The organism is Ureibacillus massiliensis 4400831 = CIP 108448 = CCUG 49529 (assembly GCF_000772965.1).
Taxonomy (GTDB): domain Bacteria; phylum Bacillota; class Bacilli; order Bacillales_A; family Planococcaceae; genus Ureibacillus; species Ureibacillus massiliensis.
Map to the genome: position 1 here is coordinate 1 of NZ_JPVQ01000027.1, position 45,652 is coordinate 45,652.

36 protein-coding genes and 1 pseudogene are annotated in these 45,652 nt (G+C 31.9%); 3 read left to right on the plus strand and 34 right to left on the minus strand.

Annotated features, from left to right (window positions below):
- Window positions 1-152 precede the first annotated feature (152 nt).
- The 29 genes from CD30_RS13250 to CD30_RS13385 all read right to left on the minus strand — a co-directional run bounded on the left by CD30_RS13250 (window position 153) and on the right by CD30_RS13385 (window position 32,944).
- Window positions 153-1,658: a TolC family protein gene (locus tag CD30_RS13250; RefSeq protein WP_036177815.1), complete on the minus strand. Its 1,506-nt coding sequence runs from the start codon at window positions 1,656-1,658 to the stop codon at window positions 153-155.
- Between the two features lie 240 nt (window positions 1,659-1,898).
- On the minus strand, window positions 1,899-3,269 hold the full coding sequence (locus tag CD30_RS13255) for a sugar phosphate nucleotidyltransferase (RefSeq protein ID WP_036177816.1): 1,371 nt from the start codon (window positions 3,267-3,269) through the stop codon (window positions 1,899-1,901).
- Window positions 3,270-3,426: 157 nt separating this feature from the next.
- Complete coding sequence (gene galE, locus CD30_RS13260) at window positions 3,427-4,410, minus strand: UDP-glucose 4-epimerase GalE (protein WP_036177817.1); 984 nt, start codon at window positions 4,408-4,410, stop codon at window positions 3,427-3,429.
- A gap of 128 nt (window positions 4,411-4,538) precedes the next feature.
- Window positions 4,539-5,945 carry an undecaprenyl-phosphate glucose phosphotransferase gene (locus CD30_RS13265; protein WP_036177818.1) on the minus strand — a complete coding sequence of 469 codons (1,407 nt, stop codon included), beginning with the start codon at window positions 5,943-5,945 and terminating at the stop codon, window positions 4,539-4,541.
- A gap of 126 nt (window positions 5,946-6,071) precedes the next feature.
- Window positions 6,072-7,160, minus strand: a complete 1,089-nt coding sequence (locus tag CD30_RS13270) for a glycosyltransferase (RefSeq protein ID WP_036177819.1) — start codon at window positions 7,158-7,160, stop codon at window positions 6,072-6,074.
- A complete protein-coding gene (locus tag CD30_RS13275; protein ID WP_036177820.1) occupies window positions 7,138-8,202 on the minus strand; it encodes a glycosyltransferase family 4 protein in 1,065 nt (354 codons plus the stop codon). The genes CD30_RS13270 and CD30_RS13275 overlap by 23 nt, the downstream gene beginning before the upstream one ends.
- A 10-nt stretch (window positions 8,203-8,212) precedes the next feature.
- Window positions 8,213-9,286, minus strand: coding sequence for a glycosyltransferase family 4 protein (locus CD30_RS13280; protein ID WP_036177821.1), 1,074 nt, complete (start codon window positions 9,284-9,286; stop codon window positions 8,213-8,215).
- Window positions 9,287-9,290: 4 nt separating this feature from the next.
- A complete protein-coding gene (locus CD30_RS13285; protein ID WP_036177823.1) occupies window positions 9,291-10,487 on the minus strand; it encodes a glycosyltransferase family 4 protein in 1,197 nt (398 codons plus the stop codon).
- Between the two features lie 85 nt (window positions 10,488-10,572).
- Window positions 10,573-10,974 carry a GtrA family protein gene (locus CD30_RS13290; protein WP_036177825.1) on the minus strand — a complete coding sequence of 134 codons (402 nt, stop codon included), beginning with the start codon at window positions 10,972-10,974 and terminating at the stop codon, window positions 10,573-10,575.
- Window positions 10,925-11,854, minus strand: coding sequence for a glycosyltransferase family 2 protein (locus tag CD30_RS13295; RefSeq protein WP_036177827.1), 930 nt, complete (start codon window positions 11,852-11,854; stop codon window positions 10,925-10,927). Before CD30_RS13295 ends, CD30_RS13290 begins: the two co-directional genes overlap by 50 nt.
- Window positions 11,847-12,938, minus strand: coding sequence for a DegT/DnrJ/EryC1/StrS family aminotransferase (locus CD30_RS13300; protein ID WP_036177830.1), 1,092 nt, complete (start codon window positions 12,936-12,938; stop codon window positions 11,847-11,849). The genes CD30_RS13295 and CD30_RS13300 overlap by 8 nt, the downstream gene beginning before the upstream one ends.
- Window positions 12,939-13,025: 87 nt before the next feature.
- Window positions 13,026-13,259 carry an acyl carrier protein gene (locus CD30_RS13305; RefSeq protein WP_036177832.1) on the minus strand — a complete coding sequence of 78 codons (234 nt, stop codon included), beginning with the start codon at window positions 13,257-13,259 and terminating at the stop codon, window positions 13,026-13,028.
- The gene (locus CD30_RS13310; protein WP_036177834.1) at window positions 13,237-14,271 is read right to left on the minus strand and encodes a 3-oxoacyl-ACP synthase III family protein; all 1,035 of its coding nucleotides are present in this window, start codon (window positions 14,269-14,271) and stop codon (window positions 13,237-13,239) included. The genes CD30_RS13305 and CD30_RS13310 overlap by 23 nt, the downstream gene beginning before the upstream one ends.
- Before the next feature lie 17 nt (window positions 14,272-14,288).
- Complete coding sequence (locus CD30_RS13315) at window positions 14,289-14,978, minus strand: acyltransferase (protein WP_052126214.1); 690 nt, start codon at window positions 14,976-14,978, stop codon at window positions 14,289-14,291.
- Window positions 14,979-14,986: 8 nt separating this feature from the next.
- Complete coding sequence (locus CD30_RS13320; protein ID WP_036177836.1) at window positions 14,987-15,409, minus strand: sugar 3,4-ketoisomerase; 423 nt, start codon at window positions 15,407-15,409, stop codon at window positions 14,987-14,989.
- A gap of 143 nt (window positions 15,410-15,552) precedes the next feature.
- The gene (rfbB, locus tag CD30_RS13325) at window positions 15,553-16,566 is read right to left on the minus strand and encodes a dTDP-glucose 4,6-dehydratase (protein ID WP_088350789.1); all 1,014 of its coding nucleotides are present in this window, start codon (window positions 16,564-16,566) and stop codon (window positions 15,553-15,555) included.
- Window positions 16,566-17,465 (minus strand): glucose-1-phosphate thymidylyltransferase RfbA, encoded by a 900-nt coding sequence (rfbA, locus tag CD30_RS13330; RefSeq protein WP_036177840.1) that lies wholly within the window; start codon window positions 17,463-17,465, stop codon window positions 16,566-16,568. Before rfbA ends, rfbB begins: the two co-directional genes overlap by 1 nt.
- 239 nt (window positions 17,466-17,704) lie before the next feature.
- The gene (locus CD30_RS13335) at window positions 17,705-20,401 is read right to left on the minus strand and encodes a YfhO family protein (protein ID WP_036177842.1); all 2,697 of its coding nucleotides are present in this window, start codon (window positions 20,399-20,401) and stop codon (window positions 17,705-17,707) included.
- Window positions 20,402-20,775: 374 nt separating this feature from the next.
- Window positions 20,776-22,110 carry a glycosyltransferase gene (locus CD30_RS13340; protein WP_036177844.1) on the minus strand — a complete coding sequence of 445 codons (1,335 nt, stop codon included), beginning with the start codon at window positions 22,108-22,110 and terminating at the stop codon, window positions 20,776-20,778.
- Between the two features lie 591 nt (window positions 22,111-22,701).
- Window positions 22,702-22,833, minus strand: a complete 132-nt coding sequence (locus CD30_RS20650; RefSeq protein ID WP_268871093.1) for a hypothetical protein — start codon at window positions 22,831-22,833, stop codon at window positions 22,702-22,704.
- Between the two features lie 72 nt (window positions 22,834-22,905).
- Window positions 22,906-23,958, minus strand: a complete 1,053-nt coding sequence (locus tag CD30_RS13345) for a glycosyltransferase family 4 protein (RefSeq protein WP_036177846.1) — start codon at window positions 23,956-23,958, stop codon at window positions 22,906-22,908.
- Window positions 23,959-23,972: 14 nt separating this feature from the next.
- Window positions 23,973-25,148 (minus strand): class I SAM-dependent methyltransferase, encoded by a 1,176-nt coding sequence (locus tag CD30_RS13350; protein ID WP_036177848.1) that lies wholly within the window; start codon window positions 25,146-25,148, stop codon window positions 23,973-23,975.
- A 26-nt stretch (window positions 25,149-25,174) separates the two neighbouring features.
- Window positions 25,175-26,398: an ABC transporter ATP-binding protein gene (locus CD30_RS13355; RefSeq protein WP_036177850.1), complete on the minus strand. Its 1,224-nt coding sequence runs from the start codon at window positions 26,396-26,398 to the stop codon at window positions 25,175-25,177.
- Entirely contained in the window at window positions 26,398-27,183 is a 786-nt protein-coding gene (locus tag CD30_RS13360; RefSeq protein ID WP_052126215.1) for an ABC transporter permease, read from the minus strand. Before CD30_RS13360 ends, CD30_RS13355 begins: the two co-directional genes overlap by 1 nt.
- 21 nt (window positions 27,184-27,204) lie before the next feature.
- The gene (locus tag CD30_RS13365; RefSeq protein ID WP_036177853.1) at window positions 27,205-28,155 is read right to left on the minus strand and encodes a GDP-mannose 4,6-dehydratase; all 951 of its coding nucleotides are present in this window, start codon (window positions 28,153-28,155) and stop codon (window positions 27,205-27,207) included.
- A gap of 15 nt (window positions 28,156-28,170) precedes the next feature.
- Complete coding sequence (gene gmd / locus CD30_RS13370; protein WP_036177855.1) at window positions 28,171-29,139, minus strand: GDP-mannose 4,6-dehydratase; 969 nt, start codon at window positions 29,137-29,139, stop codon at window positions 28,171-28,173.
- A gap of 50 nt (window positions 29,140-29,189) precedes the next feature.
- On the minus strand, window positions 29,190-30,764 hold the full coding sequence (locus tag CD30_RS13375) for an O-antigen ligase family protein (protein ID WP_036177857.1): 1,575 nt from the start codon (window positions 30,762-30,764) through the stop codon (window positions 29,190-29,192).
- Between the two features lie 15 nt (window positions 30,765-30,779).
- The gene (locus CD30_RS13380; protein ID WP_036177859.1) at window positions 30,780-31,277 is read right to left on the minus strand and encodes a tetratricopeptide repeat protein; all 498 of its coding nucleotides are present in this window, start codon (window positions 31,275-31,277) and stop codon (window positions 30,780-30,782) included.
- A 176-nt stretch (window positions 31,278-31,453) separates the two neighbouring features.
- A complete protein-coding gene (locus tag CD30_RS13385; RefSeq protein ID WP_036177861.1) occupies window positions 31,454-32,944 on the minus strand; it encodes a TolC family protein in 1,491 nt (496 codons plus the stop codon).
- An 816-nt stretch (window positions 32,945-33,760) separates the two neighbouring features.
- Between CD30_RS13385 and CD30_RS13390 the strand changes: the two genes are divergently transcribed.
- From CD30_RS13390 to tnpC, 3 genes and pseudogenes are all read left to right on the plus strand, one after another.
- Window positions 33,761-33,955 (plus strand): hypothetical protein, encoded by a 195-nt coding sequence (locus tag CD30_RS13390; protein ID WP_036177863.1) that lies wholly within the window; start codon window positions 33,761-33,763, stop codon window positions 33,953-33,955.
- On the plus strand, window positions 33,945-34,298 hold the full coding sequence (gene tnpB / locus CD30_RS13395; protein WP_036177865.1) for an IS66 family insertion sequence element accessory protein TnpB: 354 nt from the start codon (window positions 33,945-33,947) through the stop codon (window positions 34,296-34,298). Before CD30_RS13390 ends, tnpB begins: the two co-directional genes overlap by 11 nt.
- Before the next feature lie 49 nt (window positions 34,299-34,347).
- Window positions 34,348-35,932, plus strand: a pseudogene (gene tnpC / locus CD30_RS20790) (IS66 family transposase).
- Window positions 35,933-36,145: 213 nt separating this feature from the next.
- On the opposite strand, the gene CD30_RS13405 reads toward tnpC, so the two are convergent.
- The 5 genes from CD30_RS13405 to CD30_RS13425 all read right to left on the minus strand — a co-directional run bounded on the left by CD30_RS13405 (window position 36,146) and on the right by CD30_RS13425 (window position 45,192).
- Window positions 36,146-39,448 (minus strand): S-layer homology domain-containing protein, encoded by a 3,303-nt coding sequence (locus CD30_RS13405; RefSeq protein ID WP_036177867.1) that lies wholly within the window; start codon window positions 39,446-39,448, stop codon window positions 36,146-36,148.
- Window positions 39,449-40,260: 812 nt separating this feature from the next.
- Complete coding sequence (locus CD30_RS13410) at window positions 40,261-40,986, minus strand: WecB/TagA/CpsF family glycosyltransferase (protein ID WP_036177869.1); 726 nt, start codon at window positions 40,984-40,986, stop codon at window positions 40,261-40,263.
- A gap of 118 nt (window positions 40,987-41,104) precedes the next feature.
- Window positions 41,105-42,376 carry a nucleotide sugar dehydrogenase gene (locus CD30_RS13415; RefSeq protein WP_036177871.1) on the minus strand — a complete coding sequence of 424 codons (1,272 nt, stop codon included), beginning with the start codon at window positions 42,374-42,376 and terminating at the stop codon, window positions 41,105-41,107.
- 545 nt (window positions 42,377-42,921) lie between these two features.
- Complete coding sequence (locus CD30_RS13420; RefSeq protein ID WP_036177873.1) at window positions 42,922-43,860, minus strand: nuclease-related domain-containing protein; 939 nt, start codon at window positions 43,858-43,860, stop codon at window positions 42,922-42,924.
- Between the two features lie 858 nt (window positions 43,861-44,718).
- Window positions 44,719-45,192 carry an IDEAL domain-containing protein gene (locus CD30_RS13425; RefSeq protein ID WP_036177875.1) on the minus strand — a complete coding sequence of 158 codons (474 nt, stop codon included), beginning with the start codon at window positions 45,190-45,192 and terminating at the stop codon, window positions 44,719-44,721.
- Window positions 45,193-45,652: the final 460 nt, after the last annotated feature.

Here is a 45,652-nt window from a genome sequence, read left to right on the forward strand (position 1 = left end):
CGTCGTGCGTACCGAAAGGTGCGCTGTTTTTTATATTTCGGGCTTACAATTTAAAAACGCAAGAACGTTGTTTCTTCAACATTCTTGCGTTTTCTATAGTTACAGTGTCCCTTGGGAAACTCATAAGCATAATACTATTTTAGGTACATAAATTAATTGGCTGGAATAACCCCAGCTTCAACTAACTCGATTTGTTTAGTAACTAAGTAATATTGATATTTTGCATTTTGATAATTAAATTCTGCTTGTGTAACAGGCGTATTTGCTGCGTCAAATTCTTGTTTTGATAATAAGCCTAAGTCAAAGTACACTTGTAAATCTTGATGATCAACCTTCGCCTCAGCTAATTCTTTTTCCGCTGTTTTAAGAGCAGAGTATTGTTGTTGGACTTGTTGATATAGATTTTTAATTACTTTTTCTAAATCAACTTCTAGTTTTTCTTTACTTAATTTAGCAATATCCAACTCGATTTCAGCTAGTTCTTCATCTTCTTTTACTCGGTTAGGTAAATCATCTACTTCATCCAGCTTATCTTCAGCACGTAATACTGCATTTTTCGCAGCTACCATATTAAAGCTGTTTTTAATAAGCTCTTCTGTAGATTTTGTTTGTTCAACTAATGAAATATCACCTAATTCAGGAACCTCAATTGAATAATCGTCATCATATGTAATTCCAATCGTTAAGGCAAATGTTGCTTTGTCATTTTTTAACTGCTTTTCTAAATCGGTAATCTGAGTCTCTAAATCTGAGATACTACGTGTTTCCTTTTCATAGTCTCTAGCAGAAATTAACCCAAGCTCATAACGAGTTTTCATTGCGTCGATTTGAGTTTGTTGTGTGTTCAGCATATTTTTCAAGTGATTAATCTGATCTTGTAACATCACTAAACCTAAATAAGATGACGTTATAGACACTTCCATGCTTTCACGGGCTACAACACGATTATTGAAAATTGTTTCGTATTGAGAATCTAGGTCGTCTAGGGTGTTTTCTAGGCTGGTTACAGTGCTACGTAAAGTAGCGATGTTTGTTTCCACTAAAGCCAATTGTTCTTTAAGCAGTTGATCATTTTTGTATTCAGTATTTTCTTTTATATAGGTTTGTAAAGCATCTAGAAAACCTTGTAGATTATCAATTTGACTGTTCAAACCACTAGATTCATCCTGTGGTGTTGCTTCTTCTGCAGCAGCTTCGATATCTTCAACTGGAACCCCAGCATCTTGTAACGATTCTAGTAAGTTGCTTATTTGAGTATTTAAATCTTTAGTTGCAGTTTCTAATGTAACGGAGTCTGGTGTAGTCTCAAGTTTTTTCTTTAATTCATCTCTTTGTTTAATGGCACTTTCGAGAGAACTCTCTGCAACATCATATTGATCATCCAATTTATCTTCGGTTACATTCAATTGTTCAAGGGCAAACTCTAATTCTTTTAATGAATAGCTACTATTTAAGCCATAACGTACAGCATCTTCTAAAGTTAACGATTCCACCTGTACTTTCTCAAAGAATCGTTCATTTTCTTCATCTTTATCTTTTTTATTAGTTGCAGCGAATGTTTCAACAGGTGATTTACTAGCTTCTGCTGCTAACACTGCTGGGGAAATGCTACCTGTAACTAATAATGCAGCAAGTCCCATCGTGATTCCTTTTTTCATGACCATACCACTCTTTTCTATATTATCTAGCAATCCAAAATCCCGTCTACAATTTACCTACAATGGAAGAACAATCGTCATTTCGTCCTCAATTATATCCTGTAAATCCAATTCGTACAAGGAATCGCTAATACTATTTTAGATTAATAGAAGTTTGATTCGGAGAAAGTTCGTAATTTTCAAGCTGATTAAATTAAATACTCGCTAAGGTATACTATTTACTTAGCGAGTAGTTTTTTATTATACAATTAGAGTACTACAATTTTCTTCTACTTCTTCCCAAGTCATAAAAATACGTACAATGTCTTCCTCAATTAGATGCGAACCAGATTGAACTTCTATAAATTCTAAATCAGTTGTTGCTTTAATTCCATGTTTCGCCTCAACAGGAATAATTAATACATCCCCTGTTTTCACTTTACGGATTTCATCATTTAACACGAATTCACCTTCACCTTTAATAATTGTCCAAACTTCGCTACGAGCGAAATGTTTTTGGTAGCTCAGGTTTTTCCCAGCCTTAACTCCGATTCTTTTTGTAAGTATCTCGTTACCTTCATCAAACTTAGTATGATCAAGTACTTTATACCAACCCCATCGACGTTCCTCATACATAGGACGGTTGTCAAAACCTTTTAGTATTTCTTTTATCCGTGGACTTTGTGCCTTATCGGCTACTAAAATCCCATCTGGACTAGTAGCAACAACTGCGTTATTAATACCAATTACTGTTACAGGAATATCTAATTCATTAATCAAATGAGTATTTGGAGAATCATCGGTTAAAATTCCCTTTCCAATTAAGTTGGAACCCATTTCTTCAGTTAATGTATTCCAAGTACCTAAATCTTTCCATGTCCCCTCATATGGTAGAACGACGATTTTTTTAGTTTTCTCAACGACTTCATAATCAAAACTAATCTTTTCAAGTGTATTATATTGATTTAATAATTCGTCATAATCAGTTGGTAATCCCTTACTTTGAAGTAAAGAAATTAGATAGCCTAGTCTAAACGAAAAAACCCCACAATTCCAAAATGCATTATTTTCAATTAATTTTTTTGCTTCCTCTTCAGTTGGCTTTTCTTTAAAATGACTTACGTTATAATATTTATTTGTTTTATTTTCTGTGGGAACAATATAACCGTATTTTTCAGAAGGATATGTTGGTGTAACACCCATTAAAGCCAAATCCGCTTCAGAATTATGTAAAACTTGTTCTAAATCTAATATTCTATTAAAGAATTGATCTTCTACATAAGGATCTACAGGCAATACCCCCACTACTTCATTTAAGGATGTACCTTTAATTGAATATAGGAATGTTGCTGCTAGTGCTATTGCAGGGAATGTATCACGTCTTTCAGGTTCAATAATAAGTGGGATATGATTACCTAGTTGACTTTGTATCATATCAACTTGGGATTTACTTGTTGCTATAACAGCAGACTTTTGTATACCTAAATTCCCCAGTTGTCTCCAAACTCTTTGTACCATTGATTCTAGACTATTACCATTATCTAACACTTTTAAAAATTGTTTTGATCTAGAATCATTAGAAAGCGGCCATAATCGCTTTCCAGAGCCCCCCGATAATAGTATTAATTCCATATGTAAATCTCCTTTAATCTTTAAGATAATGTATGTAACATAAACATATTCTATACTTTTAATAATCTAGAAAATGCAATCTCTAGATATATATATTATTACATAATTAAAATAAAAATGCCAACTCAATAGTATAAGAGTTGGCCGTACTACAAGTTTATTTCCTCTTTACTAATATAGACTTGTGCCAATTCCAAGCACTTTTTATTATGTCCTCTATGTCTATAGTTGCTTTCCAACCTAACTCTTTTAAAATTTTTTTTGAATTTGCAACTAACACATCAGGATCTCCAATACGACGTTTATCCAATTTAACTATTGGTTTAATACCAGTTATTATTTCACAAGTATCAATAATTTCCTTAACTGAGTATCCGTTACCATTCCCAAGATTAAATATAGCATTCGTAACTTCCTCATTAAGTACAGCATTAAGTGCTAAAACGTGGGCTCTAGCTAAATCAGTAACGTGAATATAGTCTCTTATACAAGTTCCATCCTTGGTATTATAATCATTCCCATAAATCGAAATACTTGATTTTTTTCCAAGTAAATGTTCCAATACTAAAGGAATTAAATGGGTTTCAGGATTATGATATTCTCCTATTTCTCCAGTTTTATAAGCACCTGCGGCATTAAAATACCTTAGTGTTACATATTTTAATCCGTAACTATAATGAAAATCTTCAACAATTTGTTCAACCATCAATTTTGATTTACCATAAGGGTTAATTGGATTCGTCAAAGTATTTTCATCAATAATATCAACGCTTGGAATCCCATAGACTGCAGCACTTGAAGAAAATATAAATTTATCTATTTTATTCTCTTTCATTACTTTTAATAACGTTAATGTAGAGGAAACATTATTCTCATAATATTTAATTGGGTTAATTACTGATTCTCCTACTAAACTAGATGCTGCAAAATGCAAAACTGCTTCTATATTATATATTTCAAAAACCTTTTGAAGTAATTTAGAATCGGCCATATCTCCTTCAATAAAAATTGCACGTTCATCAACTGCCCAACGATGACCAGTACTAAGATTATCTAAAACAACTACTTCTCTATTGTCCTCAACTAATTCTTTAACAACATGACTGCCGATATAACCTGCACCACCAACAACTAGTAACAAAATCCCCATCTCCTATAAATGATTCAATCAAGAATTAATATCAATCAATAGCTATGTAAACTTTTATATAGAAAAAGTAAACCCATACTGAATGTATGGGTAAGATAAAGTACTGAATCAATTAAATTTTAGTAGGCGTTTTTATTTATTAAACCTCTTACTATCGTTTTCAAAATTATCTTCACATCTAATAATAATGTCCAATTTTCGATATAATATATATCATGTTCAATACGATCTTTAATTGACGTATCTCCACGTAAACCACATACCTGTGCCCAACCTGTAATTCCAGGACGTACTTGGTGTTTAATCATATACTTTGGAATTTCCTCTTTGAATTGATCAACAAAAAATGGACGTTCTGGACGAGGACCAACAATACTCATATCCCCTTTAAGCACATTAAAAAGTTGTGGTAATTCGTCTAAACTAGTTTTTCTAATAAATGTGCCAAACTTTGTTCTTCTAGGGTCATTTTCAACTGTCCATTTTGTATCTGAAGCATTATCGAACATTATTTTCATTGAACGAAATTTGTACATTATAAAAGTTCTACGATTTAATCCCACTCTTTCTTGTTTGAATAGTATTGGACCAGGTGAACTTAATTTCACACCGATTGCAATTCCAATTAATAATGGCATTGTCAGAATAATTCCTATAATAGCAATCATTATATCTGACAATCTTTTTAAAAAGTTATTAATTCTATCATCAAGTGGTACATCACGAACATTTATAACAGGTAAATCACCGAAGTTTTCAAAGTGAGAATTCGCAGGTAGTATATCATAGAAGTCTGGTATAATTGACACACGTACACCTACTTTTTCACAAGTCATTATTATTTTTTGATATTTATCATAAGCTGAGATAGGAAGCGCAATAACTACTTCATCAATTATTTCATTTTCCAATATCAATTTTAAATCATTAATTTTACCTAGAATAGGCCTATTAACTGAATTAATTTTACCTAAACTTTCTTTATTGTCATCCAGAAAACCAAGTATCTCAAAACCATATTCCGGGTGATAGGATAATGTATGTATAAATTTTTGAGCTAAAGACCCAGCGCCTATCACTAAAATAAATTGTTTATTATATCCTTTTGTTCTTAAGATACTAAGAGTAATCTTAACAATATAGCGATATCCAATAATGAATGTTAAGTTTGATAAAATATAAATTACTAGAAATACCCTTGATGTGTCGATATTTCTTACAATAAAAAGTAAACTTAGTAGTACAAACATACTGAATAAGTTTGCTTGTATAATTTTAGAAATTTCATTAGAAAATTTCTTTCTTCTCTTCGACTTATATAAGGATATAAAATTCGCAATAATTATGTAAGTAATGGAATAAACGACATTCCAAAAAAAGTAATCTGCTAAAGATAGATCATTTGCGACAATTCCATCAAGAAAATAAAATCGACAAAACCATGCTATAAAAAATGAAAGTTGAATAATTAAGAAATCTGTTCCAACATATAATGTTGTGATAAATCTTTCATTTCCTCTAATCATTAACTTTCCTCCGATATATCATACTTTATTTTATGTCTACTAAATAAAATTAAATAACTAGTTTCAAAACTAAATTTCTAACAATATTATTATATATCGAAAATAAGAAAATATAAAAGGGTTCTATTAATTTTCTTGAATTATTGTTTCAACTAACTCTAGTATACTATCTCTAAATCTTTTACTACTAAATTGTTCAGCATGAATTCGGATTTTAATTGGATCAAATGATGTTTTTTCAAATTCGTTTATTGCTTCCACTAGTGATTCAACTGATTGATCATTGAACAAAACACCCGTTTTTTTAGGAATTACTGTATCTAATGCTCCCCCTTTACCATATGCTATCACAGGCTTCCCACAGGCTTGCGCTTCAACTGGAGCAATTCCAAAATCCTCATATCCCGGGAAAAGAAAGGCGTTGCATTTTTGCATATATTCTTTCACAATCTCATCTGATTGGTAACCTAGAAATTCTACTGATGGTCCTGCCATTTGTTTCAAGTTATTAAGTTCTGAACCTGAACCAATAACAATTAACCTTTTATTAAGTTGGCTACAAGCTTGTACTGCTAAGTCAATCTTTTTGTATGGCACTAAGCGACTAACAACTAAGTAAAAATCTTCACTCTCAGTAGACATTTTAAAACGTTCAACATCAACAGGAGGATGAATAATTTCTGCGTCTCGTTGATATATTTTTTTGATTCTTTCTTTGACAATCGTTGAATTTGAAATGTAGTAATCAACTCTATTCGCTGAGAGTTGATCGTACATTCTTAAATAATGCATCAGAAAAGGGATTATTTTTCGTTGAAACCACCCACTATAATTTAGATATTCATGGTAAAAATCCCATGAATATCGAGGTGGTGTGTGACAGTAGCAGATATGTGCACTCGAAGAATCACGAATAACCCCTTTCACCCCGATTGAAGCCGTACTACTTATAATTAAATCATATTCTCGTAAATCAAAAGCTTCAAATGCTATCGGGAACAGTGGTAGGTAACGGTTATATTTTGTTTTGCTAAATGGAAGCTTTTGAATAAAGGTCGTTCGTATATCCATTTCTCTAAATTCAGGATCCAACTTATCATAGTTAACAACAGATGTATAAATTGGTGCATCAGGAAATAGCTTGTGTAATTCAGCCACTACCTTATCCGCACCACCCATTCCTATTAACCAATCATGTACGATTGCGACTTTCATCTAATTCCACCTTTAGTTTTGTATACACTGCATAATGCTCCTTTTTAAACTTAGAAGCACTAAATGCCATTTGTCTATTAAAGCTTTTAGCTTTTAGTTCTACTAGTAATTCTTTATCCAAAAGTAATTGCTCCATAGCATTCGTAAATTCTTTCTCTGATGGTTCTATTATCACCCCGGCATCACCAACTACTTCAAAAATAGGACCCCTATTTGAGGCGATAATTGGTAAACCTTTACTCATTGCTTCTACAAGAGGCAAACCAAATCCTTCACAGAGAGATGGATATAAAAGAGCTATAGCAAATTCATACAATCCATATAACTCTTCTTTTGATATATTCCTTTTAATATGAATAAAATCCAAATGATAATCTTCAAAGTCCCCAACTAGTACCAAGTCAATTTTGTAACCTTTACTACGCAGTTTAATAATACTTTCAACTATTATATTGGCATTTTTGTATCTTTTTTTGTTTCCAACATAAATAAAATAAGGGTTGAATATGGTTGGTGAAATCGAATTCTCAATATATTTCACATCATCAAAATTATATGAATAGATTTCCCTTACTTTGTTTTCATTTACTTTAAAAAAACGTATTATTTCCTCTTTAGAGTAACCAGAAACTGTTAATATATATTTTGATTTCTGAACAAGCAGTTGAATGTAAATTTTATAATACAGAAACTTTAGTATTCCAAAGTCTTCTTTGAAAGTTGCAGGTATAATATCATGGATCGTTAAAACTAGGTTTTTCACAAAGAATGGTGCCGTATAATAGGGCGAATGGAAAATATCATATTTCACTTTTTTTAGTTTAAGAGGTATTTCGATTTGTTCGTTTAAGGTAAATGGAGCAGCATTTATTTTCAACCATTCCACATTTCTGCTGATAACATGTTTCTTTTGCTCATCATTGTTATACAAAACAGTAATATTCGAACCTTCAAATCCACTCATACAATCGATTAGGGCAATTGTGTGTTTACCTATACCATGAAAAGGACTTGCCAATCGCCCATCAATTATTATTCTCATTCTATTCAACCTATCTTTTTGAATATTTTAATAATACTTTCATTAATTCATTAGCGCTATTGTCCCAATTATATCTACTTTTGATTTCATTATACTTTACTTGATTGATTTCATATGTTTCTTTTTCAGACAGTTCTTCCATTGCACGAACATAAGATGTTGGGTCCATGGTTTCTACCATGAAACAAGAGTCACTATATATTTCTTCAAGGGAAGAATTACTAGCAACAATTGCAGGCAAACCAGCATAAATGGCTTCTAAAACAGGTAGCCCAAATCCTTCGTACATGGACGGGAAGATGAAGCACACTGCTTCTTGATATAATTTATATAATTCCTCATCTTCCACAAAACCAGTAAATTGTATATCTTTTTCTATATTCGGTGGCACAACGAGTGTATCATTTCTCCAATTCTTTTGACCAACAACTACCAGCTTATGTGGATATCCTTTTTCCTTAAAAAGGGAAAATGCATTCAACAAAGACTGAATATTTTTCCTTGGCTCTGCACCGCCAATAGTAAGAAAGAATGGTTTCATATGTATTCGAATGTTTTGCTCCTTAGAACCTGAACTTGCGTTTGGGCCTAGTGGAATTACATGAATATTTTCAATGTGTTTAATCGCTAATACATCGTTTCTGGAGAATTCAGAAATTGTTACAACGGCTCTTGCCTTTAAAGCATTTTTTAATAAAACATGGTGATAGATAAATCTTAACTTATTTTTTAAATAATTCTCTGGAAAATGAAATGGAATTAAATCTAAGATAGTCGCAATTGTCCTATGACGATACACGAATGGAACAGTAAAATTTTTAGTAGAATAAAAAAGATCAATCTTTTCATTAAAAATATGATACGGCAAAATGAATTGTTCCCATATTGGTTTTATTTTCATAGAGACATGAATGACTTTTACATTGGCGTGGGTTTCTTCATATTTTCCAATTGTATCCCGATCACCAAAAAGAATCCATCGATGCGCATTATCTACAATTAGTTTTTCTAATAATTTTTGCTGCATTGTTACTGTTCCCGTTCTTTTCGTACCAATTAAACGGGCATCATATCCGATAATCATTTCACTACCTCTTTGTATTTTGACAACATTCATCAATAAACTCAACGTATTTTTTGATAATAACATCCCATTCATAATGTTGGGAAACATACTTTTTTCCGTTTCCTCGCATATTTTCAACGAGAGTAGTATTTGTGAGCATTGATTGAAGACCATCTTTAAATTCTTCATAGTTACGATATGAAAGTCCAGCTTGACTTCTTTCAACATGTCCATTTAAAACTTCACATGATTTATTAACAAATACAGGAGCTCCAAAATTCATAGCTTCTAATGTAGCTATTGAAAAACTTTCAAATCTGGAAGGCATAATAAACGCTCTCGCATGTTCAAGTAGATATTTTTTTTCTTGTTCACTTACGAATCCAAGATAACTAATATTTTTTTGTTTGGGTATGTCCATTTGTAGCGAACCTGTTAAATACAAGCGTAAATCTGATCCAGTGTCCTTAATAAAACGATTAAAATAATCAACTAGTTCGCCTATATTTTTTTCTGTATCGATTCTACCTACATAAACAACATAATCTTCACTTGCTGCCTTTTCTATTTTCGAATCGATCTCTGTAGTGGCTGTCAGTTGTTTAGTTTGATCGTCTATGCCCATGCCAATCACACGATAATTTGATTGCAAGCCCGGAAATCGTTTAAAAACAAAGTCTTTTTCTTCTTCAGTTAAAAAAACGTGCCCCTGAGCAAGATGAAAAACCGTATTAAACATAGAATAATAAATAGGTGGTTCATCATGAGCTGTTGGAATAAGAACAGACTTATGTGGTGCAATCTGTAAACCATAATAGCTGTTAAAATAGAGATACGTAACAAAAATGATTAAGTCATAATTATCTTGATGATTCTCTAAATAGGCTAATAAATTTTTAGAATATGGGCCCTGTAGATTCATCCAAGTCACTTCATCAAGAACGGTCTTGTTTTTTTTCTTCTGCAAAAATTTAGTATAACGACCAAATAATCGATTTCTTTTTTTATCATTACGAAAACGGAGTACAGTGACCCCATTTTCAACAGTCTTTCCTTCTGGATATTCATTCTTCCACGATTCATAACTTTTTGCACAGGTTGTAAGAATGTCTACGTTGTAAGTGTTAACAAGTCTTTCAGCTAGTTCACGACAATACGTTTCCGAGCCTCCTACGATTTCTTCACCATAACGTTGAATGACAAAAGCTATATTTTTCATAAATTCACCACAATCTAATGATAACTTAACATATATCAAGAATTAAAATACACTTTATATTATCTACTCTTGATGATATAACATATCATCTCTTCAATATGTACTTTGATAAAAAAAATGTAATTGGCACTGAAATAATAATTACTATAATCGGTGCTAACACTTCATTTATTAAATTATTTCCAACCAATAAATTCAAAATAACTACATTTAATAGATACTGAATACCATACACTAATGGATATTTTATAGCTTTCTTAAATGAAATATCCACCTTAAAAACATACTTTGTATTTAATAAAAAGGAAATTATAATTCCTGATAAATATGAAATTAAATATGCAAGATTATAATTAAGAAATGGTAGCAGAATCAGATAACTAACATATGTTGATACAGTATTAAATATACCGACAAATAGAAATCGTATAAATTCTTTATTCATAAACCTTGTCAACAATGTACCCTGGTCTTTTCCTTGTTTCATCTAATATTCTCCATAAGTATTCCCCTATGATTCCTAACATCATCATTATCATTCCGAGTAATAAAGTAATTAATGCAATAAGAGTTGTCCATCCTTGGACATTTATATTCCCCACAAAATAACTAATTACTGTATACATTGCATATATAAAGCTCAATATCGCGACTACAAATCCCATTCCTGTCATAAATCGAATTGGTGCATAGGAAAAACTTACAAAAGAATCGACAAATAGTTTTATTTTTTTTGAAAATGTCCATCTTGATTTTCCATGTTCCCTGGCTTGACGAACATAGGGAATGGTTTCTTGCTCAAAACCTAATGAGAATATCAAACTCATGATATTCGTATTTTTTTCTTTAATTCTGTTAAGTTCTTCAACTACATGACGATCAATCAAGACAAAATCAAAACCACCTTTTGGATAATCCTTAATTGCAAACTTATCCATTAGGTAATAATACGTATTGGAGAATAACTTTTGTGAGAACGACTCAATTCTATCTTCCCTTGTTGCCATAACAATTTTCTTTCCATTTTCCCAACTAGTAATCATTCTCTCAAATAATTCCGGTGGGTCTTGAAGGTCAGCAGCAATAATACCAACACAATCACCAGTAACAAATGTTAATCCAGCTTGAATAGCTTGCATAGAGCCATAGTTTTTACTTAACTTAATAACTTTTATTCTTGAATCATTTTTCTTTTCTTCCAATAATAATCTTAATGAGTCATCTTTTGAACCATCATCCACAAACACAAATTCTAAATCATAATTAGGAAGTAAACTTGATAATGCTTGTAGTCTCGGTACAGTATGTGGAATATTCATCTCATTAAAATAAACAGGTATCAAAATAGAAAAAGTTTTCTTACTCATATTTATTAATTACCTCTACTACTTGTTTTACTTCATCTAATGTTAATACCGGACTCATTGGTAAACTAAGAACTTCTTTATGAATTTTTTCCGATATCTCATAGGTTAAATGATTCCACTCAGCATACGCATCTTGTTTATGTGGAGGGATTGGATAGTGGATTAATGTTTGAATACCGTTAGCCAATAAATATTTCTGTAAACGATCTCTTTCTTCTGTTCTAACAACGAACAAATGCCAAACATGATTTTGAATATCTGATTCTACTGAAGGTAGAACAATTTTCTTATTAGTTATATTGTTCAAATAATAAGTTGCGATTTCTCTTCTTTTACTATTTTCTTGATCTAAAAAGTCTAGTTTTACAGTAAGCACAGCAGCATGAATTTCATCTAATCTACTATTAGTTCCTTTATAAAGATTTTCGTATTTTTTATGTGAGCCATAATTTCTAAGTGCTACTAATTTTGTATATAATTCTTCATCATTCGTAGTGATGGCACCACCATCACCTAAAACACCTAAATTTTTACCAGGATAAAAACTAAATCCAGCTGCATCACCTAGATTTCCTGCTCTTTTTCCTTTATAAAAGGCTCCATGTGCTTGAGCACAATCTTCAATCACTTTCAGATTATACTTTCTAGCGATTTCTAAAATAGGCGTCATGTCACAACTTTGACCATATAAATGAACTACCATAATAGCTTTAGTTTTTTCAGTAATATTACTTTCTATTTTTGTAGGGTCAAGATTATATGTATTAATATTCGGTTCAACTAAGACTGGAGTTGCTTCATTTGCAGAGATTGCTAGAACAGAAGCAATGTAGGTATTGGATGGAACAATTACTTCATCCCCTTTACCAATTTCATAAGCCTTTACAATCAGTGAAAGTGCATCTAGACCATTCGCAACGCCAACACAATATTTTGTTCCACAGTAGGATGAAAATTTTTCTTCAAATTCATTTACTGATTTACCCAGAATATACCAACCACTATCAATCACTTGATTTATAACCGATTTCAACTCATCAGCATATTGTGCATTAATTTCTTTAAGATCTAAAAAGGGAATCATTAAACATAAACTCCTTAAAATTTATTGGATAAAAAGTACAAGTGCCTTTTCAGGCACTGTATAATTCAATATCAAATTTACTTTACCCTAGTCTTGTAATTTTTCCTTAACTAATTCTACTAAGTCTGAAAATTTTACAGACTCCCGTAAATTCTGATCACTAACTTTAATGCCTAGTTCATCTTCACATAGTGCTAAAAAAGCTGCTTGAGATAGTGAATCCCAATCCTCTAACTCATCCAGAACTGTCTCTAATGTAATAACTCCTGGATCAACCATCACTATATTTTCGAAGTTTTCAATAAATTCCTTTAATGTCATTTAGATTCTCTCCTTTTGGATTCCATATTATTGAATTAGCAAACCAAGAATAGCCCACGCCAAAACCTACCAGCATGATATTATCACCAACTTTAATCTTACCTTCTTCAAAATCTCTATATAAGGCAATTGGTATAGTAGATGAAACCGTATTCCCACAATCAGCAAGTTGTACAGAGAACTTTTCCTTCGGTATTCCTAATTTTCTTCTTAATGTTTCCATCATATACTCATTTGCTTGGTGGAATATGAAGTAATCATAGTCTTCTAGTTTTTGATTATTTTTACTTAATAAATCTTCAATTGCTCTTGGAATCTCTCTGACTGCAAAATTGAAAATTTCTTTACCATTCATATATAAATTTTTACGAGTTCTTACATTACCACGACTATCTTCAGTTTCTTCAAATGAAGTGTTACTAATCGGTTCTTTGAGCCCACCAGCAGGAACAATTAGATTTTCTGCTCCACTTCCATCTGTTCCAAAAACGATTGAACCAATACATTCCTTTTCGAGATAATCTGCTCCAGTAATTAAAGTTGCAGATGCACCATCTCCAAACAACGGTTTAACTGTTCCATCCAATGGATTAATATATTTACTGTAAGTATCCGCTGTAAGTAATAATACATTTTTCGCAATTCCTGTTTCTATAAATCCTTTAGCCATTGATAAACCATAGCCATATCCCGAACAACCTAAATTGTAATCAAATGCACCAACTGACTTTTTAAGACCCAATCGATCTTGTATTATACATGCTGTAGTAGGTAAAAAATAATCTGGTGATTGAGTGCAGTAAATCAACATATCTATTTCATCTTTATTGCATAAATTTTTAGAGAATAATTCTTCCGCTGCATAGTATGCCAAATCAGATGCAAATTCATTCTCATTGGTTACATGTTTACTAAATATACCAATTTTTTTGGTCATTCGATCGTTACTATCATTGGATACAATTTCTGAAGGTAGATAATAAGTAATTGCTTTGATATAGGACTTTATCATTTTATTGAACTCCTCTCTTATTCGTTTAAATCCCTTCTTAAGTTACTTGGTACTTTTGAAATAACTTTTGCAGGATTACCTGCAACAATTACACCTGAGGGAACATCTTTCTTTACTACACTACCTGCAGCAACGATACTTCCTCTCCCTATTTTAACATTAGGAAGAATAGTTGCACCTACACCAATTGATACAAAATCCTCAATCACAGCGCCCTGTACATCGTCATTAAAACCGTTACGGCCAAATAAATTATCATTAGCCATACTTACCCCAACACTAATAAAGACATGGTCTCCAATTTTCACACGGCCTGTAATATGTGTGTTATCCATTATTCTAGTATGATCACCTATCTCAACATCTGAATTGATAGTAACCTGTCTACTAATCAATACACTATCACCAATTTTGACATTAGATAAAATAGACGCATGATCTCCAATAAGACAATCTTTACCCATTTTTACACCTTTGTAAATAACTGCATGTGCGGAAATAGAAACATCATCACCAATTTTGACATAATCTCGTTCTTTTTCTTTTCTAACCATTGCCTTTGTTGGAGCTAGAGAACGCCCTATAACAGCATGTTCTCCGATGACAACGTTATTTCCAATAACACATCCATCATATACTATAGAGAATGGCGCAATTATTAAGTTTTCTCCAATATCTTGTGTAAATATCATAGAATGCTCAGTCATAATTCACCTCATAATAATAAATATTGTTTATTTCCATAAACAGATACAAACTCATCATAATCTCTAATATAATCATTACTATCGTAATGTTCAGAAGCTAAAACAAGTAAAACACAATCATCTGAGAAATCATACATCTCATGCCAATCATTTGGTTCTAATATTAAAACTTTATTTGGTGAATCTAGTATAACCTCTTCTTTTCTTATAGTATTATCTAAAAATACTTTACAAGTTCCAGATACGCTTACTAATGCTTGTCTAGTTTTGTAATGAGCATGAAATCCTCTTCTGATATTTTCTTTTGTGCTGAAAATATAAAACACTCTTCTAATTTCAAATGGTATTTGTTTATTACTTTCAATTACAGACAATGAGCCACGTTCATCAGATAGGCTATTTATTTGAATAATTTGACTTTTAACAGACATATTTTTCTCTCCTAAAGTTCTTTTCTGAGGATAAAATAGAAATCAGCTTATCCTTATAAACGGTATAATATATCATAATTCATCTACTTGATTCCAAAACAATGCTGTTTTGGGTTTTAAAAAATCATAAACTTAAATTACAACTACATATACTTATGGATATACCAATCAATTGTCTTTATTATGCCTGTTTCAAATGTTTCTTTTGCTTGCCACCCTAAATCACTCTCTAATTTTGATGCATCAATAGCATATCTGAAGTCATGTCCAGGACGGTCTGTTACAAATTGAATCAACTCTTTATAACTTTTCTCGCTCGGTACTTTCTTATCTAAATATTCACAAACTGCATATGCTATTTCAAGTGTAGTACGTTCATTGTGTCCACCAATTAGATAAGTTTCACCTGCTTTCGCTTTATGAAAAACAAGATCAATTGCGTTACAATGATCCTCAACAAATAACCAATCTCGAATATTATTTCCATCTCCATAAATAGGTAATGGTTCACCGTGCAAAGCTTTTCGAATTAAAGTTGGTATAAGTTTCTCATCATGTTGTTTAGGTCCATAATTATTTGAGCAATTTGTCGTTACAACATTCATTCCAAATGTATGATAATAACTTCTAACTAGCATATCAGAACCCGCTTTACTTGCACTATATGGACTATTTGGTGCATAAGGGGTTTGCTCTGTAAAGTAACCAATTTCACCTAATGTTCCATATACTTCGTCAGTAGAAATATGATAAAATCGAGATCCTTGGTACTTTTCTTTGTAAAGAAAAGGGGCATCCATCCAATGCTGTTTTGCTATGTCTAATAGGTTTAAAGTTCCAATCACATTTGTTTCTGCAAAGATTGCTGGGTCCTTAATAGAATTATCTACATGTGATTCTGCCGCAAAATGTATGATATGTTGGATATCGTATTTGTCAAAAAGACTCATTAAAAAAAATCTGTCTCGAATATCCCCTTTTTCAAATGAGTAATTTTGGCAATTTTCCACTTCATGTAAATTGGATAAATCTCCAGCATATGTAAGTAAGTCCAAGTTAATAATATGATAATTAGAGTATTTTTTAATAAAATATTCAATAAAATTTGAACCAATAAAACCTGCTCCACCTGTAATTAAAATAGTTTTATCCAAAATTAAACACCTACCAAACTTAAAGTTTCATGTTTAGTCTCATTAGCTATATCAATTAAATATTGTCCATAATTATTTTTCTTTAACGGATCTGCCAATACCAATAATTGATTTCTAGTTATATAATTCATTCGGTATGCGATTTCTTCTAAACATGCAACTTTAAATCCTTGTCTTTTTTCAACCGTTTCTACAAACTGAGAAGCCTGTAGTAAAGAATCGTGTGTGCCTGTATCTAGCCATGCAAAGCCTCTTCCCAATAGCTCTACCTTTAATTTTTTTCTTTTTAAGTATTCGCTATTGATATCTGTAATTTCTAGCTCACCTCTTGCTGAAGGTTTAATTTCTTTAGCGATTTGAATTACATCATTATCATAAAAATAGAGACCAGTAACAGCAAATTCAGATTTTGGATTTATTGGTTTTTCTTCAATTGAAATAGCATTTAATTGAGTATCGAATTCGACTACTCCAAATCTTTCAGGATCTTTGACACGATATCCAAATATAGTTGCGCCATCCTTCCTTTGAGCAACATTTTGTAATAGGTCTGTAAAACCTTGCCCGAAGAACACGTTGTCTCCTAATATTAAAGCAACACCGTCATTTCCTATAAACTTTTCACCGATAATAAAAGCTTCAGCTAATCCATTTGGTTCTGCTTGTACTTCATATTCGATTGAGATTCCAATTTCACTACCATCACCTAATAATTGTTTATACATAGGTAAGTCTCTAAAGGTAGAAATTATAAGAATTTCTCTAATACCTGATAACATTAAAACTGATAATGGATAATAAATCATTGGTTTATCATAAATTGGAAGTAATTGTTTAGATATTGTTTTTGTTAATGGATATAATCGGGTTCCACTACCACCTGCTAATATTATACCTTTCATATAAATCTCCTTTATTCATTCTATAAGAACGAACTAATTTTTGTTTACGAAAATAAAGATACTCTCTTTTTATTTCTTCCATCCATAAGTTTATTTGAAACCTAACATCATTGGATCCTTTAGAACAAGTACAGTTTTTTCATTTAGTTCTACTATATTTTGATTTTGTAGAGGATATAGCCTTATACCACATCCTCCTACTAAAATCCCCTAACCCATCTCAATCTTATATTATATATTTAAGTATTATTATTGTCTCTTCTATAATCAATATATAAATAAATCAAACAAATAAAGCATAGAATAATTGATATTAATAGAAGACAATACACATCAATAGGAACATATCTAAATTCTACTATATTACTTCCTTTGGGTACTTCAATACCCTGGACTAAATTATTGACTTGGTATATTGGTACAGCTTTATTATTAATATATGCTCTCCAGCCTTCATCATAAGATTCTGAAAAAACTATAAATGAAGCTTCCTTAGAATTAACTTCTGCTTTTACCTGACCATTACTATAATTAATAATATTAATATTAGATTTATTATACGAATCTTGAAGGTTAGCTTGAGAATGAACAATTGCATTATTCGTATAATCATTAATTTCATTTTTATTATCAGCTTTAATTACATTGCTAACAGAATATAATGTTTCTAAGACATTTTTATTTTTGTAAATCGAAAATGTATTATCTACAAAGACTTCTTGATATTTACTTTCATCAGTGATATTACTATTTATACCCATCTTTTCTACTGTAAATTTGTGTAGTAGATTATCTGACTTCAAATAATTTAATAGCCTAACTTGTGTAGATTCAGGTACCTGTTGCTCATCAACATAAAAATATGCCTCAGTGAATGTTTCACCGTTTCTTAAAACAGTTTGTAAATTTGCTAAATCAAAATTTTCACCATAAAAGTCGATAAATATTTCACCATTTATAGGTCTTTCTAAACTTAAGGAAACTTTATAAAGGTTATTTTTTTCTAACTTTATATCCTTAGTAAATAAAAACAGTTCCCCATTACTATTAGGTAAATATTCTTTATTGATATCAATTAAAGTTGTATTATCCGATGTAAATCCTCTATTGAGCAAATCAAATTCTTTTTTATATACATTATTAATTATAATATATTTGATATTCAAACTAGATAATAATGTGTTATCTACAAGTAATTTCTCTACACTGTTGAAATCTGAAACTCCTCTTTCATCAATATATAATAAATCCTTTTTATCTTCTGACATAAATGTAACATATCCATTTAAAGTCCTAAATTCATTAAATAAATTCTTGTTGGGAGATATAGCCATTTCTATATCTGCATTTGAAGTCAAGACAGGCCAAATCCTATCATTCCCATCATTTACAGATTCCAAGTAATAAACCATCTCAGAATCTTTGTTTATATCATTAAATTTATTAATATTATAAAAATTAAATAAATGTAAATCTATGAAAATGAAAATAAATAAAATAGAGATCAACAGGTTCGGATTTTTATCTTTAAAATTCCGCATAGACATTAAAATACCTAGGTAGATTAACATTAATATAACTGGTATAGTAATTGCTGTATTACTAAAGGTTAATACATCCATCAATCTGACGTTATTAATAATAATCTCTTCATTATAATATGACTGAACTTTACTTAAAACAAATCTTAATAGTACTAAAGAACCTGTTAAAAATACAACTAATTTAAAAGAAAACTTTTTTAAACCTATAATTAAATTTCTGTCTTTTTCAAAAATAATTTTATTTAAACATAACGAAGATAAAACTACAATTCCAAATGAAAAGACAAATAATATTCTCGATGGAACTCTAAAATAATTAAATCCAGGAATATGATAAAAAATTGAGTTAATAAATTCTAATTCACTTCCTAAAGCAAATAATAACGAAAAGCTTATAATTAAGCTCCACAATAGAATATATCTTTCTTTAAATGCATATTTAAATATACAATACAAAGCTAAAAATATAGGAATAATACCAATATAAAACCCATTTTCCACTATACTTCCTTCTCCAAAAAAAGGTATTTTGTATAAAGGTAATTGATTTTCTGGAAACGGAGTACCATAAAAATAAGGGAAAAATAAAGTCAAGATATTCTCTATTGGTAACGAAAAACTACTAAAAAAATCATAAGTTATTTCATCTCTACCAACTGATTTTGATAATTTTAAAGTAGGAATGATTTGAAAAGCTGTTAATGTTAATACAAGTATTGAAAACAAAACCTTATGTTTAAACCATAATTTTATGTTTTCATAGCTCTTAATAGAAAAAATGAAGTAGACTAATAATATTACAGCTGTATAAAATGCAATTTGTATGAACCCTGCCAGAATTTGCATAGAATAAGCGAAACTCATCAGTATTACATATTTAATCTTCATTGATTGTTTTAATTTTTCGTAAAAGTATAACACTAATGGTAACCAAATTATTGAGTTTAAAATAGTTACATGTGAAAATCTTACGTTTAGTACTGCAGAGAACATAAAAGTCACTCCACCTAAGAATGCAACTTTCTTATCTACTCCTATCTGTTTTAAAAACATATACGTAAAGATTCCAGCTAATGTTAAATGGAATAATGGTAAATAATTATAGGCTAAATCGAATGGTAAAATCGAATATAAAAGAAGATTAGGTAGATATAAAAGGGCAGACTGTATGTCCCCTATATTACTAATTCCCAAATTTATACCATTGTTCCAAAATGGTAGCTCAAAATTAGAGAGAGCTTGGTCATACAAATATTTATTTGGAGCATATGATTCTAACGCATCACCAATTCCCCATATTCCATTAGAATAAAAGAAATTGAAATAAAATACAAATGGTAGAATACAATATGTTACATAGATAAATATATCTTTTGAATATCTTTTTAACATAGTACTTCCTTTCTACAATTGTTATTGTAAAATCTGTCTCGTTATCGAGTCATTTATAGATTATATGAGCTTCATTCATTTCTTAATAGAAGAATATTAAAGGCTTTATTAACATTAATGCCGATAGATAAAAAATGTAAGTAAAGGCTAAGTCAATTGTTAAATAAATTTAAATAAAAATAGAGCGTCTTAGTTATCACTCATATTCCTTCTTTTCTAAATTGCGGTATGAACCACTCACCATATTAATATACGCGCACAATATTTGAGACGATCTGCTAATACTTTTATACTAACAGGGGGACACGTTGTTAGTACAATTTTGTTGAATTATAACAAGTCCTGTCGTTACATTACATACTTATCACTAATATCTACCAAATACGTTCAATTTCTTTCAAACTTTGTCTTATAATCTTATTTTCACATTCACTATTTAAAGAAAATTTATTAATTTGTGATGATATTTCATCATATAATTTATTTAAGAAAAGTTTACTATTGCATTGTTCTTCTATTAGAATTTGTTTAATAAAACTTATATACTTGAATGAGCAATCTTCTATACTTAAGTATTCTGTAGCATATTTCATAATATTTTCTTTATATTTTTCTCGAGTTATTTTATTGTTTAGAAGTTTTAAATAGTCAACAATATTTTTTTTCTCATCTTTTCCTTGTTCTATCTTAATAACAACATCCTCTGGTAAATCTGAAAATGATCCTACATTATTTACAAATACTATTTTCCCATAACCTAAAAGTCTATTTAATGTTGCAGAAGACTCTCCTTGAGTGGGATATCTTAAGTTAAAGCATATATCAGTTATCTTCATATAATCTTTAAAAACATCCATTGTTACAAATCCAGTGATTTTTACATTGTCTATCAAATCATACTTATGTATTATCTCTTCTACATTTAAATCAGGCGCAATGTCACCCACTACGTAAAAAATAAAATTACTATTTATTTTTTTATATTCGCCTAAAGACTCCAGAATTTCTAATATTCTTTTATTTTTTGATAAAAAACCAAACGTTCCTAATACTAATATATCCTCTTCTATTCCTAGTTTCTTGCGTGTTTCTTTATTAATACTCTCTTGCATTTCCAAATCTAATATTTCTGGAGCATGTACTGGGATATTACAAATTGGAAGAGTATCTTTTTTTATCTTATTATATACAAATGACGATGTAGTAATTATTCCTCTAGCATGATCAGTTATTCTTTTAATAAGAGGATATTGTAAAGAATAATTTTCCCATAATGGTTGTATCTTTCCTTCAAGGAATTCATTAGCCAGTTGAAAACCATTTAAACCGTAATTATAAATCATTTCTTCTATATAGTTATTTACTCTATTGTTATTCAGATAATATTCTGCAAAGAAATGATGTAAAGCATAATCATGTATAACAACAATACCTGGATATTTTAATAGTGTTTCATAAATTTCGTTGTGGATTGAGCAATTATTTCCCATGTGATATATGTATGTATTATATTCATGTTTTTTCATCTCAAACTCTTTATTAGAGTAAATTTGAAACATATCCTTTAATACTTTATTTGAAACAGATTTTGGATTTTTTACATATATATCAATAGTAAGATATTTTCCCAGTAGTGGTAATAATTCTTCGCTATAATCTGAAATGCCTGATTTTTCAGGATTTAAGGGACTGAAATATGCAATTTTCATTTAGTCTCCTCCCTCTTTAAATGTTGATAGTAACTTTAAAATAAATATCAAAAAGTAAATGGTAGTAATTATTTTCAGTTCAATAATAGGATGCACATTGGATTACTACGATGATTATGATCATGTACCTCCATCTATCCTGGCGTCTAATAAATACAAACATACGTTCGATAATCATAAGGCAGAGGCTGGTAATGTTTCCATAGGGACTCGTAATCAGCTAGAATACCGTGTTACCCGCTTCTATATGTCAAGCTTTTGTATTTAAAGTCAAGCTTAGGGTTAATCTTATTTCTAGGATTAAATCTTTCTAAATATGTAACAGGCAACTAACCCCCCTCACACATTAAAAATGCAATGACACGTGTACTTTTGATGGAACTTCAATTGAAGATTACCCATCCTCTAGTTCTTTGAATTTGTTCACATGGTTTAGAATCACAACGGGAAGTTACTCCCATGTTTAAAGAAAACAATCTGCGGAATTCTTTCATTGTTAACTTTAGCACAACAGTCACTAATACTGCATTCCTGCCAGAACTGCACATAAAGCTAATATTTTTTCATAAGCTACACACTTCTAAAATGTTATTAAGGATAAGGTCTTTTTGGAGCACTCATTTTAGTTTCAATTTCTAAGCATAATGTTTGTTCTTTATGATACCGGTACCTTAGACGAGTATAAATTAAGTTACTTAATTTTTGACCCGTCTCTGAATTCATTAATGTAGTCCTCCTGTATGATGATGGATCATAAATAGCTGTTGGGACTAATGCTCTTTATAGGGAATGTTGCTATTTTAGAGTTGCCGTTAATTCATCAACTACATTATCCCACGTAATATTTTTTACCATGTCATATCCATTCTGTCCGAATTCTTTAATTTTAATAGTTGAATTGTTAATCAAACAATTAATTTTCGCTGCAATTATTTCTGAGTTAACATCACATATATATCCGTTGACATCGTTTTTTACAAACTCTAATACACCACCAGAATCAAAACACGTGATTACAGGTTTTTTACTTAAAAACGCTTCAAGTGTAATATAACCGTAGTCCTCATCTAATGGAGCATAGTAAACACCTAAACAGTTTGCATATAACCGAAGTAATTCTTCATCTTCTACAAAACCTAAAAATTTCACCCTGTCATGTAAATTATACTTCTCAACAAGTTCTTTTAAATATGTTTCCTCTGGTCCTTTTCCACCTATAACGCATTTAACTTTAGTATCCGTATATCTCATTGCTTGAATTAATAAATCAATTCTTTTTAATTTGTCTAATCTACCAACAGATAATATATATGGTTCCTCATTTTCATTGTAATATTTACCGACGTGTTTCGGAGGATGATACAGTACTTCACTGTCAATACCATTAAACTTCTTTAATCTATTTTTAGTATTTTGAGCATTCGTATAGATTTTTTTAGATTCAGATAAAGCAACATTATCAAATTGGGAAATCCCAGTTTTAATTGCAATATCTTCTGGCGTTCCTTTAAAATCAGAATATTCAGTTCCGTACAAATCATATACTTGTCTAAACTGATGTATTAACCATGTAACTTTATTAGGATGCTGAATACCATACGAAGGGAATTTAGTGCCTATCACTAGGTCTATTTCTTCCCCATTTGATTCTGTTAAATCTAACATTCGCCACAAAAAAGCATGCTTTAGAATTTCTTCTTTTGGATACCACTTAAAAGGAATTTTAATAATATCTACATCAAAATTGCGTTGCCTAAGATTTAAGTAAAGTTGTTCTACATGAATCTCTGCTCCTCCACTAACAAAGGGAACTTGTGAATGACAAATGGCTATTTTTTTCTTTTTCAATTACATCACCAACTTTATTTTTTTGCAATAACACAATAATCTTGGTAATTAAAGACTATATTGTTAATTTTCTCAAAGTTACTATTTAACATTTCAATCGATTTATTATCCGAAAATTCACCTTGTTCTTCCAATACCTGTAATTTATTTAGAGGATCGACAGATGATAAAAATTCTACTTTTATATCTTTATATCCAGCACTATCACAAATAAACTTAAGTGTACCAGGGTGTACTGGTTTAATATGGGTTATATCTTGATAAAATGAGTTTGCGTAGATATATAACGACGTTGGGTTCGGAGTTTCCATTATTAAGACTCCATTTGGTTTTAATTTCTTATAGCTCATTGAGATCATATCAATTAACTCTATTGGTGTGATATGTTCAATAACATGACTTAAAAATATTCCACCTAATGAATTATCCTCAATATTTGGTAAAAAATCGAAAAGATTTTGATGATATACCTCAAACCCTTTTTGTACACAGTATTCCACCATCTTCTCGTCTAAATCAATACCTTGACATGGAATGTTATTTTCTGTTAATAGCTCTAGAAACTCTCCTCTACCGCAACCAACATCTATTACCTTTCCAACACCTTGTAAGTACTCTAAATACCATCTTTGTCTATTTTTTATTTCTGCAACTGGACCTCTAAATATTTCTTCGAACTTATAATAATTGAACTTTTCAGCTAAATCATTTCCATCATTAGTATTTAAAGCATCAACTAGAGTCGAAAGTTGATTTTCCAAAAATTTAACCTTCTCATCAGCAATTATTGAATAATTACTTTCTAATATTTTAATTTTATCATCAACTTTTAATAGTTCATTTTTTAATTCTATGTTTGTACTAACTAATTCATTTATAGTTTCTAAAAGGAAATTTAATGTTTTATTGACACCAAAATTATGTCTATTTTGTTTTTCAATTAATGGTTGAATATACCATCTTAATCCAAACTTCTTAATTAACTTTTTCACAAACACAATTGCGTTACCTAATATTTTTCTATGTGATGTTATCGGTGGTTCTGATATATGCCAATTTTCATTATACTGAGCAATATAACTATCCATATTTAATGCATCTTTATTATCATTTTGAAAATCAATTTTATTATTTTTTAATATTAATAATTTATTAAAGATTTCATTATCAGTACTATCAAATTTATCCACTATTATTACCCCCAATCTAATAATTTTTAAATATTTAGATGTTTACATTTTTCAATTTCTAAATAATTTACACCGATAAAATAAGGGTTAGTACCTGGAACTATTTGTAAGGTTGCAGCTTGATCCCACCAATTATAACTTTGACTAACATGAGTTGGTCCACTATGAATTGCAGCGGTTATACTATAATTTCCGACTCCCAAATCTGCATTAAACTTAAATTTAATTTGCTTCACCTCTTTTTTATAACATTTACCTAAGTTATAATTTAAATTATATGTATTAGTTCCATATACATCATTCCCTACCCTATCCTTAATAATAAATCCAACAGTGGGGGCATCAATATCCTCAAAAAATTCTACTTCTATTACTAGTTCTATAGTATCGTGTACCTGAACTGCATTTACTTCCTTATTATCCCTTTCAAAAAATACTCTTTTAACTTCCGCCTTATAATTTCCAGATTTGGTTATTACTTTGTTTCCTTTTCCCTTTGTTTGTCTTATTTTATAGTCTGCCTCTTTTTGTGCAATATTTGCATTATAAAAATCTAAAATTTCATCAGGATGGCCATCTTTTATCTGTTGTCCTTTATCTAGTAAAATTGCCCTATTACATAAACTTTTTACTGCCGCAGGATCATGTGATACATATAATAGAGTAGTTCCTTCATTTAAAAATTCTTTAATTCTATTAAAACATTTATGTTGAAAGTATGCATCCCCAACTGCAAGTGCCTCATCAACAATTAAAATATCTGGTCTTTTAGCTGTTATGACAGAGAACCCCAATCTTACTGTCATCCCACTTGAATATGTCCTAATAGGATTATTCATATGGTCGCCAATTTCAGCAAATTCTTCAATTTGTGGTAGCAACTCTTCAATCTCTTGATTACTCAAGCCCATCAATTGACCAGTCATAAATACATTTTGAATTCCTGTAAAGTCTGGATGAAAACCCATCCCTAATTCTAGAATTGCAGAAACAGAACCATTTACATTTAATCTACCTTCTGTTGGCAATATTGTCCCTGTTAATAATTTTAATAACGTACTTTTACCAGCACCATTTTGTCCGATAATACCTACAGATTCTCCTTTTTCTATTTCAAAATCTAAACCTCTTAAAGACCAGAATTCTTTGGAGTGTTTTTGTTTCGATGATACCCATTCTTTTAGTCGATCAAATGGTTTATTATAAACTTTGTACTTTTTCCCTAAATTTCTAACTTCAATTACAGACATTATAATTCATCCACCATTTCACTTAATAGTTTCTTATATATATAAAACCCTATTAGCATTAAAATTACAGAAATAATAAACACAACTAATATTGAGTTAAAATCAGGTATTTTATTGTATAAAAGAATATTTTGATATCCATTAATAATAGGGAACATTATATTGTAATTAAGTATAGAGTATGTCCAATCTGGTAGAATGTCTTTAACATATACTATTGGTGTTAACCAAAACCAAAATTGTAGTCCTAAACTTAAAAAGTGCCCAATATCTCTAAAGAATACATTAAGTATGCCTAAGATAAACCCGAAACTAGCAGATAGAATAATTTGTACTATTAGTAGTGGTATTATATATAAAATGGTCTCATAGGGAAATTGATTACTAATAATCAAAAAAAGCAAGAAAATACAGAAAATGATTAGAAAATTCATCGTTGTTGTTACTACAATATAAACTGGTAACGTGATCTTTGGAAAATTAACCTTAGTTAGAATATTTCTATTATCTAAAAAAACAGAAACCATTCTTTGACATGTTTCTGCGAAGAAATTCCATGTTAATAATCCTGCACATAAATAAATAGAATAGGCAAAAACGTCATTTATTCCAGGTAATTTAGCACTCATAACATTTGCAAAAATAACCGTATAGATTATGATAAATGTCAAAGGATGTATTATTGTCCATAAGGAACCTAGAACAGAATTCAAATATTTTGTTTTAAAGTCTTTTTTAACTAACCCAATTATAAAATTTTTATAATTCCATAATGCTGTAATCAAATCTTCACACCCAATACATGTTTATATTGTTCTCTCATAATTTAATATATCTATAATTGTCTCTTCTATAGGATAAGATGGTTCCCATTGAATATGTTTCTTTATTTTATTATTATTCCCCTCATAAATAGGGATATCCGATGGTCGTAATCTATTTTTATCTAATTGAACTTCGATATTCACCTTAGAATTGATAATTATTAAGTCTAAGATTTCCTGTATAGGCCTTTTATTCCGAGAACACACATTATAGATTTCACCCATTCTACCCTCTATAATTAACTGATAATATGCCTTAACAATATCTCTTACATCAGTAAAGTCACGTTTTGCAGATAAGTTTCCAACTAATAATATAGGCTTTTTATCGCCCTTTTCAATCGAAACTACTTGTTTAGCAAAATCAGTAGTTACAAATCCTTCAGATTGACCTGGTCCAATGTGATTAAACGGTCTTGCATGAATTACGTTTAACCCATACGCTTTATGATATTGCTGGATTAGCATGGATACCACCGCTTTAGATGCCCCATACGGACTCATTGGTCGCAATGGTGTTGTCTCTTTAATAGGAAGCTCATGCTCTTCAACCTTCCCATATTCTTCTGAAGACCCTACTGTTAACAATCTCATATTAGGATTCTCTTGTTGATATTTCTCACATGCATCTAACAAAAAAATTGTTTTATTCACATTTGCATAAAACGTTCCTTCTTTGTCTTCCCAAGAATGTTTCACATTACTTTGACCTGCTAAATGAAATATGTAGTTGGGCTTAAAGTTATGAAGGAGTTGATATATATCTTCTGTTTGATTTAGATCATTAATAATAACATTGACCTCACCATTTTTTAAACGAAGGATGGGGGATTCCTGTCTTGAAGTCCCCCATACCTCTATTCCAAGTGATAGTAAATGATCTGCTAAATACTTTCCAACGAATCCTTGAACTCCGGTAATTAGTGCTCTCATTTTCATCACACTCTTTTACTTAGTGATATTTTCGTATTTTTTTAAATCAGAATCTACCATCATCTTCACTAACTGTTCAAACGATACATCTAATTTCCAATCTAACTTTTCTTTAGCTTTTGAACAATCTCCTAGGAGAAGATCAACTTCAGCAGGACGGACAAATTTCGGATCAATTACTACGTAGTCTCTCCAATCTAATCCTGCATGGCTGAATGCAATTTCGACAAATTCTTCAACTGTATGTGTTTCACCTGTAGAAATAACGAAATCATCTGGAGTATCTTGTTGTAACATTAACCACATAGCTTTAACATAATCTCCTGCAAAGCCCCAATCACGTTTTGCATCTAAATTACCTAAACGAAGTTCATTGGTTAAACCTAATTTAATTTGAGCTACAGCATCTGTAATTTTACGAGTAACAAATTCGACACCACGACGAGGTGATTCATGGTTAAATAATATACCCGAACATGCATACATGTTGAAACTTTCACGATAATTTATAGTAATCCAATGACCATATAGTTTTGCTACACCATAAGGACTTCTTGGGTAGAACGGTGTTGTTTCTTTTTGTGGTGTTTCCATGACTTTACCAAACATTTCGGATGAAGAAGCTTGGTAAAATCTAGCATCTGGTTTAGTAATTCGAACAGCTTCTAACATATTTGTTACTCCTAAACCTGTGATATTACCAGTTAGTACTGGCTGTTCCCAAGAGCTCCCTACAAATGATTGTGCAGCTAAATTATATACTTCATCAGGTTGAATTTGTTCTACAATACGAATTAAAGAAGATAGATCAGTAATATCACCTGATACAAATTCAATTTGATCTTTAATATGTTCTAAGTTAACCATAATCGGTGTACTTGTTCTTCTAACTAAACCGTATACTTTATAACCCTTTTCTAGCAATAAATCAGCTAAGTAAGATCCATCTTGTCCTGTAATTCCTGTTATCAAAGCTTTTTTCATTATTAGTTCTCCTCAGGTTTCATAATTAATATTTATATAATGAGTCTAAATTATTTAGAAGTGACTTCTTCTTTAGAATATAAAATACCCATTACTATTCCTATAATTGTAAACATCATACCTGTTGTACCAGGTAAAGAATCATTTATGAACGATTGAATTAAAAAAGCAATCCAAGCAATACATAAAGGTAATAACAATATTTTTTCTGTATTAAATTTAAATATTTCCCTAACTGCAACCCAAGCCGTTAAAATAACAATTCCTAGAAAGCCTACTAGACCTAGTATTCCAGTTCCAAATAAAGTACCTACATAAAGACTGTGAGGTTTATCAACAATGGTAACCATTGCTAAATTCCCTCTAGCTTCTAAATTATTATGCGGGAAGTGATATACTAGAGAATCTAAACCATAACCAAATAGTGGTCTCTCTTGAACTAGCTTTAAGGTTTCTTCCCAAATATAGACACGCCCTGTCCCTGCGGACCATGCACTCTCTGGTAAAACTGGTAACGTGAATTCCCCATCAGAGGCATGGACCGTTGAGCCTAATAGGTCGAGACCATAGTCATTACCGTTATAAGAAACTGATTCAGGCTGTTCCATTGAATATAATCCTTCTAAACCAAAGAACCCAATTGATTCATCCCATGCTTCAGGATTAATCGATGCTAAAATATGTATTATTATAGCGGTAATACAATAGAAAAGTGCAAGATAAATAAATGAAGTTACTTTTTTACAACTTTTAATTGCTATCCAAATTAATAATGGTGTAATACAAATAAACGTAACAAAACCACTTGCAGACATGGCCATTAGCATTGTGGCCATTGCTATAAGTGCAATTATAAAATTAATTATTTTTCTTATTTTATTCGTATCAATTAATACCCACACTATACATATCATAGACATAATAATAAATGTTCCACTCATATAGTTAAAATGATTTAACGTACCGAGTAATATCGAACCACCAGATATGTTAGTTCCTTCGGGAAGAAATAGCGAAATAATAGCTCTTGTTATATTATAATTTAAAAGATCATTCCCAGAAAAATTCATCGTAGTAATAAAAAAGTTAATTAATATGAAGGGATATAAAGAATAAATTATATAATGCACTGCTTTTTTAGGGTATTGCACGTTAATTGCAATAAATAATAATGCCATATAACATATCCATGTAAACGCACCATCTGAACGGTTATATAATCCGTTTGCTGCGATTGTAATAGTCGGCGATAGGATTGTTGAGACGACAATTATCAACGTCATGCCACCTATAAAATAATTCAGTATAGTTTTTCTAATGGTCCCGCCCATAAAGAAAATCTTCGCTAACAATAATAGGCTCGTCATTACCGTAATGGTAATCGTTACTACTGATTTATAGTGCGTGAAAAGATCGCCTTTTATACCTGAATTTAAAAGTGGCGTATCTGAGACTAACGGACTCACGACTTCTTCCACATGCCCAAGAACGATTAAAGGCATGAAGCCTATTAACACCAAAAACAAACGAAAGATCCACTTATCTACAGTTTCACGGGAAATTCGATTTCCCTCTTCATCGCTGATTATATTTTTTTCACGATATTCTCCATAAAATGAAGTCATATATGTATACCTACCTTACAACTTATTTTCAATTTTGCTCAGTAAATCAGCAACTGTTGCTTGATACTCTGGGAACTCTTCAGGTGCCCATCCCGTCTCTAAACATCTAGTTAAAACCACTCTAGCATCCACATAACGTTCAGCCTGATAGAACGATTCTCCAAGTTGTAACATGAACATTGGTTCTTCTACTCGATAGGGGTTTAAATCTAATGTTTTCTGAAAGAGAATGGCTGCTTGTTCTTTTTCCCCTGTATTTACAGCAATTAGAGCTCCTAAATAATTAGCGGCTTCCGAATTAGGTTTTGTTTTTAGTAACTCATTGATATAAACTGAGGCTTCTTCAAAATTACCTGCACTTGCTAACTGATTAGCTTGTTGATATAAGGCATCTTCTATTGAGAATTGTTCATCTTGCCCACTCGCCATGACATTTGAAACGACTACGCCCAAAATGACAAGAACGACCAACCCTAGTAAAATATATCTTCTTGTAGATTCTCTTAAATTCATAAACTCAACCCTTTTTTCGACATGAAATAACTTATTATCTATTATACATGAAATCTATGTAGTGTGCTTTACCAATTTTAATGCAATTTCGTAAACATTGTTACTAAAGTAATTTTTTGAGGTGAAAAAGGGTACATTGTTCCTAAGATGGACAATGTACCCTTTCGAAAAATTTATTATTGTACTGGAATGACTTTCATTTCCAGTAGGTCAACTTGTTTTGTCGTTAAATAGTACTGATATTTCGCATTAGAGTAATTCATTTCTGCTTGTTCAAGTGCAAGTGCAGCATTATCAAAATCTTGCTTGGCAAGAAGACCTAAGTCATAATTGATTTGTAAATCCTGATGGTCGATTCTTGCTTCCTCTAAATCTCTTTCAGCATTTTTCATAGCTTGGTATTGTACTTGGATTTGGTGATAGATATTGTTAATTGCTTTTTCTAAATTTACTTCTAATGCTTCCATTTTTAACTTTGCGATATTTACCTTAATTTCAGCCATATCTTCATCTTCTGGTGTACGATTTGGCATGTCGTCCACATCATCTAAATTGTCCTCAGCTTGATTTAGCTCTGTTCGTGCGTTAACCATGTTCAAACTATTTTTAATTAACTCATCGGTTGGAATCTCTTGCTTTAGTAGACCAAGCTCACCAATTTCAAGTTCTTCGAGCTGGTAATCTTCATCATATGTAATACCAATTGTTAAAGCAAACGTGGTTTTATCGTTTTTCAATTGTTTCTGTATATCGGCTATTTGTGTTTCTAAATCTGTAATGTTACGAGTTTCTTTTTCATAGTCTCTGTAAGATATAAGACCTAAATCATATCTTACTTTGTTTGCATTAAGTTGATTTTGTTCAGTTGCTAAGGTATTGTTTAAAAACTCAAGCTGATCCTGAAGCATTAGTAAACTAATATAGCTAGATTCAATTGACACTTTCATTTGTTCACGTCTTTGAATACGATCGTTAAAAAGGGATGTATTTTGCAAATCGATACTGTCTAATGAATTTTCTAAAGTGTCAAGTTGTGTTCGCAATGTGAGAATGTTTGTTTTTACTAATTCGAGTTGCTCATCCAGCAACTGATATTCTCGATTTTTTTCATATTCTACAAGATAGGCTTCTATCTCATTTAGAAATCTTGTTAAGTTGGAAATAGTACCACTTAACCCTGTTGAGGGTGACATGGGTGCCTCGATATCATTGATATCTACATTAATGTTGTCTAAACTAACCACTAACTCATTTATTTCCTTAGCAAAATCAATTGAAGCCGTGTCCATTGTAGCGGTATCTGGCGTAGTTGCGTCGATTTGTTTTTGTAACTCATCTCTCTCTTTAATAGCCGAGTTAAGGGAACTTTCTGTAACCGATACGCGGTCTTCCATTTGGTCTTCCTGTTCATCTAATAGTTCCAAGTTATAGTCGATTTCCATTAAGGAATATGCACTATTCAACCCATATCGAACAGCTTCCTCTAAGGAAAGCGAATCAACTTTAATTCGCTCGACAAAAATATCCGTCTCAGCATCGTAATTAATATGATTACCTTCCTCAATTGTATTGAGTGGTGCTTGCTTAGCTTTTGCAGAAACGATTGTTGGGGATAAACTACCTAGTAACAGTATCGTAGTTACTCCAACTGATACTCCCTTTTTCATGATTTTCTTCACTCTCTTCTAAAATAGAATTCTCATAACTTTATTCCAATGGATACTAACTATTTTATAGTATAAATGTAAAAATCATTCGATTCAACTAAATGCCTTGTTTTTTATATGATTTGTCATAGTCAGTTCATCAGTTATCATTTAATACAACCACACCCTTATACTTCCACAAGTGCTAATCTAGCGAACTAATGGAATGTATCTAACGCACTAGATGCGGAATCAACAACTTATTTTGGTTTGATATTATGCATAGATTTTATAACCATTCATACCTTTTGAACAATCCTCTAGAATAGAGGTCTTTCTAAATTTAATTTTATGTCCTAAATAGTCCTAAATATTTATTTTATTAGTGATCTATCATTATGATTTATCTGGATTTGTAGTTCTTGGTTACATATTCGACAACTTAAGCATCTGAGTAATATCCATCAAATAATCTTTTGGTTTAATTTTTTATAAGACTGTTTATTTTTTATTGGGGTTTAGCTGTTTGGAATTATTATTGATCATACTTTATCAGAGAGAAACGTTACCACATATAAATGTACCGACGATTTCTATAAAAAAGGACCATCATACAAAGTCTTTTTAAATGAAACATATATTGTCCTACCCGTAGTCTCAGTTTTTGTATTGTTTAATTCTTATTTAGGTAATATAAATTCACTATACGGGAAAATTTAATCTAACTTCTTCACACCAAATGATATGTATCCTGTAAGCCCGTAATCAAATAACGCATTTTTTCAGATCGCACCTCTCGGTATTATAAAGGTATCAATTACAAGGGAGGTGCTTTTTATGTCTACCGACAAAGTATCAATCGTTCCAGTCAAATTGGAATCCACTTCAACTTCTTCAACTTATGCAGGTCGTACACCTGCAAAACCAATTTGCGTTATTCAAGCAAATCATATGAAAGTCTCCTTCTACCCTGATGTTAAGAACTATGTGATCCAAACGGTTATTAGGGAGTTGCGCCAACATGATTCATGATTTTACTAAGGTGAAAAATATTTATATCATTTGTGGCCGTACAGATATGAGAAAAGGAATAGATGGATTAGCAACACTTGTACAGGATACCTTTCAACTTGATCCATATAGTGATGCAGTATTTCTTTTCTCTGGATGGAGTCGTGATCGCTATAAATGTTTATATTTTGATGGTGATGGATTTGCTTTACTATATAAACGTATTGATAACGGGAAGCTACAGTGGCCAAAAAACGAAGCTGAAGTTCAGAACTTAACACAACAAGAATTACGCTGGTTGCTAGAAGGTCTATCCATAGCCCAACCGAAAGCAATTACTAAATCTTCAAAAGGTGTCTTTTAGACACTATATTTCAGATGGTATAATCAACATAGATAAACTGTACTGAAATGTGGTGAATGCGATGAGTAATAAAAATTCAACTGATAAATTAATAGCATTATTAGAAGATCAAGTAGCTTTTATGAGACAACAAAATGAAGAGCTATCAAAAAAGTTAGATCAATCTATAGCCCAAAACAAATACTTATCAGAACAAATTCACCATTTAACAAAAGCATTATATGGATCAAAGTCAGAAAAATCAAAGTATCAAGCTCCAGATGGACAATGTTCTTTATTCGAAGTTGATCCGTCTTTTAGCGAATCTGAGCACACAGAAGAACAAAGCACGGAGACTGTCAGCTATACAGTTGTACGTAAAATCAAAAGCAAAAAACGCAATGATTCATTTAAGGAAAATGTAGAAATTGAAGAAGTTCACCATCATCCTTTGGATCTTCAATGCGGCTGTTGTCACGAGAATATGCATGAAATCGGTAGCAATATTGTTCGTGAAGAAGCCAAATATATTCCAGCGAAGATGGTTCGTGTTCAGCATATAGAGCATGCATATGAGTGCAAACATTGTAAAACAGATATAGCTGAAAAAGCACAAATTAAACGTGGTAAAGCGCCGATGGCGGTTATTCCCCGCAGTATTGCAGGACCAACTGTGTTAGCCAAATTAGTTTATGATAAGTTCATTCAATTTCTACCATTATATCGTCAAGTGAAAGAATGGGAGCGCTCAGGGTTACTAACGAATGATAAAAATCTGTCCAACTGGGTAATTCGTGTATCAGAAGAATGGCTGTTACCAATCTACAACAAGTTGAAAAAAGTGCTCCTTACAAAGTCAATTCTTCATATTGATGAAACTTACGCTTAGGTCATAAATAGATCCGATGGGAAACCCGCTCAATCTAATGCATATAACTGGGTATTCAAAACTGTACCTTCACAAGGACCAGTCATTGTCCTTTTCCAAAGCGCATTAACCAGAGCACGTATGGTGTTGGAAGAATTCACAACAAACTTTAGAGGAACGATCAGATGGATATTCAGCTTACGATAAATTACCGAATATCACATTCGCTAACTGTTGGGCTCATGTTCGACGTTACTGGTTAAAGGCAGACAGTAAGAATGGTCGCATTGGGGTTAGTTATTGTGATCAGCTGTATGAGCTTGAGCGTCAGTTTAGGAATTGTTCACCAGGGAAACGACGAAAATTACGTAAGAAATATTCAAAACCTATAGTTGAGGAATTTATAAAATGGGTTGAAGAATCGCCTTTCTATGGGAAGAATGCATTAGCGAAAGCAGCAGAGTATACGTTGAATCGTGTAGAGGAATTAAAAGCATTTCTTTCGGATGGTAGAATTGAAATAGATAATAACTCAGCTGAAAATGCAATACGTCCAACTGTAGTAGGGAGAAAAAATTGGCTTTTCTCTGTTAGTGATGCTGGTGCAAAAGCGAATGCAATTTGTTTAAGTTTAGCGGAAACTGCAAAAGCCAACGGGATTGATTTTTATCAATACCTCGTGAAATTACTAACGGATCTTCCAAACTTACCGATTCATCAGCAACCGGAAATTTTACATAACTACATGCCTTGGTCAAAATTGATTCAAGGAACATGTAAAAAATAATAACCTTCTATCCCAAAAAGTAACGGATTGAAGGTTATTCGTCGTGCGTACCTAAGGTACGCCATTTTTATTTCTATTTTTTATTTCGGGCTTACTTTTTATTTCTATTTTTTATTTCGGGCTTACTGTATCCTAAATTACATGTGTATGTCATCAAGAAATAAAAAAACTCTATGGAATTTTCCATAGAGTTTTTGTTAATTACTATATTAATTATTGAAGGAAAACTTTAATTGCTTGAGATTTACCATCAATTGATAATGTAAGTGTGAACGAATCACCAGATTCAAGTCCATCAGAACCTAAATCAACTGATAGGTTTTGACTAGCGTTGCCAGTAACAACACCTTTATCATTGTTAGAATTAATATCAGAGATTGTAAATACAACTTTTTCTGTATCAGTACCATTAGCGAATGTTACTTCACCGTTAGTCACGTTAATATTACGTGGACCTGAATTAGAATTTAAGTCATTACCATTAGCATCATAAGTTTTTAGAACATCTTGATCAAATTGATCTTCAACATCGAATTTACCTTCAGAAAGGATTTCATTAATGATTTCATCAAGTTTTAATGCTCCATCATTACTATTAACAGTGCTATAATCAACAGTAATATCCTCTAATAATGAGTTTCCTAATGAGTCTTTATCAACAACAGCAAATCTTGCTGAAACTTTTGGTTCTTCATTAACAAGAGTTAATGCATGTGTAATTGAAGTACCATCTTCATTAATGATTACTGTAACTTCTGTTTCAACTTTATCGCCTTCGTCAGTTAAAACATTGTTATAAGATCCAGAAGCAGTAATTCCTGTGCTACTATCACCTGTTAAATATTTTCCTGGTATAATTTGATATGAATTAGGGTTTGTTAATTCAATTTCAAGTCCGTTACCTAATACACCATAAACTGTAATACCCGCATCATCGCTTGTATCGATAGCATCTACAACTCCATCGCTTTTTACAACATATGACTTGAAGTCTTCAAACTCTACAGTACGGAATGTTACATCTAATGTATCTAAAATTGGGTTATCTTGAACATCTTCTCCAACTAAGCTAAATTCAACTGTTGCATTCCCACCATTTGCAGTGAATGTAAACTTACCGTCACTGTTGTTGTTAATTGTTTGGTAAGTTGTGCCATTAACAACTTCAGTAGAATCTCCTGATGCAATGATATTATTATTTAATACTCTCGCACGTACTTTATATTTTTCCCAAGAACGATTACTATCAGCTGGTGCAGCATTATGATTTGCAGCATCGTTTGAGTAATCATCATAAATACGACCGTATTGATCTTCAAAAACAATATCTTCAAATTTGATCGTAGTTGTATCACCTGATGCAATATAAGTTAATGCATTATCAGCGATTTTTACAATTTTTTCTGGGTGAGCATTTGGTTCAACAAATAAAGTTAGTGTATTCTCAACACCAGATTTATCAACTTCAATCTCGATATCAAATTCTTCTGCTTCATCTCTTAGATTGTCGCTAGATTTGAATTTCAAGTATACTTGACCATTTTTCTCAACAAATGTGAAATCAGTCGCTTGGTTTCCAGTCGCATTTTTTACTAAACCATTATCTGGTTTAACAAGAATTTTATCTTCACTTAAGTCATCATTTAAAGATTTAGCATTTGTTATTAATTCACCGCTAGCATCGTAAGCAAATACTGGTAGTAAAACATCTTCATCACCAGCAATTACTTCATTTGGTAAGCCAAGTTCAATGCTATGTGGTTCACCACTATCTGCAACAGTAAATACTTGTGATGTTTCTTCACCTGTAGCTTGTGATCTGAATGTTACAGTGTTATCTCCACTCTTAACATCTGTTATATCATCAGCGAAGATATCAATTGCAAAATAGTATTCACCATCTACGTTAATTACTTCTACACCGTCAAGACCGTGTCCAGAACCATTATCATCTGCATCTTCAATTTCAAAGATATCATCATCTGATACATCAACAGAAAGTCCTTCTCTAACTTGTTCTAACATTGTAGTATCGCCTGATGATGCATTTGAATTAGTATCATCTGCAAATTCCGCATCCATTTCAATACCGTATTGATCTTTTACTTTGAATAGAATTGAGAATTCAGCGTTACGATCTTCTAAATTTTCTACATTTAACTCATCATCATTTGGGCTGTATAATCCTACGATTTCTACTTGAGCAGGTTCACCTTCATCTGAAAGTTGAACATCATGTTTCACGTTGATTTCTTCATCATTACGCTCATAAGTAAATTCTACAGAACCAGTAGCATCATCATCTTCATCTCCGTCTACCCATACAACAAACTTACCATCTTCTACATATGGTGCTTTTACATATGTTTGATTTGCATCTTCATATACATCGATACCATTCACATCTAAATCTTTTAAATAACTTTCGTTTACAGATTCTGTAATATCTTCGCCGTATTGGTTATAGATAGCAAAAGTAATGATAGCTTCTTTGTATTCTTCTCCTCCAGCAACCGGAGTGTTTTCTCTTCCAGTTAATACTAATTTGTCAGATAAGAATTCAATAGTAGTTACTTTTTCACGAGTAGTTGTTACTGTCGCTGTTAAGTCTTGTTCAGTTACACCACTAACTGTTAATGTGTATGTTGCATCTGAGAAAGTTCCGTCAACTGTTAATACAGCTTCTGTTTTTTCTTCATTCCAATCAACATCACTTACAGCGATTGCTGTTGAACTTTGTGCTAATGCAAATTTTGCAGCTTCAGTGTCAACTGAACCATTGAATTGTACTGTTAATTGACTTTTACCAGTAGCTGTCAGTGATTGGATAGCCGTTGCTGCTTCGCCAGCTGGTGCTTCAGCTTTAATAGTAGCGTTTAAGAATGAAGCGAATTGGCCACGAGTTACTGTTCCAGTTGGGTTGAAGTTAGCTGGAGCTGTGATACCAAGTTTTTTCATTGCTAATACAGCTGGTTGATATGGAGCGTAGATAGCATCGATATCGCCTAATACTACGTCAGAAGTGTCGCCAGCAAGATCTACTAAAGATTTACCAGTTACAGCTTCGTAAGCAGAGTTTAATACTACTGCTAATTGTACACGAGAAAGGTTTTGAGCTGGTTTTAAAGAACCGTCTTCATAACCTTCGAAAATACCAGCAGCTTTAACTAAAGCATAGTATTTTTTGTTGTCATCAGTTAAGTATGATGGGTAATCTGTGAAGTATTCTTTTTCTAAGTAGTCAGCTGGTACTTCTATACCTTGAGCTTCAGCCCATTTACCAAGCATTAATACTACTTGTCCACGAGTTACAGCTTCGTTTGGAGCGAATGTACCGTCTGCTTTACCAGATACGTACCCTAATTCTAGTAAGTCTTTAATATTTTGTTCGTGGTCGTTACCAGCGATATCTGAAGGTGTTGCTGCAGATGCCACAGGCACGATCGCAGATGCTACTAAAGTAGCTGTTGCAGCAGATGCTACAAATTTTTTGTATTTCTTTGGTTGGTTAGCCATAGAAAGATTTCCTCCTCTAATTCAATTAAAATTTTAGTTACCCGACACTTATGTGTAGATAAACTAGTACACATAAAAGTTTAGTAGTATATAAATTAGTTGTCAATCATTTTTTAGCACAAATTACATTTTTATTATAATTGTAACTATAAATGAAAAACTAGGTTTATATGCTACGGGATAACTTAAAATCTATATAGATTATTACATAAAAAAATATAAAAAACCAATAGATTCTTCCCACAATTATCATATCACTATATTAATATAACTATTAGGTTGTGTATCGTTAATATAAAATTAATAATGTAGGAGTCTAGCAATTCTATTTACTATTGTAGAAATAGTATTATTTTGTTGGTTAATCGTGAAATTACTAGGAATATTGGAGAATTATAGTTTCATTGTAATTAGACGGGTGGTTTCTGAAGAAGTTTCATGTAATTTGAAATTTATTTTTGTTATTTATACGTTAAGTAATTGTCATTCTTTTAAAGTGGTTTTTAGTGGTTTGTTATTATCCCTAAGTAGCTTTAATCCCTCGACTATTATATGACTAGTTTCCTAATTTATGCATAAAAAGAAGGTCTAAGCAGTGCGAGCTACTTAGACCTTCTTTTCGGGCTACCAACCGTTTTTTTCCTTGCAGGGAAATTACTATATATCATAGAGAAAATCTTACTTCTAGTACAGTGTACCACCTTTATTACATTTTAACAATAAATTATTACAAAGATTACAGGATTATTTTTATTTGCATAGATTACCCACTTTGAGCAGTTCTTTCTCTCGATTGGATAATCCTTCTTTTATTACACTTGCTTTTTCTTTGATCCGCGCGCCACTTCTAATAAGAAGAGAGGTAATGCAATTTGGCGCTTGATTCGTTTTGGTTCCTTCATTAATCGATAGAACCATTCCATACCGATTTTTTGGAATGCCTCTGGTGCGCGTTTTACGTTACCAGCTAATACATCAAAGGAACCCCCTACCCCTTGATAAATCGTTGGGTGAAGTTGTTCTCGGTTTGCATTGATCCAGCTTTCCTGCTTTGGACTTCCCATAGCTACAAATAGGAGATCAGGCTTTGCTTCATTTATTTTCGCAATAACTTTTTCATTATCTTTTTCATAGCCGTCTTGTGTCCCACTAATAATGATACTTGGATATAGCTCCCTCAGCTTCTCAGCAGCCTTATCTGCTATCCCAGGTTTTCCTCCATATAAAAAGATAGCCTTTTGTCGCTTCGCCGCTTCTTCACAAAGTCGCATCATCATATCCACACCTGTAACCCGTGAAGTAATTTGTCCTTTTTGAATTTTGGAAGCAAGGATTACCCCTATACCGTCTGGAATTTGAAATTCCGCATCGTTAAGTAATTTTTTAAGGGATGGATCATTTTTGGCTTTGATAATCTTTTCCGGATTGATCGCAACAATTAGAGATTTCTCTTTTGTTTCAATTCTGTCGAAAATCATGGGGATCAGTTCATCATAGTTTTCTGTATTTACATTTATACCTAGTACTGTTTCTTTCATATTGAATTCTACCGTCCATTACATCACCTATGGAAGTGATGGTTTTTATTTTAGTTATTTCCATCTTAACAAAAAAAGAGGCAGCATGCATCTTTCATTGCACACTGCCTAGGTTCAACTATTTATTTTTAGAATCACCAAGTAAGTGGTATTGGAAGCCTGCTTCCTGCCAAGCTTCACGGTTTAAGCAATTTTTCGTATCAAACACAATTTTGTTTCGCGCTGAGATTGATAACGGATTGTATTCTTTAAACTCATTATGATCCGTTAAGAATAAAAGAATATCGGCTTCTTTTGTCGCTTCTTCTAAGCTTTGCGTTTGTGTTACATGTTTATTTTCCTTTATATGTGGATCATAAGACACGACGTCTAAGCCCAATTTTTGAAGTTCGTATATAACTTCTGTTGATGGACTTTCTCGCATATCATCGACATTGCCTTTAAATGCTAGTCCAAGCACTGCTACTTTTGCACCTGCAATTTTATTTTGGTTTAAAATGGCTTGTGTTTTCTGTGCAGTGAATGCTGGCATATTATCATTTGTGTTACGTGACATATGAACGATTTGCGCTTTTTCTCCACCAAGCTCTACTAGGAACCACGGGTCTACCGCAATACAGTGTCCCCCAACACCAGGGCCAGGGAAATGGACATTTACACGTGGGTGATAGTTCGCAAATTTAATTGCCTCCCAAATGTTCACGTCTAACAAATCTGCCATTTTTGCTAGTTCATTCGCAAAAGCAATATTTACATCACGATATGTGTTCTCCATTACTTTTACTAACTCTGCAGTCGTTGCATCTGTTAAATGGATTGTTCCTTTAACGAAAGTTTCGTATAGTTCTTTTGTCATTTCAGCAGATTTTTTATTAATTCCACCAACAATACGATCATTATTCACTAACTCATCGAAAATACGACCAGGAATAACACGTTCTGGTGAATGGGATACAAATAAATCCACACCTATTTCTAGGTCTGATTTGATCAATTCAGGAATCATAATACGCTCCACAGTTTTTGGTGGAACTGTTGATTCAAGGATTACTAAGTTTCCTTTTCTTACATAAGGAACGATTGCTTTAGTTGCTTCACGAACATATTCTAGGTTCGCTGTTTTATCTGGATTGATTGGTGAAGGAACAGCAACGATAAACACGTCGGCTTCCTCTGGTGTAGTAGAGGCAGTTAAGAATCCTTCATCTACCGCTTTATTTAAGCGTTCTTGTAAGCCATTTTCCTCAATGTGTAATTGCTTTTCCTGAATGCTTCGTACGGCTGCTGGATTCACATCCACTCCATGCACCTTTACACCGTGGTTTGCAAACATAACTGCTGTTGGTAAGCCAATATACCCTAACCCAACAACACAAATTTTCTTTGTCATAATGATCGTTACTTCCTTTCAAATATTAAGAACAATTATGTTTATATAATTTCATTCGTTAATTTTAACCTATTTGGTTCAATCCTGCATTTTAGTATACAACTTTCGAGTTGGTCTGTGAATTAAAATTCAATTAAATCATTGTTACATTGTTCAAGACCGGAGGTTTTGAGCGCATACTAAATATACTTGATCATATAAGTCTTCATTATGGGTACTTAAAAACCAGGTTTAAAGCACATACTTTTTATTTGAGCGAACAAGCGCTTCATTGGATCACTTATTCTTATAATTGGTCGTATACTACTTTCTCTTGATCACATAGCCACTTTTTAAAATATTAAAGTCACCTTTCGAGCACATAAACATGGATTTTGAGCGCTTGTCTAATTAATTGGATCACTTAATATGTTCTCTTGATTACTTAGCATTCGCTTTTGGTCACATAACTTTCTTTTGAGCGGATAAGTAATTCATTGGATCACTTATCTAAACATTTGGTCACATAATTTTTGTTAGCCTATATTAGATGCTATTCGAAGCGTCTAATTACTTAATATATATCTGCTTGATTTAGTTGCGCCAATTCTTTCTAAACTATTTGCTTTTAGAATTCTTTTAGCTTCATGTCTGTTTCTTAATTGTAAGAAAGATACAGCTTCTTGCGTTGTGACAGTTTTGTTTATTAGCATATAATAGTCCTTCAATGCTTGTTCATGGGCGTGCATATTACTCTTTTTACATTTTGGACAATACCATGTTCTTAACGTTCTTACCATTGGAATGGTTCCACATTGCGGACATTCTACTCCTGAGATAATTTCATTTCTTTTAATTTCATATTTGTTACATAACGGAAAAGTAGTACTTTCATAAGGAATGTTACTTAGTATTCTAACCAATTTTTCTGTATCAATTAGTTTTTGCGATTCTGATTGATTCCATAGATAAGTTATTATTTCTCTACCAATTTTTACTGGAAATATATCTGATGGTGTTTTAATGATTGCGTTGTTAAATGGAAATACGATCACACCATATATAGGTGCTTTTATTTTCATACTTTCTAGTAAAAGTTTCAGCCCTAGACAATATTGTTCTAGCTGGATTTCTGGACTTCCTAGAATCTGATATTTCCCGTCCTCTTCTTCACGCACGAGTTGTCTTGGATTTTTTCTGAAATGAAGAAACCCTTTGATGTTTTTAACTTCTAATAGGAGACACAAGCTTGGTGCTACAATCAACACATCAATCTGCACATCTACCTTCGATTTGAATTGAACATTGTGTAATACATAAGTGTTTTTAGGGAGTTCGTTTTCTGAAAGTAGTTGAAGAATATACTGCTCCCCTTGTTCGCCAGCTTCGTAGCGGGAGAGTTCTTCTATTATAGTAGGATATTTTTCGTGTGTGGGAGGGATGCGATTTTTAAGAGCGGTAAGTCCGAGTGTTATATCGTAGCTTGAAAATGGTTTTGCGATCAAATTTCTTCTTCTCTCCTTTTTGCTTATAAGATATCAAGTTTCGAAGGGGATGGGAATAGTGGTTCTGGAAACTTTTTATTTGGGAGGAACTTTGATTGGCAAAATCGATTTTTGGAGGGTGGGTTTTGAGACCCTATCGTATCGGTTCAAATGGACTTTTTCTGAGAGAGGTCTTCTATCAAGCTCCCATTATAGATTTGTTGAACCCAATTATATTTCTTTAAGATGCATATTCCTCAACGATATTTTCATAAGTTGTTTTTATATATTTCGTTTGCATTCAATATAGTACGAAGGCTCTAGAATGATTAAATTTTATCATCCTAAGATTCATGCAATGTACAATTTTTCAATGTTCGAATAAATTATAGAAACTATGTATAATAAGTTCATTATTTGGTAATAATAGGGTGTAACAACAGAAGGAGGGATATGAATGAAAGATTCAAAACACTATTCTTTAAGTAAAACAGATTGGATATTCGGGATTGTTGGTTCTGGTATTGTTGTTTTGGTCATTCATTTTTTTATCTCTTAATGAACTGAATTTCGGTTATTTTGATTTTGCCTATCAAATCGCATAGCTTCCCCTCCCTTTATAGAATGATTTTCTAATAGATTCGAATATCCGAGTTTTTTGGATCTTTCATCCATGCCTTCTATTGTAATAGTAAAAGCACCTGCTCCTTATTGGATTGCAGGTGCTTCTATTTTTGTGTGACAATCATATTTTGTAATGCGACCGCGTATTGTGAATATAAGTTTTGTAAGTCCATCATGCTGCCTTTCCTCCGTAGCAATTCAAAAATTCGTTATTCGTGGATGTTGGTGGATGGGTTCTGAAATTCGATGTAGCTCTTAACTACTTTTTGATTTCAACTTTTCTTTTCTTACCACTAAATCATAAAAAAGTTTTTCATTTCTTGCGGTAAGCGCTTCGTCAATTAGGCGTTCGAGATTTTTTTCTTCTAGTGAGTTGATAATATGATCGATTTCCGTCTCATTTTCCATCGGTACAAGGTTCAGCTGTTGCTTTTGTGACATCGCCTCGTCAATAATTGGCATCAGGTGATCATGTACATTTGATTGAACGAGTAATTGATATAATGGGTAGCGAATAAAACGATTGCCTTTTTGGAACACAAAGACTTCAGACAGGTTTTCAATCTGCATTGTGTTCAGATTGATAATCATTTCCTTCCCTTCCACTGGAATGAAGTGATACAATTCGTTTTCTTTAATAATGGAGAAGTATTGATAAGCAAATACCAAGCGTAAGTTATCCCCCGACACCTTCGTATAAAAAGGCTTTATATATTGAACATGAACCATATATCCCCCTCCTAAATTTCGAATTTTATGACATTTTAACACATTTTCGTATGTTACCCAAGTGTAAGCGTTTGCAGATTAATAGTTTTATGCGGTTTCTTTATGAGAATTTAATCGCACTTTCATGTGTTAAATTGTGGTTATTATTATCATACGAAATACATGTGGTGATAATGATATATTCCCCACACTTTTCATCTTTCAAACTTAGGAGAGGTCGGAATTTTTGGCATTTAGAATTTTCGTTGGGTATTGGGGATTGTTTGAGAATGTGGGTTGTGGTGTAGGATTTTTTAGGGCGAAATTTTCTTTGGATCACATAAAAAGTGCTCTGGATCGCATAGCTTGCCGTTTTGGGCGGATAGCCGACTGATTGGAGCGGATGTGTTTTTTCGTTAGAGCTGCTGTATGGATTCGAGCGGATACGCTTTTCTTTGGATCACATAAATAGTGCTCTTGA

Coding starts and splice junctions, on each gene's coding strand:
- CD30_RS13250 (WP_036177815.1), bottom strand. CDS start 1,658: ATGAAAAAAGGAATCACGATGGGACTTGCTGCATTATTAGTTACAGGT.
- CD30_RS13255 (WP_036177816.1), bottom strand. CDS start 3,269: ATGGAATTAATACTATTATCGGGGGGCTCTGGAAAGCGATTATGGCCG.
- CD30_RS13265 (WP_036177818.1), bottom strand. CDS start 5,945: ATGATTAGAGGAAATGAAAGATTTATCACAACATTATATGTTGGAACA.
- CD30_RS13270 (WP_036177819.1), bottom strand. CDS start 7,160: ATGAAAGTCGCAATCGTACATGATTGGTTAATAGGAATGGGTGGTGCG.
- CD30_RS13275 (WP_036177820.1), bottom strand. CDS start 8,202: ATGAGAATAATAATTGATGGGCGATTGGCAAGTCCTTTTCATGGTATA.
- CD30_RS13280 (WP_036177821.1), bottom strand. CDS start 9,286: ATGATTATCGGATATGATGCCCGTTTAATTGGTACGAAAAGAACGGGA.
- CD30_RS13285 (WP_036177823.1), bottom strand. CDS start 10,487: ATGAAAAATATAGCTTTTGTCATTCAACGTTATGGTGAAGAAATCGTA.
- CD30_RS13290 (WP_036177825.1), bottom strand. CDS start 10,974: ATGAAACAAGGAAAAGACCAGGGTACATTGTTGACAAGGTTTATGAAT.
- CD30_RS13295 (WP_036177827.1), bottom strand. CDS start 11,854: ATGAGTAAGAAAACTTTTTCTATTTTGATACCTGTTTATTTTAATGAG.
- CD30_RS13300 (WP_036177830.1), bottom strand. CDS start 12,938: ATGATTCCCTTTTTAGATCTTAAAGAAATTAATGCACAATATGCTGAT.
- CD30_RS13305 (WP_036177832.1), bottom strand. CDS start 13,259: ATGACATTAAAGGAATTTATTGAAAACTTCGAAAATATAGTGATGGTT.
- CD30_RS13310 (WP_036177834.1), bottom strand. CDS start 14,271: ATGATAAAGTCCTATATCAAAGCAATTACTTATTATCTACCTTCAGAA.
- CD30_RS13315 (WP_052126214.1), bottom strand. CDS start 14,978: ATGACTGAGCATTCTATGATATTTACACAAGATATTGGAGAAAACTTA.
- CD30_RS13320 (WP_036177836.1), bottom strand. CDS start 15,409: ATGTCTGTTAAAAGTCAAATTATTCAAATAAATAGCCTATCTGATGAA.
- rfbA (WP_036177840.1), bottom strand. CDS start 17,465: ATGAAAGGTATAATATTAGCAGGTGGTAGTGGAACCCGATTATATCCA.
- CD30_RS13335 (WP_036177842.1), bottom strand. CDS start 20,401: ATGTTAAAAAGATATTCAAAAGATATATTTATCTATGTAACATATTGT.
- CD30_RS13340 (WP_036177844.1), bottom strand. CDS start 22,110: ATGAAAATTGCATATTTCAGTCCCTTAAATCCTGAAAAATCAGGCATT.
- CD30_RS20650 (WP_268871093.1), bottom strand. CDS start 22,833: ATGAATTCAGAGACGGGTCAAAAATTAAGTAACTTAATTTATACTCGT.
- CD30_RS13355 (WP_036177850.1), bottom strand. CDS start 26,398: ATGTCTGTAATTGAAGTTAGAAATTTAGGGAAAAAGTACAAAGTTTAT.
- CD30_RS13365 (WP_036177853.1), bottom strand. CDS start 28,155: ATGAGAGCACTAATTACCGGAGTTCAAGGATTCGTTGGAAAGTATTTA.
- gmd (WP_036177855.1), bottom strand. CDS start 29,139: ATGAAAAAAGCTTTGATAACAGGAATTACAGGACAAGATGGATCTTAC.
- CD30_RS13375 (WP_036177857.1), bottom strand. CDS start 30,764: ATGACTTCATTTTATGGAGAATATCGTGAAAAAAATATAATCAGCGAT.
- CD30_RS13380 (WP_036177859.1), bottom strand. CDS start 31,277: ATGAATTTAAGAGAATCTACAAGAAGATATATTTTACTAGGGTTGGTC.
- CD30_RS13385 (WP_036177861.1), bottom strand. CDS start 32,944: ATGAAAAAGGGAGTATCAGTTGGAGTAACTACGATACTGTTACTAGGT.
- CD30_RS13390 (WP_036177863.1), top strand. CDS start 33,761: ATGTCTACCGACAAAGTATCAATCGTTCCAGTCAAATTGGAATCCACT.
- tnpB (WP_036177865.1), top strand. CDS start 33,945: ATGATTCATGATTTTACTAAGGTGAAAAATATTTATATCATTTGTGGC.
- CD30_RS13405 (WP_036177867.1), bottom strand. CDS start 39,448: ATGGCTAACCAACCAAAGAAATACAAAAAATTTGTAGCATCTGCTGCA.
- CD30_RS13410 (WP_036177869.1), bottom strand. CDS start 40,986: ATGAAAGAAACAGTACTAGGTATAAATGTAAATACAGAAAACTATGAT.
- CD30_RS13415 (WP_036177871.1), bottom strand. CDS start 42,376: ATGACAAAGAAAATTTGTGTTGTTGGGTTAGGGTATATTGGCTTACCA.
- CD30_RS13425 (WP_036177875.1), bottom strand. CDS start 45,192: ATGGTTCATGTTCAATATATAAAGCCTTTTTATACGAAGGTGTCGGGG.